The organism is Larkinella fluvii, from assembly GCF_051857545.1.
Taxonomy (GTDB): Bacteria; Bacteroidota; Bacteroidia; order Cytophagales; family Spirosomataceae; genus Larkinella.
Window position 1 is genome coordinate 805,236 of record NZ_JBPZHB010000002.1, and the last position, 57,671, is coordinate 862,906.

Consider the following 57,671-nt stretch of genomic DNA (forward strand, 5'->3'; position numbering starts at 1 on the left):
GCAACAAGTGGGGCTTTTTTCCGTCGGCGGCTTTTGCCTGGCGCGTCTCCAACGAGGATTTTCTGAAAGAAAATACATTCATTTCGGACCTGAAATTCCGGGCGAGCTGGGGGTTGACGGGCAGCCAGGCCATTGGCGCGTATGCCACCTTAAACCAGCTTTCGTCGGGCAAAACCGTGTATGACAATGCCTTATACAACACGTTTGCGCCCGGCACGCGCCTGCCCGGCAATCTGAAATGGGAAACCACCGAACAGCAGGACGTCGGAATCGATCTGGGGATTCTAAAAAACCGGGTGACGTTTACGCTCGATTACTACATCAAAAATACCCGCGATTTGCTCAATACCGTCGTTCTGCCGTCGTCGCTGGGCTTTACGAGCACCATTCAGAACGTGGGACAGGTTCAGAATAAAGGCTTCGAACTGGGCGTCGATGCCCGGGTCTTTACCGGCGCTTTCAGGTGGGATCTGAATGCCAACCTCTCCCTGAACCGCAACAAAGTGGTGAAGTTGCAGGGGGGCGAGGACATTCTGGGCGGAACCGTTAGTGTCGTTGCCATCAACGATGTGACGAACATCCTGCGCGAAGGGCAGCCCATCGGGCGGTATTGGGGCTATGTCGAAGAGGGGTATGACGACAAAGGCAAAATCAAGTTCAAGGATCTCGACGGCGACGGGGCCATCAGCATCAAGGATAAAACCTACATCGGCGATCCGAATCCCACGTTTACGTTTGGCGTGAATTCGACCATGAGCTACAAAAATTTCGACCTGACCATCTTCCTGCAAGGCGTTCAGGGCAACGACCTGTTCAACGCCAGTTCGATTGTCAACACGATGGACTACGGTTTTGGTCTCAACATGCCGAAGGAGGTTTTTTACAACCACTGGTCGCCCACCAATCCGAACGCGAAATACCCGATCATCAGCAATTCCAGCCGGACGAGTGTGTCGAACCGGTACATCGAAGACGGTTCCTATTTGCGGCTGAAGACCATCCAACTGGCCTATAACCTGCCGCTGCAAACCTGGGGCGTCAACTGGATTCGGAACGCGCAATTGTATGCCAGCGGACAGAACTTGCTGACACTGACCAACTACTCGTGGTGGGATCCCGAAGTAAACTCCAACGGCGGAGCCAACTCGACCAACCAGGGCTTTGATTTCAACAGTTATCCATCCTCCAAATCCGTCACCATCGGCGTGCGGGTAGGGTTTTAAAATTATTGAGTGATTGAGCGAATGAGTAATTGAGTGAAAAGATCAGCACTATTGTTAGCCTCCAGGCTCGCCCAATTGTTTCACTCAATCACTCAATTACTCAATCGCAATTGAAACTATGAAAAAGATACTCCTTCTCCTCTCGATACCCCTGCTTCTGACGGCCTGCGAAGACGCGCTGGTGGAAGCCCCCAAATCCATTGTGGTCGAAACGTTTTTTAACACGGCCAGCGATGTTGAAACGGCGGTGAATGCCATTTTTTCGCCCCTGCGGAGCACCATGTATTCCAATTACGAAGCGACGCTCGAATGCCAGGCCGACTATGCCTCCGGGCGCGGAAGCTGGGCTCCGTTGCACGAATTTCAGGGCTTCAACGATGCCAACATTTCGCGGGTGTCCGGTTTCTGGAATTCGTTTTACCTCAGCATTCGGAACGCCAATCTGGTGATTAAAAATGCCCCCACCGGCACGGCGATCAGCAAAGCCGATGTGGATAAATTCGTCGCCGAAGCGAAGTTTCTGCGGGCGTTCAATTACTTCCAACTGGTGCGCAACTGGGGCGGTGTTCCGATTCGGACGGAAAGCAACATGACCGATATCAACCTGAAACGCAGTACCGCCGATGAGGTATATGCCTTGATTCTGAGTGATCTAAAAGAGGCTGAAACCAACCTCCCGGAAAAACCGGCTCAGGTGGGCCGACCGACGAAGTGGGCGGCTAAAACGATGCTGGCGGATGTCAATCTGCAACTGGGAAAATTTGCCGAAGCCCGCGACAAGGCCGAGGAAGTCATGAAGTCCAACCTGTTTTCGCTGGTGCCGGTGGCCACCAAAAATGACTTTCAAACCAAGGTGTTTGGGCCGGATCTGGTGTCGACATCGGAGGAGATTTTTTATCTGAAATACATGCGCCAGGTTGGCCAGGGGAATTACATGCTCTGGATCAGCAACCACCCGGATACAAAATTATTCAACTTCGGGGGCGCGTATGTGATTTACGTCGATGTAACCAGTGCCTATTACAAATCCTGGGATGCCGGTGATCTCCGCAAAAGTATGTGGGACCTGATCAACTTCGGGCTGGGGGCCAACACGCTCGTGAGTTCGAAATTTATCGACCAGTCTGCGGTGGGACAAAATGGCGCGGGGAACGATGATCCGGTGTATGGTTTTTCGGACGTGTTGCTGATCTACGCCGAGGCTTCGGCCAAAGCGGGGAACGGCCCAACGGCCGCTGGCATGGAAGCCCTGAATCAGGTGCATCGCCGGGCGTTCGGCAAAGCCCCCGCCGTGGCGTCGACAGTGGATTTCAAACTGGCCGATTACAACGCTGCGACGTTCGTCGATCTGGTTTTAAAAGAGCGGAGTTATGAGTTCCAACTGGAAGGAAAACGCTGGCTGGATCTCAAACGAACCGGAACCGCCAAAGCCGTGATTCTGGCGGCCAAAGGCAAAGTCGTCGCCGACAAACACATGCTGTGGCCCATCCCGGTTTCGGAAATGAATTACAACAAAGCCCTGAACCCGGCGACAGATCAGAATTTGGGGTATTGACAACCGGTTTTCGGTTTTCGGTTTACGGTGGCTGACGCATGCTTGCTGACGCACCAAACAAGACGCGTCAGCAAGCATGCGTCAGCCACCGTAAACCGAAAACTGAAAACCGTAAACTGTATAATTATGGAAAAAATAAAAAGAAGATCGGCTTTAACCTCGCTCGGCGCACTGTCATTCGGGATGGCCGTACCGACCTTATCGAAAGGCGAACGGCTGAGCGAGCCTTACAAACTGGTTCAGCAAACGCTGAAAACCGACATTCTGGTGATCGGGGGCGGAACGGCGGGCGTGGTGGCGGCCATTCAGGCGGCCCGGGCCGGACGCAAAACCATCTTGGTCGAAAACGGCAGTCAGTTGGGTGGCACAACGACCACCGGCGGGGTGAATTATCCGGGAATCTTTTTTGCCTGGGGCAAACAGGTCATCGGCGGCATCGGCTGGGAAATGGTGCAGGAAGCCGTCGCCCTGAATGACGATACCTTGCCGGATTTTTCGATTCCCCACGGCAAAAACCACCCCCGCCATCAGGTGCGGCTAAACGGGCAGTTATATGCGATGTTGATCGAGGAAAAAGCGGTTGCCGCGGGTGTGCAAATCCGGTTTTACGAAACGCCCACCAGCGCAACGTTTCAGAAAGGAAACTGGACCGTTCAAACCGTGGGGAAGGGAACCAGCACACAGATCATCTGCAACCAGTTGATCGATTGCACCGGAAACGCCTACGCGGCTTCGCTGGCCGGTTTTCCGTTGCTGCGGGAATCCGTCACGCAACCCGGAACGCTGATGTTCCGGCTGGAAGGCTATGATTTTAAATCGCTGGATTTAAAGCTGATCAAGGGCCGGTATGAGGAAGCGATCCAGAAAGGCGAGCTTGTCAAAACCGACTTCCGGAACAACATTGTGGGCCTGTTGAAAAGCGCCGGGGACAACATCCAGCACGTGATGGGCGCCGATTCCACAACCTCCGAAACCCATACTGTGGCGAATTTGAAAGGGCGGTCGTCGCTGTTAACGACGCTGCGGTTTCTGCGAACGCTGCCCGGTTGTGAAAAAATCCGGCTGGCGGATGTGCAGAACGAAACCGCCGTGCGGGAAACCTACCGCATCGACGGCCATTACAAAATTACGCACGAAGATTACGTCACCGGGAAAGTATTCGATGATGCGGTTTCGTATTCGTATTATCCCATCGACGTCCACGACGAAAACGGCGTCATTCCCGATCATTTGAAAGAAGGCGTGGTGCCGACGGTGCCGCTGCGGGCGCTGGTGCCGAAAAACAGCCGGAATTTTCTGGTGGCCGGGCGGATGGTGAGCAGCGACCGGCTGGCAAATTCGGCGCTTCGGGTGCAGGCATCCTGCATGGGCATGGGCCAGGCCGCCGGAGCCGCTGCGGTTTTGGCTAATATACAGAACAAAACGCCCCTGGAGGTGTCGATGAAAGACCTTCGGAAACTGATTGAAGAACACGGCGGAATCGTGCCGGTTTCGGCTCAAAAAGGTTGATTTTTTTGGTATGCGAAGTTGGCTCAGCATTGGTTTACTCAACGCGGTTATCCTAACAATTGTCTTGCTTTCAGCCTATCGGAAGCAGGACAAAATTCGCTATTTCCAGTCGCAAACGATTCAGCTAAAACCGGATACAATTCAGGCGTTTGTGAGTCAGTTTAAAGACGATGCGGGCAACGATACCTTGTTTCAGATTCGCTCGAAAGAAGGCTATCCGGTTTCGTATTTCCGGAAAATTAAAACGAGTGTCTGCTTCGATAACAAATGCCGGTTGCTGGACATTGTGCTCTACTGGAACGTCACGGGGCGGTATCTGGGATATGAATTGCCGGAAGGGGAATTTCTGAGCAAGACGGAACACGAACCGTTCAAACCCGCCGAATACGCCCGGTTGAACGACCTGCTGGCCGATCCGTTTTCGCCACTGGCCAACTTTTCGTACGAAGAACTGGTGCCTAAAGCCGATCTGGCGGCTTCGGGACTGGATGCGGTTTCGTCGGCAACCTCGAAAAATGTGCTGGATTACGTGGTCGAAGGAGCCGTGTATACGACCTACAAAATGTGGCATTTTGTGTATGGTGCCGCGCAAAAGGAAGTGATCAAATTGACGGAAAAACGGTTGTCGCCCGGTTTTCTGTTGAAGGTGCTGGAAAGCTCGGATTCCGGCGATAAAATCTGGGCACTGAACCACCTTCGCGGGCAGGTCGAGTTGACGCCCGCGCTGCGAACGACCGTCCTGAGTTTCATTGATAACAACCGGTTTAATCTCGCCGAACGCGCCATCAATGCCTTGAGTCCCGCCGAACTGAAATCGGATTCGTTGCAGTATTTGCTGTTTGAAAAATACCCCAAAGTGAATTACAGCCTGAAAAACCTGATCGTTACCAAACTGAAAGAAGCCCCCCATCTCCATAGTTCGGTCAAAACCGCATTGGCCAATGCCCTGAAGTTGGCCAATGGTGAATTGCTGACCAATATTCTGGATTTGTTCAAACAACACCGGGTGTCGGATCGGGAAACCGGTCGAATCATTGCGGGCCTGCTGCAAAGTGACAATAATTTCCTGGCTCAAAAAGCGTTTATCTACCTGAAAAGTGCGAATATTGACGATCAACGCGTGACGGAGCAACTGAATGCCTACAAAACGAAGCACCATTTATAGTCGAAACAACGCATGAAAGGACTGGTATGGCTGATCGTGCTGGTTCCGTTTTGGGGCAAATCGCCTGATTTTCAGCGGTCGGCGGAGGTTCCATTGGTTAGTCTGGAAGGCGAAGCGCAGGGCACAACCTACCACATCAAATACCGCGATGAACGCCAACGGAATTTTAAAAAACCGGTCGATTCCCTGCTCACCGAAATCGATCTTTGTCTCTCCACCTACCGCCCCGATTCGGAGATTTCGCAGTTCAACCAATCCGAGTCGCACCGGTTTCAGCGGCCTTATTTTTATCCGGTTCTTAAAAAATCCGACGACGTGTATCGGATTACCCACGGTGCCTTCGATCCGACCGTAAAACCGCTGGTGGAAGCCTACGAGCAAGGAAAAAAGTCCCGCGAACCCTGGCTGCCCAATACGGATTCACTGCTGGGATACGTTGGTTTTCAGTATATTTCGTATGATACGGTTTCCGTAAAAAAGCTCAAAAAGAACATTCGACTGGATTTCAACGCGCTGGCCCAAGGCTACACCGTCGATGTGCTGGCGGTTTTTCTGGAGTCAAACGGCATCGATCAGTATATGGTGGAAGTGGGCGGGGAGGTTCGCTGCCGGGGGGAACGTAGCACCGGGCAATGGTGGAACGTCGGGATCGAAAGCCCGGTGAGGCCGGGTGGGCTTCAGTCGTCGGTTCGGATGGCGAACCGGGCGATGGCGACGTCTGGCAATTACCGCAACTTTTACCGCCAAACTGGCGAAACGTATGGCCACATCATCAACCCCAAAACCGGCTTTTCCAAACCCGACGCGCTGCTGAGTGCCACGGTTTTTGCCAACGATGCCATGACTGCCGACGCCTTTGCCACGGCTTTTCTGGTGATGGGCCTGGCCGAAACCCGGCAGTTTCTGGCCCAACACCGCGAACTGGATGCCTATCTCATTTACAAAGACGATGCGGGAAATCTGAAAACCGTTGCGACGGACGGGATCAGGGAGTTTATCAAGTAATAGTTGGGTTTTATTGCTACATTTACACGTTTTATTCCAACCCTCACAAACCTTACGGGGCGTTTATGAACTCAACTCGTTATTCTTCTTTTTTCCGGTTGTCACGGCGGGCTTTGGCCTGGTCTACCGCCGGGCTGATCGTCGGGGGCGTCCTGGTCGGTGCCTGGCAAAACGACAACCTCAATCAGGCTTCTACGGAATACCTTAATCGTTTATTTGCCGGACTTTCCGACGACGACAAGCGCGATCCGAAATACGCGGTAGGCAGTTTGAATGTGGCACCGGGTCTGGAAGCCAAGCTCTTTGCCGCCGAACCGATGCTGACGAATCCGACCAACATCGACGTCGATGCCCGGGGCCGTGTCTGGGTGTGCGAAGCGTATAATTACCGTGCCAACATCAGCGGAAACCCCACCCGCCCCGAAGGCGACCGGATTCTGATTCTGGAAGATACCAACGGCGACGGACAGGCCGATGTCACCAAAACGTTTTATCAAGGGCCGGAACTGGTTTCCCCACTGGGCGTCTGGGTGCAGGGCAACAAGGTCATTGTGTCGGATAGCCCGAATGTGTTTGTATTTACGGACGAAAACGGCGACGATAAAGCCGATAAAAAAGAATTGCTGTTTACCGGACTGAGTGGTGCCGATCACGACCACGGAATGCACTCCTTCGTTTTCGGACCCGATGGCAAGTGGTATTTCAATTTCGGGAACGAAGGCAAGCAAATCCGCGACAAAGACGGCAAAGCCATTTTTGACCGTACGACCGGCAAGGAAATCGATACCAAAAACTACCGCCAGGGCATGGTTTTCCGGTGCAACCCGGATGGCAGTGAGATGGAAGTGCTGGGGCAGAACTTCCGGAACAACTTTGAAGTCGCGCTGGATTCCTACGGAACCATGTGGCAGTCGGACAACGATGATGACGGCAACAAGGGCGTTCGGATCAATTACGTGATGGAGTATGGCAATTACGGCTATACTGACGAAATGACCGGCGCGGGCTGGCGCGTGAACCGCACCAACCTGGAAGCCACCATTCCGCTGCAACACTGGCACCTGAACGACCCCGGCGTGGTGCCAAATTTGCTGCAAACCGGCGCGGGTTCGCCCACCGGTATTATTCTGTATGAAGGAAAATTGCTGCCGGAAGTGTTTCAGGGTCAGATGATTCACTGCGATGCCGGACCGAATATCGTTCGGTCGTATCCGGTCACGAAAGACGGCGCGGGCTATAAAGCCACCATCGTGCCGCTGCTGGAAGGCGTGCGTGACCAGTGGTTCCGGCCTTCGGATGTGTGCGTCGCGCCCGACGGTTCGCTGCTCATTTCCGATTGGTATGATCCCGGCGTGGGTGGTCATCAGGCGGGGGATCAAAACCGGGGGCGGGTCTACCGCGTCGCCCCACCGAATACGCCGTACAAAATACCGAAAGTCGATCTGGCTACGACGGCCGGAGCCGTTGAAGCGCTGCAAAGCCCGAACATGGCGATTCGCTATGCTGCCTGGAACAAACTCCATGATCTGGGTGTGAAAGCCGAAAAAGACCTGGCGAAACTCTACAAAACGTCACCCGATCCGCGCATGAAAGCCCGCGCGCTCTGGTTGTTGAGCAAGCTGGACGGCAAAGGCAAAAAATACATCGAAACTGCACTGAAAGAAAGCGATCCGAATCTGCGCATCACCGGTTTGCGGGCGGCTCGTGAATTGAAAACCGACATTATTCCCTATGTGAAGCAGTTGGTGAATGACATGGATCCGCAGGTTCGCCGGGAATGTGCCATTGCCCTGCGCCGGAACACATCGCCCGAAGCACCGGATTTGTGGGCGCAACTGGCGGCCAAGCACGATGGCAAAGACCGCTGGTATCTGGAAGCCCTCGGTATTGGGGCTGATGGCCAGTGGGATACGTATTATGCCGCCTGGCTGAAACGGTCGGGCGCGAATCCGGTGGCAACCGATGCCGGGAAAGACATCGTCTGGCGGGCTCGCACCAAAGAATCCGTTCCGTTGCTGGCCAGTCTGGCGGGTGATTCGAAAATTGACCTGACGAGCCGCTTGCGGTATTTCCGGGCTTTCGATTTCAATCCGGGAGCTACCGAAAAATCAACGGCTTTGCTGAGCATTCTGAAAAGCAACCCGAACGATGTGCAGATTACCAAACTGGCCTTGCGCCACCTCGACCAGAACTTCGTCAAAAATTCGCCGGAAGCCATGGCGTCGTTGACCAAACTGCTGGACGAAACCTACGGCAAGCCCGAATACATGGAAATGGTGAGCCGGTATGAACCCGCAGCCGAAAATCCGCGCTTGCTGGCCCTGAGTCAGAAGCAGTTCAACGACATTGTGGGCCGCGATGCCACCCGCCAATTGCTGAAGCAGGGTGGTGGGAAGCAGGTTTGGGAAATCCTGAATGGCAGCAACCCGGAAGCCGCCATCAACATGGTGTCGGCTCTGCGCTGGGTGGGAACCAAAGAGTCGCTTGAGATGCTGAAAACCATTGCGTTGGACGAGAAACGCCCGACGCTGCTGCGGAAAGAAGCCACCCGCGCCATTGGCGGCAGCAACGACGGGGAAGAAATGATTCTGTCACTCCTGCGCTCCGGCCAGATTAAATCCGAATACAAAACCGCTGCCGTCCAGGGTGTTGCTAACACCTGGCGGAAGAAAGTCCGGACGGAAGCTGCCAGTTACCTCGACGGTGCCAAAGGCGCAGAAGGTAAAAAACTGCCCGCCATTCCGGATCTGCTGGCCATGACCGGCGACGCGGGTCGGGGGATGACGGTTTTCAAAACGAATTGCTCCATTTGCCACCAGATCAACAGCGAAGGCATGGATTTTGGCCCCAAACTGTCCGAAATCGGGAGCAAGCTGCCGAAAGAAGGACAATACCTTTCTATTTTGTATCCCGATGCGGGGGTTAGCTTTGGCTACGAGGGGTTTGAGGTCAAATTCAAAGACGGCAGCACGGTTTCCGGGATCATTTCCAGCAAAACCGAAACCGATCTGCAAATGAAATTTCCGGGTGGCGTCGTGAGCGACTACAAAATGAGCGACGTCGTTTCCATGAAGCAAATGGATGCTTCGATGATGCCATCCGGTTTGCAGGAAAATATGTCTACGCAGGAACTGGTCGATTTAGTGGATTACTTATCGAGTTTAAAGAAAAAATAGAACCTTCCTTTATCATGATTCAACGACGCGATTTTGTCAAATCAACGTTAGGCCTTGTCGGTGCGACGCTTGTCGGCAATGCCCTGGCGGGTACGAACGCTGTACAGCCGCAGACGGTGGTGAAAAACAAGTTCAAATTACAATATGCCCCCCACTTCGGGATGTTTACGAACAGTGCCGGGAAAGATGTGATCGACCAGCTAAAATTCATGGCCGACAACGGTTTTACGGCCCTGGAAGACAACGGCATGATGGGTCGTCCGGTGGAGGAGCAGGAGAAAATCGCGAAGGAAATGACCCGGCTGGGCATGAAAATGGGCGTTTTTGTGGTCGACAAAGGCGGGAACGGACAAAATACGCTGGCGGCTGGCAAACAGGAGTTTATCGACATCTTTCTGAATGGCTGCAAAAAAGCCGTCGAGGTGGCCAAACGCGTGAATGCGAAATTCATGACGGTGGTTCCCGGTGATTTTCAGCGCAATCTGCCCATCGGCATTCAAACCGGTCACGTGATCGACGCCCTGCGCCGGGGGTCCGACATTCTGGCTCCACATAACCTGACGATGGTGCTGGAACCTCTGAGCGACACGCCAAACCTGTTTTTACGCACTTCCGATCAGACCTACGAGATTTGCCGTGCCGTCAACAGCCCGGCCTGCAAAATCCTGTTCGACGTCTACCACATGCAGAAAAACGAAGGGCACATCATTCCGCACATCGACTGGTGCTGGAGCGAAATCGGCTATTTCCAGATCGGCGACAATCCGGGCCGGAAGGAACCAACGACGGGCGAAATCAATTACAAGAATGTTTTCAAACATGTGTACGAGAAAGGTAAAGCCGAAAACAAGGACTTTATCTGGGGCATGGAACACGGCAATGCCTTTCCGGGTAAAGAAGGCGAAACCGCTTTGATCAAAGCCTACGTCGAGTCGGACAGTTTTACGGTTTAGTATTCATGGCGTGCCAGTCTTCCACCGACTGGCACGCCATTCGATTGTTGAATCACGGTTGCTTCCCCCAATCAGGCTGGCTGAGGTCCAGAAAATCGTGATACGTCTTCATTTCGCTGATCAGGCGGGTTTCCAGCATCTTCTTTTTTGGCGCAAAAACCGGGTTGTCCGCCAGGTTGTTCACTTCGTAGGGGTCTTTGTTGAGGTCGAATAACTGCGTGGTTTCCTGCCGGTTGACGTTATATTTGATCAGTTTCCAGTTGTCGCGGGTTCGCACGGCCCGCTGAAAATCCCGGTAGGCGTAATAAACTGATTCCCGTCCCGTCTTTTTGGTTTCTTTGACAAAGGGGAGCAAACTCTGGCTTTCAACCGTTGCCGGAACCGGGAGCCCGAGAAAATCCGTCACCGTTGGGAAAATATCAGCCAGATAGGCCAGCGCATCGACGCGTCTGTTTTGCGGTAGGGCCGGATGGCTCATAATCAGCGGTACGCGCATGCTGTGTTCATACAGATTCTGTTTGCCCAGCAACCCGTGACTGCCCACTGCCAGCCCGTTGTCGCCCGCAAAAACGATCAGTGTCGTTTCGAGTAAACCGTTCTTTTTCAGCACATCCAGAATCCGGCCGACTTGGGCATCCAGCTCCGAAATCATGCCGTAATAGAGCGCAAGTTCCTCCTTCGCCTGCTCTTCGGTCAATGGGCGGGGCAGCAGTTTCTCATCGCGCACGTTCAGTTCTCCATTGTCGAAAGGGTGCTGCGGGAGAAAATTAGCGGGCAATTTCATCCGTTCTTTCGGGTATAACTTCCGAAACGCTCCCGGCGGGGTGCGCGGGTCGTGGGGTGACGTGAAGGCAACGTAGCAGTAAAAAGGGCGGTTTTCCGGTGTTCGGTTGGTCAGAAAGGCAATGGCTTCGTTGGCATACAGTTCCGACGAATACAGATCGGCCTTTTTGTTAGGCTCCTTATATTGCCCGGAGGGATCAAAATTGACATACTGTGGATGCTCCTGACCGCCTTTTTCCGGGAGGTGCATGCCGCCGAAAAACAGGGCGGCACCCCCTTCATAGCTCCTCGAAAACGAAGCTTTGTCGTTGTGCCATTTGCCAATCGCGTAAGTTTGGTATCCTTTCGTTCGGAGGTATTCGGGCAGCGTGGTGTGTTCTTTGGGAATCACATCGCCGGTTTTGTATAAACTGTGTAAGTAGCGGCCCGTGTGCAGCATCGCCCGGCTTGGGGCACAGAGGGCGCCGTGTAGTCCACCCATCGTCTGCGCCCGCGTAAAGGCGACGCCGTTTTTGACGAGTCGATCCAGATTGGGCGTCTGAATGGCGTCATTTCCCAAGGCGTGAATCGTGTTGTACCGCTGATCGTCGGAATAAAGAACCAGCACATTCATCGGTTTTTTCTGCCCGAAAACCGGGTATAAAAAACCACTTAAAAGAAAGAGGAGGACTCTGTTGACGTATTTTTTCATGCTCGGGCCGGGGTTCGTTGTGGCTGACTACTGCTACCAAAACCCAAAACTACGGTCAGATCCCTGATAAACAAGATAGCCCGACCGGGAGATCAGGCTATCACACGCATCCGACTATGGACACGAAATGGAAATCAATTACAAAGCAACCACCGAGTTCTCGTCAGCAGAAACTCCGCTGCTAATGTACTTATCGGCTTCCGAATCGTTCAACCAGGTTTCACCATCGATCAGATAGCGGAACTGCGTTTCCTGACCCACCGGAAGTTCAACCGTTGTTTTGTATGAACCGTCTTTTTGTTTCTTCAGAGCCGTAGCCGACGCATCCCAGCCGTTAAAATCACCAACCAAAGCAACCGCTTTCGCACCATTAACGGCGTCAGCAGGCAGCGTAAACGTTACTTTGCAAATTGTAGGCTTGCTTTTTACATACTGTTTTGCAAGTGCCATATAGAGTAGAGTGTTTGGTTTACGGTTGTAAATTTATATGGAAAAATGAGTAATGCAATGGTTATCAAATCATTAAAACTGAGCTTTCTTGTTATTGTTCTATTATTCGATACAATAATTTAAAAAAGCCAGCGATTGAAATAGAATTTTTCCAATAAAACGATCCGGCCCGTTAAATTGTTTGAACCGCCTGGGTTCAGTGGCAAGGACAGGATCAAACCGTCAATCGTTGCACAGCGCAACCGTCCCTAGCGCACCGTGTAGCGGATACCCAGAAAACCGCGGATGCCCTGGTTGGGGGCAAAAACGTAGTTCGGGTCGAAGGTCAACCGGTACGGATTGTCGGGCGTTGCCACCACCTGCCCGTTCCGATCGAACACGACGCGCTTGTCGAACGGGTCGTTGGCGCGGGCGATGCTGTTGGCCGGGGGCGTAAAATTCAGCAGGTTTTTAACCCCGCCGTAAATCTCGAAACCGCTGTTGAATTTTTTGGTCAACTGAATGTTCTGAATGCTCCAGGTGGGCGAATATTCGGCCCGTGGATCGTCGGAACTCAGCAGCGGCAACCGCATCGGCCCGTACAGATTGCCCGTGTAGTCCGTCGAAAAACCGCGTCCGAAATCATACGAAACCGTCCAGGTACCGGTAATGCGTTCGGTCAGCAACTGGCGGGTTTTAACGGCTTGTCCGTCGGCATCGTCTTCCACCTTATACACATCCATGAGCGTAAAACCGGCGTTGATCTTCAGCGGAAATGTGAAACTGGCATCCAGATTCACACTAACGCCCTTGGACGTCGAATGGCCATTGAGGTTATCGAAGAAAATCTTGTTGGGGTCGGTGTCGTAGTCGGCAATGATCCGGTTGGTAAAATAGGTGTAAAACAGCGAGGCATCGATGCCCAGAAAACCGCTTCCGAATACAATCTGTTTGGTGTAATTCAGGTTCACATTCCAGCTTCGTTCGGGTTTCAGTTCATCCTGCACCACCACCTGCCGGGCGCCGGTCAGGGCCGCGTGGTCTTCGGTAAACAGGTTGACAACCCGGTACCCCGTTCCGGCATTCAACCGGATGATGTTGTCGCGGTTGGGTGCCCATTTGTACGAAAACCGGGGCGTCAGGATGTTGCCGTGCCGCGAATTGTAGTCGTAGCGCAACCCCAGCAACAGTTTATGTTTTTCGTTGAACGTAAACTCGGGCTGCACGAAAACGCCGGGCAAAACCGTGCGGTCGGGCTGGTTGGTGGGGCGCAGCGAATCGGCCGACTGGGTGGCCGGGGTGTTGTCGTCGTAGAACGTGTAGCGGAAAGGCGTTCCGACCAGCAGGCTAACCCGGCTGTTAAATTCCTTTGTCCACAGCAACTGCGCAAAAAAGATCCGTTGGGTCGCGTTGAAGGAGGTCGTGCCGTAATACGAATTCTGGTTGTGGCTGTTGAACGACGATTGGAGCGTGATGTTTTCCGTCGTCGGGAGTTGGTAAGAACCAATCAGTTCCAGTCGTTTCGTGTAAATGCTTTCGGCATAGAGGCTGTCGGTACCCCGGAGTTCGGGCGTCCAGTTGGTTTGTCCACCCCAGCGGTTTTCGTAGAAATACCGTCCGGCAATGCTGGCCTGGCGGTTTTCTTTCCGTTCGAACTGCCATTTGTTGAACACCGAAATCCGGTGTTGCAGCGTCACATCCGTAAAACCATCGTTGTTTTTATCGTACGGATTCTGGTAGTTGTAATAGTTCAGACCGATCAGCGAATTGGCTTTTCCAACCCGGTATTTCACGCCCAGATCGGCATTGTATTCCTGCCAGCTCGTCCCGAACACATCCGCCGTCACGGTCGGTGCTTTCAACGGATTTTTCGTGATGATGTTGATCAAACCGGCCACGGCTTCCGAACCGTAAAGCGTCGACGCCGGGCCTTTCACCACCTCGACCCGCTCCACCAGTGAATTCGGAATCCCGGATAAACCGTACACCGTCGACAGCGAACTCACAATCGGCATCCCGTCGAGCAGCACCATCGTATACGGCCCTTCCAGCCCGTTGATGTGGATGTCGCCGGTGTTGCAGACGTTACAATTCAACTGGGGGCGAACGCCGTTAATGGTTTGCAGGGCGTCGTAAATATTGGGCGTGGGGTTTTTCTGGAAAAATTTCGGCGTGTAAATCTCCACCGGAACGGGGCTTTCCAGTTTGGAAACTTCTTTCATCGTTCCCGTAATCACGACTTCGCCCAGCGTGTTGGCGGCTTCGCGCAGGTCGACCGTCTGGCGAATGGTCTGGCCCGCCGTTACGTTGACAGTTCGCTGGTAGCTGTCAAATCCCACCAGCGAAACCACCAGTTGGTAGCGACCCGCCGGAATGCCGGTCAGGCGGAAAACCCCCGATGTGTCGGTCAGAACGCCGAACCGGGTGCCTTTCAGCGCCACCGTAGCCAGTTCGACCGGTTTTTGCTTGGAAATTACTTTGCCTTCGACGGTGGCTGTCGACTGGGCATGGGCAAGGAAGGTAATGCCTAAAATAAACAGAACCGATAGGTATATCGTTTTGAACATGGTTGTATGGGATCGATCAGAAGGAGTGAAGGCCCGGATGCCGGCAACAAGCGATGATTCGACCGGTTATAAACCGGCACACACCGACGCTACTGGCAGCAGGGCATTGAAAAAGAATCGCCGGGAGCGATTCAGCAGGAAACGATCATCCGACAACCGGTGGACCCCGGCGGGAGAAGTAGGGGAAGACGTACGCACTCTGAAACGAATAAACCGACCCAAACCGCTGGATGGCCGGTGCGCTCAGAACGACGCAGGCAAATACGAATGGCGTCAGGCCGTCATACAGAACGTTGGTAAAGTTTTCGAGCCAGACTAACTCGTTGGTCGTGTGCGTATTGGGCTGGTAGGGACTGTCGCCAACGGGTTTGAAAGGGTGGGCATGAACGATAATCCGCCCACTGGCCAGTTTGTGCGCGTGCCGGAAAACCACCGAATTGACCATCATCAGGCTGAAGAGAATCAGCAGGACGCGGGCAATTTTTCGTCGATAAACCGGCAACCAGTACATGGCTCTTTATAATAAGTTGTAGATTGCGTCTGTAACCATTTTAACAAATATAGAGAATAGATTTAGACTTGTCTAAATTTTTTACAGGATTGAATTTATTCGCTTAAATTTCCTTCGACACATGCGAAAAATTGCCATGCTGGGTTCCGGCTTTATTGGCCGGTTTTATGCCGAATCGATCCACGGTCAACGCGGACGTGACCGGGTGGTTGCCATCTACGCCCGCCGGGAAGAAAGTGCTAAAAAGTTTGCCAACGACTACGGTTGTTCCATCTGGGGGACGGATATGGAGGAAGTGATTGCCAATCCGGAAGTCGATATGGTGTGCATTGCGCTGCCTAACAACATCCACGAAGCGGCCGTCATGCTGTGTGCCAAGCACAAGAAAGCGGTGGTCAGCACCAAACCGCTGGGACGCAACGCCGACGAGGCTTTACGGATGATGAGGGCCGTGGAAGAAGCCGGTATTTTTGCCGGGTATCTGGAAGACCTCTGCTACACGCCGAAATTCCTGAAAGCGCTGGAGAGTGTGAAGAATGGGGCACTGGGCCGGATTCTCTGGGCTAAATCCCGCGAAACGCATCCGGGACCGCACAGCGACTGGTTTTGGGACAAGGAGCAGGCCGGTGGGGGTTGTATGCTCGACCTCGGTTGCCATTGCGTCGAGATTGCCCGGAATTTTATCGGCAAGGACGTTCGACCCGTTGAGGTAATGTGCTGGGCGGCCACGCAGGTGAAACCGATCGACGCCGAAGACCACGCGATTGCGCTGGTGAAATACGAGAACGGTGCCATTGGGCAGTTTGAAGTAAGCTGGACGTTCCGGGGGGGCATGGACCTGCGCGACGAAGTGATGGGCACCGAAGGCACCATCTGGATCAACAACTTCCTGCGCACCGGTTTTGAAATGTTCACGACCGGAAAAGGGGCCGATTACGTGGCCGAAAAAGCCGAAAGCACCACAGGCTGGCTGTTCCCGGTCGGCGACGAAGTGAACGATCTGGGGTATAACCACATGTTTACGGACATGTTCAATGCGGCCGACCAGGGGCGCGAACCGGCCGAAACGTTCTACGACGGTTACGTGGTGAACGCCATTCTGGATGCCGCGTACCGATCCGCCGAAACCAAACAGTGGGAGCCGGTGAACCTGCCGGTTTGGCGCGGTCGCGAAGGGCTGACGCAGGAATCGACCCTGGTGGATTACGACGAAGAATTTTACCTCATCAAAGAAGAGGTTACGCACGATGGTCGTCACAAAGTGATCCTGAAGGACAAGCAAACCGGACGGATTTCGGAGCGCGACCTGACCTAGAGAATCGGTACTTCTAACACCACTACCTTGCCGGTGCCTTTCAATAGCCTGAAATCCGGTTCCGATGAACTGGATTTCGAATACCTGCCCGGTTTTGCCCAATTCCTCCTGGAACATCACCTCGAAGAATTGGCGGCCGAGTTTATTCGCCTTTTCCGGGAAGTCGATCTTCCGATGCTGGCTTTTTATAAGTCCCTGTCGGAAGATCAGCTTCTTGCGCTGTCGGTGAAAACGACCACGCAATTGTTGACTGCGTTCATCGAGAACCGGACGGTTGCCAACATTAACGCGACCGTAGTGCGCTGGGCGCAGGATCAGCTACCGATGATTGGCCGGAACCAGGTGGCCAGCAGCGATATGGGCCTCATCAGTTACGTTCGGAAACAGGCTCTGACGTTTTTTTTGCCGCGCTATACCACCGATTTGTCGGTATTTATTCAGATTATCCGGGAACTGGACCGGTATGCGTTCGAACTGCAAAGCCGGATGATGGCGCAGTATATCAGTTTGTTAAATACCAGTATTAACGAACAGCTTCATTTTAATACGAAAATAACCGACACCGCTCCCGCGATTATTGCGACGTACAACATCCATACCGGGAAGTATCTGTTTATCAGTCAGGGATTTGAACTATTGCTGGGCTATTCGTCCCGGCAGGTGCTGGAGGAAGGTGCCGGTTTCTTAATGACCATTCTTCATCCCGACGACCTGACCAAATTGGTGGAAGACAATAACCGGGCGTTGGAAAAAGCCAATCGGCCGTCCGGAAAACGGGGCGAAAGTGAACAGATAGCGGAGTTTATCTACCGGATGCGTCACCGGAATGGGCACTACCGGTGGTTTCAGACGTACGGTACCATTTTCGACCGCAACGGCGAAGGGAACGTCGAGCACGTGCTGAACATCTCGCTGGATATAACGGACAAAGTGGAAGCCGAGCGGCAGGCGCAGGAGAAAAACCGCCGACTCGAACAGTCGAACGCCAGTTTGCAGGAATTTGCCTACATCGCCAGCCACGATCTGAAAGAGCCGTTGCGGAAAATAACGACTTTTGGCGAGCGGCTGCTGATGAGTCAGTCAACGCAGCTCAGCGAAGAGGGACAACTGTATTTGTCGAAAATCATTGACGCGGCCCAACGTATGCACGAACTGATTGGTGATGTGTTGTCGGTATCCCTGATCGCGTCCGATCAGACTTTCGAAAACCAGAGTTTACAGCGGCTACTGGAGGAGGTTTTGCAATCGCTGGAATACCAGATCGAGCAGGTAAACGCCAGCATTGAGTCCGACGGGCTGCCGGTTGTTACTGTCGTGGCGGCCCAGTTCCGGCAGGTATTTCAGAACTTGTTGACAAACGCCCTGAAGTTTGCCCGGAAAGACACGCCCCCGGTGATTCGGATTTCACACCGGTTTTTATCCTCAAACCAAGTTTCGATACCGGGTCTGACAAAAGCCCGGCGGTATCTGGAGCTAAAAATTTCGGACAATGGCATTGGCTTCGATAACCGGTATGCCACAAAAATCTTCGCCATTTTTCAGCGTTTACACGCCAAAAAAGACTTTGAAGGAACCGGAATCGGGTTGGCGATCTGCAAAAAAATAGTGGAAAACCACGGCGGCATCATTACGGCGGACAGTGCGCCCGATAACGGGGCTACGTTCACAATCGTCATGCCAGCCTGACGTTCAGAACCTTCCGTGCAGAATATACCGATCCGTTCGGGCGTATAACGAAGAATAAAAACTGAAATCGGGCCGGTTGGTGTCGAGCCGTTTGTCGAGCCGCAGAACCGGGTTGCCGATCGGAACGCTTAACAATCGCGCCAGATCGCCATCAGCCGCCACGGCCAGCACCTTCTGCTCTCCGCCTTTCACCAGCAAACCGTATTTGGCGCGAAGAAGATCGAACAGGGAGCGGTTTTCCAGCCGCTGGCGCGAAAAACCGGGTAAATAGCGGTTCGGCAGAATGATCTTCTCAAAAAAGACCGGTTCTTCCTCCACGGCCCGCAGTCGTTCCAGAAAATAAAATCCGGCTTTCGTATCGTCTTCGGTGGGGGTAAACAGAAAATCGTCCGGGAAAGGATGAAGCTTTGGTTTGGTTAGAATGGCGGTGGTCATCCGCTCGGTGCGGCTCGCGTTGGCGGTATTGGCCAGCCGCCCAACAATCGACATCACGCCCAAACCGATGGGCAGGGGCTGCACAATGCTGCCTTTACCCTGGTGCTTGCGGATGTAGCCATCTTGCACCAACAGCCCCAGCGCCTGCCGGATGGTGGGCTGGGTCAGACGAAACTGGTTCTGGAGGTCTTTTTCAGAAGGCAACAGATCACCCGATTTGAAATCACCCCGGATAATCTGCTGGCGTAAGGATTCATAGAGGTACTGATACTGGGGAATGCGGGTGGGCCGATCGTTCATAGAGAAAGGTTGTTGGTGAACAAGTATACGAAAATCTGCTTAATCTGAAACTTATTATAATAAGTTATTGCAATACTAAAATTGCCTTTATACCTTCGTCGTTCGTAATTTGATTTTTCGTATCAACGCCCTAACGCCCCGTTCCCCTAAAGGCCGGGCGGCCGGAGCCGGACTTTTTGCATCTGGATGCTGCTGTGTCCAAGTCCCCTTTAGGGGAACGGGGCGTTACAGGATTTTAACCGTTTATTTTTTCAGGATGGATCAACTCTGGCTGGCCAACAAGCGGATTGTGGTCATTGGTGGAACAACGGGTTTGGGGCTGTCGGCGGCCCACGCCTTTGTCGGACAGGGCGCACGGGTTGTCGTGGTGGGCCGGAATGAGGAAAGCTGCAAAGCGGCCGAAGCCCAGTTGGGCGGTTACGGTTTTGCGCTGAACGGCGACGCCACCGATCCGGCCACGGCCCTTTCGGCCATCGCGCTTTGTCAGGGTGAGTTTGGCGGTTTCGACGGGCTTTACCACGTTGCGGGCGGCAGTGGCCGACGGTTTGGCGACGGTCCGCTGCATCAACTAACGCTCGAAGGCTGGAACAAAACTTTCGAACTCAATCTGACCTCGCTGATGCTGTCGAATCAGGCCGCTATCCGCGCTTTTCAGGAGCAAAATACCGGCGGAACGATCCTGAACATGGGGTCGGTGCTGGGCTATTCGCCGTCGCCGAAATACTTTTCGACCCACGCCTATGCCGCCACCAAAGCCGCCATCATCGGTTTTACCAAATCGATTGCCGCCTATTACGCGCCCCACGACATCCGCGTGAACGTGCTGGCTCCCGGTCTGGTCGAAACGCCCATGGCGCAGCGAGCGGCCACCGACGAAACCATTTTGAAGTTTGTCACCACCAAACAACCCCTGGACGGCGGTCGTATCGGCCAACCCGCGGATTTAGACGGGGCGGCTATTTATTTCATGTCGGATTATTCCCGCTACACGACGGGCCAGGTGCTGTCCGTCGACGGCGGCTGGAGCGTCAGCGAGGGTCAATACTGAGGACGGTTTACGGTTTACGGTATTCGGTATTCGGTTTACGGTGGCTGACGCGAGAATAAGGATGCGCCAGCCACCGAATACCGTAAACCGAATACCGTAAACCGAATACCGTAAACCGAATACCGTAAACCGAATCACCGAATACCGTAAAAAATGAACGCAATCGGCATCGACATTGGCGGTACCCGCATCAAAGGCGTTTTGATCGACGTCGAAACCGGAGCGGTGTTGCATCGCGTGGTTTGCCCGACCAACGATGGGCAGGACGGACAATGGAAACAGGCCGTTGCCGATACCTACCAGCAACTGAAAACCGCTACTCCCGAACCGGTAACAGGCGTGGGCTTGTCGGCACCCGGTTTGCCAACCCCGGCCAACGACGCCATTGCCTGCATGCCGGGCCGACTGCCGGGGCTGGAAGGCTTCGTCTGGTCGACGTTTCTGGGCGTTCCGGTGCGGGTGTTGAACGACGCCCACGCGGCCCTGATGGCGGAAGCCCGGTATGGAGCTGCGAAAGGCATTCGGAATGCCCTGATGCTCACGCTGGGAACGGGCGTTGGTGGCGGGTTGCTGATGGATGGAAATCTGTACCAGGGCTATTACCAGATGGCCGGTCATTTGGGTCATGTGTCGGTCAATGCCGACAGCAACCAGCTGGATATTACGCAGATACCGGCTAGTCTGGAAGATGCGATTGGCAACGCGACGGTTTTCCGCCGGTCGTACGGAAAATACCAGACCACGCAGGAACTGGTTGATGCCTACCGGCAACAGGAACCGCTGGCCACGCTGGTCTGGCTCACGTCCGTTCGGCAACTGGCCGTTACCATTGCCGGTTTTGCGAATGCTTTTTCGCCGGAAGTGGTCGTGTTGGGCGGTGGAATCACGCAGGCCGGGGAAGCTTTGTTCAGTCCGTTGGAAGCCTTTCTGGCGGTGTTTGAATGGCGACCGGCTGGTAAGAAAACCGCCATCCGTAAAGCGCATTTTGAAGATTGGGCCGGGGCCATCGGGGCTGCCGGTTTTGTAATATAATGAGTTTGGAGATCCATCAAAAGCTTGTATGATAACAACCTATTTAGAAAAATGCCGCCAACTGATCGATACGGTTGAGCAGCAAAAATCACAACTGCAACAGGCGGCCCAATGGTTTGCCGAAACGATTCTGGCGGGTCGGATGGTGCATGTCTTTGGCTCGGGACACAGCCGGATCATGGTCGAGGAAATGTGGCCGCGCTACGGTTCTTTTCCGGGTTTCAATCCCATTGTCGAATTGTCGCTCACGTTTCACAACCTGGTGGTGGGTGCCAACGGCCAGCGGCAGGCCATGTTTCTTGAGAACGTCTCCGGGCTGGCCGAGCGCATTCTGCGCAATTACGATCTTTCAGAACAAGATACGGCTTTGATCATTTCTTCGAGCGGCTGCAACGTCGTCCCGATTGAAATGGCGGAGGAGTTTCAGAAGCGGGGCGTAAAAGTGGTGGCACTCATCACCAAAGAACATTCGGACCAGAGCACCAGCAAACGCAAAGACGGCCTGAAACTGAGCGATTTCGCCGATCTGATTCTGGATACCGGCGCACCCGTTGGCGATGCGATGGTAACGGTTCCGGGACTGGAAACGCCGGTTGCACCCGGCAGCACCGTTGGTGGTGCGTTGATTGTGAATTGCATCAAAGCCGAACTGGCGCGCTTGCTGACCGAAGCCGGTCAACCACCCAAAGTGCTGACGGCCACCGCGCTGGTTGGTGCTGAACGAGCCACCGAACTGTTCGAATCCGCCTATGACGAACACGCACACCGGCTGGCGAAGTTGTATGCGGAGGTTGGTAAAAAGACCTTTGTTCGCTAAAAAGTAAGTCAAAAACCTTGAATGGAGTCCTATGAACCGTCGTGACTTTCTTGCTTCCAGCACGCTGGCGCTGGCTATACCGGATGTTTTTTCCGCCGTCGATCGCAAACCTGTCGTTGGACTGCACGTTTGGATTTATTCATCGGACAAGCCTGCTTACGATTGCTTTCCGATTTTGGATCAGGTGTTTTCGGACGCAAAATATGCCGGAATTGAAGCCGTCGAGTTGATGGAAGTCAACTTGCGGCACGATGACGCCGTCGACCGGATTGGCGACAGTTCCCGGAAGAGTGGGGTTGGTGTTATCGGGGCCTCGTATAGCCAGCCGATGTGGGATAAAAGCAAACAGACGGAGATTCTGGACGATGCCGAGAAGGTGGTCGAGCGTCTGGGTAAACTGGGGGGCCGAACGCTGGGCATCTCGGTCGGTAACACCCCGAAAAAGAAAACGCCCGAGCAGTTCGATGTTCAGGCCGAAACCCTGAAAAAAATTCAGGAAATCTGCCGAAAGAACAAGGTCGTTCCCAATCTGCACAACCACATTTACGAAGTAGCGGATGATTTATATGACCTGCAAAACACCTTGCAGCGTGTACCCGACATCGCTCTGGGTCCCGATCTGGACTGGCTGTTTCAGGCCAAAGTGGACGTTCTAACGTTCCTGCAAAAATTTTCGGATAAAATCGTTTACCTCCACCTGCGGGACCACCTTTGGACGGGAACCCGGTCGGAAGCTCTGGGCGAAGGCATCGCCGACTGGGGAGCGGTGGCCCGACAATTGAAGAAAAACCGGTTTGCGGGCGATATCACCGTTGAACTGGCTTTTCCCCCCGGTTTTAAACCAACCCGGCCCATTCGGGACAGCCTGAAAATGAGCCGTGACGTCATCCGTCAGAAATTTGGAGTCTAATCATCCGAGAAGCCTTCACATGCATCCATTTTTAAACCATACCCAAATACCGCTTCGTGCCGAAACCGACATCCTGGTCATTGGGGCCGGGTCGGCGGGCTGCGTAGCGGCTTTGGCGGCTGCCGAAGAAAGGCGGTTTTCGGTGATGCTGGTGGAACGCTACGGTTTTCCGGGCGGAACCTCCACGCAGATGCTGGACACCTTTTACGGTTTTTTTACCCCCGGTTCTACACCCCGTAAAGTGGTTGGTGGCTGGCCCGACCGCGTCGTGAATGAACTCGACAAAGCCGGTGCGGTCTTTCTGCGCCCCAATACCTACGGAGCCGGAACGGGCGTTAATTACAACCCCGAACGGTTGAAACTCGTCTGGGATCAGTTGATTTTGCAAAGCGGCATCCGGTATTGGCTGCACACGACGCTGGTGGATGTGAGTCCGGAAGGAGAACGCTATGCCTGTATTTTCTGGAACAAAGCCGGTTTTGGCAAGGTGCTGGCGAAACGGGTCATCGATGCCTCGGGCGATGCGGATTTTTGCCATCTGGCGGGTTTTGCCTACGAAACGGCGGGCGAAAACGAACCGGCGCAGAGCATGACCACCACCTTTCGGATGAGCAACGTCGATCTGGACCGCTACGAGCGGGAAGGCGGCAAGAAAAGGCTGGCGGAGCAAATGCGGATGGCCGTCGAAACCGGTCAGCATCGTTTACCCCGCAAGGAAGGTTCGGCGCACGAAATGAATGCGAAAGGCTGCATTTCGACGGTGGCCGTGAAAGTGAGCGGTTTATCCGCCCTGAAAACGGATGAACTGACGCAGGCCGAGATCGAAGGGCGACAGCAGGCGTTTGTTTACGAAGCTTTTTTTCGGGATGCCGTACCCGGTTTTGAACAGTCGAACATCATCGGATTGTCGCACCAGATTGGCGTTCGCGAAACCCGGCGCGTCTACGGTGAACACCGCCTGACCAAAGAAGAATGTTTGTCGGGCAAGCTCCCATCTGACCGGATTTTTCTCTGCGGAGCGCCCATCGAGGACCACCGGCAGGGCCTCAACGGAGAAGACGAAACGCACTGGGAGTACATTCCCGGCGACGGTGTTTACGGGGTTCCCTACGGTACGATTGTGCCGAAAGGCAGCCAGTCGGTCTGGGCGGTGGGACGGTGTTTTTCGGCTACCCACAATGCCCACGCGTCGTGCCGGTCGATGGCCCAGACCATGTCGATGGGTCAGGCAGCGGGGCTGGCGGCTGTGCAGTCACTGGCTTATGACGAAGCCGCTAATCAGGTTGCTGTCAGTTTATTGCAGGAAAAATTATACAGTATTGGGGCGGTTTTGGAACTGCCGGATGCGGTGGCCGATACATCAAGAAATGGTTGGAAACGATGAGCTTTGTCAGAACGGTATGGGGGGACATTGACCCGGAACAACTGGGAATCACGTATTCGCACGAGCATGTGGTGATCGACGAAAGCTTTCCGACGCGCGGCAATCCGGATTTTTTGCTGAATGACATCGGTAAAATTTCGGAGGAAGTGCAGCGGGTGTATGACGCCGGAGGACGGACGATGGTCGACGCGATGCCCGCCAACTGTGGCCGCAATGTGCTGAAACTGGCGGAAGTTTCGCGCCGAACCGGTATGCAGATCCTGGCACCGACGGGGCTTCATCTGGAGATGTATTACCCGCCCAACCACTGGCGCTACCGGTATTCGGAAGATCAGTTGACGCGTCTATTTATGGCCGATATTGCCGAAGGAATCGACGCATTTGACTACAGCGGGCCGGTCATCGAACGAACCCCGCACAAAGCCGGTTTGATCAAACTGGCCACGGGTGACGAACCGTTCACGAAGCACCAGGAGACAGTTTTTCGGGCGGTTGTCAATGCGCATCGGGAAACCGGTATTCCCATTTTGACCCATACAAACGAAGGCAAACATGCCCTCGCTCAGGCGGAATTATTCGCCAAACTGGGGGCGGATTTGCAGCATGTGGTACTCTCGCACGTCGATCGGTACAAAGACATTGCCTACAATCGGGCGGTTTTGCAAACCGGCGTTCGGGTCGAATACGACAGCGGTTTTCGCTGGAAACCGGAACAGCAAAACTGGACGTATACGTTGTTGCAAGCACTGCTGCCCGAATTTCCAGATCAGATTACCGTGGGCATGGATGCTGCCCGAAACACCTACTGGCAGTCGTACGGCGGAAAACCGGGCCTGACGTGGCTCCTGACCACCTTTCGCGATGACCTTCGCCGACTGGATTTAGCCGACTATTTTCAACATTTATTCATCGATACGCCTAAACAGCTTTATTCATGCAACCCAACCCCATCCGCACCACCGTCATCGGCAGCTACCCGTTTCCGGGCTGGTTAGAATTTGCGTCCCAGAACCTTGACCAGTTTGGTCAGGCCGACATTGAAGAAATGATCGAAGATGCCGTGGTAGCGGCTGTTCACGACCAGACCACGGCGGGTTTGGATGTGATTACCGACGGCGAGCAAACCCGGCTGGACTTCAATCTGTCGTTTTACGGCTACATCAAAGGCCTGCAACCCAATCATTCGGAGACGCGCAAATTTGGCCCACCCGCCCACGACCAGCGCGGCAAACATTCCATCGTGGAAGAACTGACCGCGCCGAAAGGACTGGGAGCCGTCCGGGAATTCGAACGACTGAAGAAACTGGCTCCGGCTGGCCCTACGCTAAAGGCTTCGATTCCAGGACCGTATACGCTCAGTGGCCGGATGTTGCCGAATGACCGCTACAAAGACCGCTACGACATCACGGAAGCGCTGTTGCCGTTTGTTCGGAAGGAACTGGAAGATCTGGTGGCGGCTGGCTGTACGGAAATCACCGTCGATGAGCCGTCGATGTCGTGTTATGCCTACAAGGAAGATACAAAGCGGTTTGTCGACATTTTCAACCGGACGGTGGCACCGGTCGTCGGGAAATGCCGCCTTTCGACGCACCTCTGTTTCGGGAATTTCAAAGGGCGACCGGTGGGGTACCGGAAAATTCACCCGATGCTGCCGGATTTTCTGGACCTGGCCGTCGATGAAGTGCACGTTGAAATGGCGAACCGCGAGTTTGACGAAATTGAACTGATTGCGGAATTTGCCCAAAAAATGGACGTGGCCGTCGGCATCATCGACGTGAAGAATTACTACATCGAAACCGTCAAAGACGTAATCGAGCGCATCGAGCGGTGTTTGAAATACATTCCCGCCGAAAAACTGGCCGTTGCCCCCGATTGTGGTCTGAGCCAAACCGCCCGCTGGGCCGCGCGCCAGAAACTAACGAATATGGTGGCTGGCGCGAAAAAAGTGCGGTTGGGGTAAATATTCAATAATTCGGTATTGAACGCCGAGTTCGCCAGTTTGATCCGAAAACCGTTGCCGTGAAGGGCGGTTTTATGCGCGTAATTTTGATTGAAAACCCATTGTATGAACGATTTGATTGCTGCTTTTCAAAAAGACCAGACCTTTCTTTCGGATCTGGAAAACGCCCGTTCCCAACCCGATCTGCTCCATATCTGGTGGTTAGGGCAGAGCGGTTTTTTGCTGCAATGGCAGGGTCGACGGCTGTTGTTTGATCCATATTTATCCGATTCGCTGTCGATTAAATATGCCCAAACCGACAAGCCGCACGTCCGGATGTCGGAACAGGTCGTTGATCCGGGGCAACTCACCGGGATCGATGTTGTTACGTCGAGTCATAACCATACAGATCATCTGGACGCGGAAACCCTGCTTCCCTTGTTCAACGCCAACCCGGAAATTCAGTTCGTCATTCCGGAAGCCAACCGGTTTTTTGTGGCCGACCGAATCAAACGCGATCCCGGTTTTCCCATCGGTCTGAACGACGGCGAAACCACCGAGGTCGCCGGTTTTATGTTTCACGGTGTTCCGGCGGCTCATAACAGCCTGGAGCGCGACGATCAGGGGCGTTGCAAATTCATGGGATTCGTGGTGCAGGCCGGACCGTGGACGGTGTATCACAGCGGGGATACCCTTTGGTATGACGGAATGGTCGAAATGCTGAAACCGTTTCAAATCGATTTGGCCTTTTTGCCGATCAATGGAAACAAACCCGAACGGCGCGTGGCCGGAAACCTGAATCCCGAAGAAGCCGCCCGCCTGGGAAAGGAAATCGGTGCTGGTCTGGTAATTCCGCATCATTACCACCTGTTTGAATTCAATACCGAAGACCCCGCCCAGTTTGTTCGCGAAGCGGAGCGGCAGGGGACACCCTATAAAGTGCTGCGATTGGGCGAGCGCTGGAGCGGAAAAAAGGAATAGGCCGGAACTGTTGATTATTGCCGGGTGAATGCCGAATATTGGAGAAAGGTCTATCTACGAACCCTGCCTTTCTTCCCATGAAAAAAATAGCTGCATTTTTTCTGCTTGCCGGGCCGCTCTACGCCCAAAATCCTACTTTCAAGATTCAGGTAGTTGATAATCAGATTGATATTGGCTACGGATTAGCCATCGGAGACGTCGACGGTGACAAAAAACCGGATATTCTGATGGCCGACCAGAAAGAAATTGTCTGGTACCGAAACCCGGGAAAACCGTCTGAAACGTGGCAACGGCATGTCATGGCACAGAATCTGACCCCGCAGGATAACGTCTGCATTGCCGCCCGCGACATCGACGGCGATGGCAAAGTGGAAGTGGCGGTCGGAGCGGGCTGGAACCCGTCTGAAACCAACGATTCCACCAAATCCGGGGCGGTTTTTTACTTGATTCGCCCGAACAATCCGACCCAGATTTGGGAAGCTGTTCGGCTGCACCACGAAGTGACGACCCACCGGATGCGCTGGGCTAAAGTGGCACCAAATCGGTATCAATTGATTGTGGTGCCGCTGCACGGGCTGGGGAACAAAAACGGCGAGGGGCGGGGTGTGCGGATTTTGGGTTACGAAAAACCGAAAAATCCCCGCGATCCGTGGCGGATGCAACTGGTCGATTCAACGATGCACCTGACCCACAATTTTGAGATTTGGGAGGATGGCGCCGAAACCCGGATGCTGGTTGGCAGCAAAGAAGGCGGAAAAACGGTGGCCTATCGCGGTGGCAAATGGACGCCGGTGGATCGCTGGATTGGCGCTGGCAACGGCATGGGGGAGGTGCGCCGGGGGTTCCAGAATGCTAAAATGCCGTTCGTGGCCGCCGTCGAGCCCATGCACGGGAACAAGCTCGTGGTGTATAAAAACGGCCCGATTGCCGATGCGCCGGATAAGCTGATGTACGGTGTTCAGCAAACACTGACGGAGCAGTTGAGTCAGGGCCACGCGCTCGCTTGTGGTGACTTCCTGAAACTCGGCGTCGACCAGATTGCCGTCGGCTGGCGCAATCCCAATGCCGAAAAGAAAGTGGGCGTACGGCTTTTTGTACCCGATAAAACGTTGCATACCTGGCAGGAACACGTTCTCGACGATAGCGTAATGATGGCGGCTGAAGATCTGCAAGCCGCTGATTTAGACGGCGATGGTGATCTAGACTTGATCGCATCCGGTCGGGCCACGCTGAATCTGCTGATTTACTGGAATTTAAGATAGGAACACTGATTGGACGGATATAACAGATTTAAACTGATATTATCCGCGAAAATCTGTTACATCCGTCCAATCAGTGTTCCTATCATCTATACCCAAAAACCAACGATCAATGAATTAAATACCAAACTAATTAACAACCAGCGTCATAACCTCATTTTCACAATGGAAGAAACAATGAAACAGCTCGACGAAGTGGAAATCATTGATTTCGATCCGGCCTATCGCGAACAGTTCAAATGGTTGAACCTAGCCTGGATTGAGAAGTATTTCAAAGTGGAAGAACCCGATATTCGTGCCTTGAGTAGCCCCGAAGGATACGTGATTGCCAAAGGCGGACGGGTGTTTTTTGCCCGGTATCGGGGAGAAATTGTGGGAACCTGTGCGCTGCTAAAAAACAGCAGTGAAGTCTATGAACTCGGGAAAATGGCCGTAACGCCGGAAGCCCAGGGCAAACAGATTGGGAAAAAACTTTGTCTTCACGCCCTGGAAGTAGCCCGGCAAATGGGGGCCAGACAGGTATACCTGGAATCGAACACCAGCCTGACTCCCGCGCTGGAACTGTATAAAAAAGTGGGTTTTTTCAGGGTCGAATCTAGTCCGTCGCATTACCAGCGGTCGAACATCAAGATGCAGATAGACCTGTAAAACCGCTTTATGAAAGCTGAATGGCCAGATTGCGCAAAGCCGCAGCAAGCGCTTCCAATTGGGGAGGAAGTTCACCTTCAGGCCCCACTTGGGTTGCGAATTCGGTTGTATCGTCGGCAATTTCATTCAGGAGACGCTGGGTCGTAGCCTGATCAGGCGATTGAGTGGTCAGTGCGTCGCTTAGTTCCGATAGTTTTTCACCCAGTGGCTGCGTGTTTTCGTTCTGTTTCAGGATGTCGACCCATTTCTGAAGCAGGTTGGTATCGGCCTTGCCGGTTTCCAGATCAATGCCGTCGGTCAGGGTATCGATCGTATTTTCAAGCAGTTCGCTTGTTTTGGGAAGGCTGTCTAAAAAATCGTTTTGGGGCTCCATTTGGCTCGAATGCTATGTCGTATTCCTGTAAACTGAACCGTTGGTATCGGGGATTGTTTGTAGCTTTGTCAAGTTTTTGCAGAACATGGACCCAACCCGACTATACCCCGAATTACAATTCCAGTTTGCCCGCAGTGGGGGCAAAGGCGGTCAGAACGTGAACAAGGTAGCAACAAAAGCGGAATTATACTTTGATATTCCCCACTCGGTGGTGTTGACGGAAGAAGAAAAAGCGGTTTTGCTCGAAAAACTCGTCAACAAAATCACTACCGAAGGCGTGTTGGTGCTCTACCACCAGACCGAGCGGACCCAATTAGGCAACCGCGACAAGGTCACCGAGAAGTTCTACCAGTTGATCCGCAAGGCTTTTGAGAAAGAAAAGCCCCGAAAAGCTACCCGGCCGACGAAGGCGTCGCGGGACGAGAAACTGGTTTCGAAGAAAAAACGGGGTGAAATCAAGGAACGTAGAAAAAAAGTCGATTTCGACTAAAACCGCATGGACGATCTGCTCAGACAACGCGTTTCCACGGCGCTACAGGCTCTTTTAGGCGACCGGGTGACGGACCAACCAGAAATCCGGAAGCAACACGGAGCCGGGTTTAGTTACCACACCTGCCAGCCGCCGGATTGGGTCGTTTTCCCCAAAACCACGGAAGAAATTGCCACGATCGTCCGACTTTGCCAGGAACATCAGCTTCCCATCATTCCGTTCGGCGCCGGAACGTCGGTGGAAGGCCACGTTCTGGCGCTGAAGGGGGGCGTTTGCGTCGATCTCCGGTCGATGAACCAGATTCTGGAAGTCGATGCGGCCAATCGGTGCGCCACGGTTCAGGCGGGAGTGACCCGGAATCAACTGGATGCCTGGCTGGAAGGCAGCGGTTTCTTTTTTCCGATCGGTCCCGGCGTCAATGCCACACTGGGCGGCATGGCCAGCACCCGGGCGTCGGGGACGAATGCGGTTCGCTACGGAACCATGAAAGACAATGTGCTGTCGCTGAAAGTTGTATTGCCGGACGGCCAAGTCATTAAAACAGGCAGCAAAGCCCGGAAATCCTCGACCGGTTATGACCTCACCCGCTTGTACATCGGTTCGGAAGGAACCCTGGGGATTCTGGCCGAACTGACGCTGAAATTGCACAGCTATCCCGAGGCTATTTATGCGGCTGTTTGCTCCTTCCCGGATGTGGAAGCTGCGGTCAATACGGCCATCCAAACGATTCAGGCCGGGGTGGCGATTGCCAAAATTGAGTTGCTGGATGCGCTGATGATGCAGGCCGTCAACCGGTATTCAGGTCTCGGTTATCCCGAAAAACCGACGTTATTTCTGGAATTTCACGGTTCACCCGCCGAAATCGAAGGGCAGATCCAGCGCGTACAGGCTTTTGCGAGTCGGTTTGGGGGAACTGATTTGATCTGGGAACAGGAAGAAACCGCCCGCCTGAAATTATGGCAGGCACGGACGGATGCCGCCCCGGCCGCCCTGGCGATGGTGCCCGGTTCCAGTATGATGTCGACCGATGTGTGCGTACCGATTTCGCGGCTGGCTCAGTGCATCGTCGATACGCAGGCTGATCTGGCCGAAACCGGGCTTTTTGCCCCCATTCTCGGACACGTGGGCGACGGCAATTTTCACCTCACCATCCCCATCGATCCCGCTAGCCCCGGCCAGTTTGAAAAAGCCAAAGCCCTGAATGAACGGCTGGTGCATCGGGCGCTGGCGCTGGAAGGAACCTGTTCGGGAGAACACGGGATTGGCATCGGGAAACTAGCGTATCTGGCTCAGGAACACGGCGTAGCGCTCGACGTGATGCGGGCGATCAAAAACGCCCTCGACCCCAACAACCTCATGAACCCCGGAAAATTGCTGCCGCCGGTTGGGCCCGATTTGAGGTAAAAACCTGGCGGGAGAAAGTGAATGATCGATGAGAAAAAGTCGTTTTTTTACAAAAACAGATGGTTTTATGAAAGAATTGATTTTTGTTGTTGAAGAAGATCCGGAAGGGGGTTATACGGCGCGGGCGCTGGGAGAAACTATTTTTACCCAGGGAGAAACCGTCGAAGAATTAAAGCAAATGATTCGAGATGCCATTGACTGCCACTTTGATGACGCCAGCCAATGGCCCCAGATTGTTCGGCTTCACTTTGTGAAAGATGAAGTTTTTGCCCTACAATAAACTGTATTTTCATGGTTGCAATTTGTTACCAGCCTTTCCATCAAGGCAAATTCCTTCTACGTTTGGGTCATGAAAATACCACGCGATTTAACCGGTACTGAACTCATTCAAATTCTCAAACCGCTGGGGTATCGAATAACTCGTCAAACCGGTAGCCATGTCCGTATTGAAACTGAACAGAATGGCCTGCATCATGAAACTATCCCTCGCCACAATCCGCTTAAGATTGGTACGTTGAAGCCATCCTAAATAACATTGCCAATCATTTTGGGATGACAAAAGAAGAATTGGTTAAACGGCTATTTGGTTAGCTTTAAGTTATTTGTGCTGTGATTTGTAATGTTCCGCCAGCACATCTTCACCAAAGTCACTGGTTAAATCCCGCACTACAGTGTGCGTATGGTTGGCCTGATTCTGCGCATTGTCGTATTCAATGAGCAGCGTGGGGCCGTGAATGCGGTAATACTGGCCTTTGCCGGGACCAAAACCGGGTTGCCGGTCGCCCGCCCAGGCAAACACCAGTTTGTCCAGGCCGATTTTTTTCAGCTTGTCCATCTGCTGATTTTTCAGCGTCACGTGGTAATTGTTCAGGTAGGTATCGAGCAAGGTCAGAAAGGTTTTCTGCTGGCTTTCCGTCAGTTTCAGAAACGGAATACCCTCCATTTTTTCGATGGATACTTTCCGAACGTTGGTGGAAAAAATTTCCTGCGGGGAGGTTTCGCTCATGAGGGCCATCTTCAACTGATCGCTGTTCAGTGAATTCACCAGCGCCAGCCCCAATTCGGCTTCCTGTTTCAGAATCTGTTTGCCTTTCTGGGGCACATCGACCCGGACGATGTCGGGATTACTGCCAAGGAACGTGGGCGTCATGCCCGATATTTTGCCCGTCAGCGACGAAAATTGCCACAATAAATGGTGTCCATTGAGCCGCCAGCCCCAGGGTTCTTTGCTGTTCGGCTCGCCAAAAAACGTGAAAAAGTAGTTGATCGGATCGCGGTGGGTGTCGTTCGGCGGACGGTTTTCCTGCACGCGCAGCACATTTTCCATGTCCATGATGGCCGTTGTCTTCTCAAATCCCTGCTCACTCATGGCCAGTTTCAGCAGGGCCATGGCGGCTTTCTGCTGCTCGGGCGTCATTTTTTTCATCGACAGCCCTTTGCGCGGAACCGGCGTGTAATACCACACAAACCGCTCGTCGTCATTGAACGGAAACATCGCCACTTTGCGCTGCTCTTCATCGAGGGTTTTCAGGAAAGAGGTCACGGCGGCTGCCATTTCCTTGCCGATGGGTTCGCGGGAAGGGGCCGTGAAGGCCAGCAAAAAACCGGTCAGGAGAATAAAGTACTTTTTCATGAAGGCTTAGGAATTTTGGGGGGAAGATACGGAATTTTACGGTTTATGGTGCTGTCTTTTGTTTTTCAGAACAGACCCAGTGAACCGGGGTCGCATCCGTCCTTTTTTTCATCCGCTGCAAACCCCCGTTTGAATAATAGAAAGTCCAGTTCAGCCATTTCTGCTTAATCCAGGGCTTCTAGATTCTGTATTTTGTCTGATAAATAACCGGATCAATCCTTTTTTGACCCTTTGTCCGGACGTTCAGTATAACAACAAAACAAGTCCACTATTCACTTATCATCTACCACCGTGCCACAACCCGTAAACAACAACCGGTTTCGGAGCTTCCGGCTTCCGAAACTGCGGCTTTTCTGGAAATCTTCCCTGTTAGGCCTTATGCTCATTCTGTTGAGTCGCTACGCCTACAGCCAGATCCACGTCAATTTTAGCATCAATCCACAAAATTCCCGCAAGCCGATCAGCCCGCTGATTTACGGCACCAACGATCAGTATCCCTACGCGACCGCCAAACGGCTGGGCGGCAACCGCATTACGAACTACAACTGGGAAAACAATGCGTCGAACGCCGGTTTCGACTGGTTTCACGAAAGCGATAACTACGTCCCCGGACAGCAGAATGTGCCTGAAAATCAGTACGATGTTCCGGGAGCCGCCCTGTCGACATTTCATCAGCGGTCGTTGAACCAGAACGCCTACTCGCTGGTGACGCTCCCCATGGCGAAATACGTGACGAAGGATAAAAACGGGGCTGTTACGCCGGAGCAGGCGGCCCCGTCGAGCCGTTGGGCGGCTGTCAAATACCGCAAACCCAGCCCGTTCACCTTGCTGCCGGATGTCAACGATGGCGACGTGTACGTGGACGAGGAGCTGAATTACCTGCAACACCACTTTGGCCGGAGCAACACCGCGCGGGGTGTTCGGGGCTATGCGCTGGACAACGAACCGGGTTTGTGGGCCAGCTCCCACAGCCGGATGTGGGGCACGACGCCGGTCAGCGTTCGCTACCTGATGGACAACTCCTTTGAACTGGCCCAGCGCATCAAGGAAATGGACCCCACGGCCGAAGTTTTTGGCCCCGCGTCGTTTGGGATCTCGGAGTTTGAAAACCTGCAATTTGCACCCGACTGGGACCAGGAAAAGGGCAATTATCCCATTTTTCTGGATTTGTATCTGGGTAAGATGCGGGAAAAAGAGCAGCAGGGCGGAAAGCGGTTGCTCGACGTTCTGGACGTACACTGGTATCCGGAACGGAGAAATGACGGACTTCGTCCGACCGACAACCGGACCGACTACGCCAACAATGCTGCCCGCATGGCCATGACCCGTTCGTTGTGGGACCCGACGTATAGTGAGGGGACGTTCGTGAGCGATGATCCGGTCAAACGGCAATTGTTTTTGCCCTTTTTGCCCAAAATGCACCAGCACATCGGGCAGTATTATCCGGGAACGAAACTGGCCATTACCGAATACAGCTACATGGGTCTGACGCACGCTTCCGGCGGGATTGCCCAGGCCGACGCGCTGGGAATCTTTGGCAAGCAGGGCGTTTACCTGGCTACCTACTGGGGTGGCGTCGTGGATTTTATCAAATCGGGGTTTGACCTGTACCGGAACTACGACGGGCAGGGTGGTCATTTTGGCGATACCTCGGTGGAATCAAGTACGGTTGATCTGGTCAATACCTCGGTTTTTGCGTCCATCAACGGCAGTGACGATTCGAAACTGCACGTTGTGGCCCTCAGCAAAAACCAGGATGGCCCCATCACCGCCACTTTTACCATCGGCGGCAGCCGGCAATACAAAAGTGCCACGGTTTGGGCGTTCGACAATTCCAGCTCGGTGCTGAAACAATTGAAAAGCGTTCGAACCATCAACAGCAATACCTTCGAATACGTCCTGCCGGCGCTGACGGCCTGCCATTTCGTTTTGTCGGAAGAAAACATTGCTATATATCCCGACATCACCGAAACGACGATCAATCCGTCGGCGGGCTATTCCGACGGGACGGCGACGTTTGAACTGACGGCCAAAGTAGCCGACGGCGACAACGACCTCGCGGGTGTAACGGCCGATCTGAGTCCCCTGGGGGGTGGTACTGCCGTGGCGTTTACGCCAAGTGGGACGGAAACGGGGCTGTATCGCTTGCAGGTTCAGGTGCCCACCGGAACCGTTGCCGGATCGAAATCCATTAAAATTACCGCGAAGGATGCGGCCAACCACACGGCCGAAGCCGCCGTTTCGTACCGGGTTATCAAGCGGACGGCGGAAACCGTAATCTGGGATGGCGACGAAATCAAGCGGGGCACTGGGGGTTCTTACTACGATCCGAGTGATACGCAAGCCCGAAATGCAAAAATAGAACGGCGCGAAACCGGTGGCCAGCACCAGCCGGGTAGTCTGTTCATGCACTTCGAACACGCCAATAACCGCTACAACACCATGACCTGGCGGCTTTCCGACAACGACAACCCCGCCGATGCCCGGGACATTCGGGATTTCGGAGCCCTGGAGTTCTACCTCAAATCCAATGCGCCCGAAAATTCCGATATTGAAGTGAGTCTGCGGGATGCTACGGCGCAAATGCACACCTCGAACACTGTGTGGCTGAAGCAGGGCGGCTACCTCGGTTCGCTGAATTCCAGTGGCTACACGCGGGTTAAAATTCCACTGTCGGCCTTCACGACCGACTCGCAAATTGATCTCGGACAGATCTGGCAGTTGAATTTTAACTGCAACACGGCCCAGAAATCGTTCGATGTGTGGATCGACGACGTGCGGGTACTGCCGTATTCCAACCCGGTTTTGCAACCCGTTATCCGCGAAAAGGGCGTTACGCCAACCGCCGGATACGCCGATGGAAAAACGACCGTTACGATTTTTGCCCAGGTAGACGATCCGGACAACAACCTGCGGACGGTAACCGTCGATCTGGCTCCGCTGGGGCTTGCCAATAAACAGGCCATGACGCTCGAAAATGGCCGGTATGCGGCAACGGCAACGGTTCCGTCGGGCGTTGTCAAAGGCACAAAGCAACTCAACATTGCGGCTGTGGATGCCGAAGGCAACTCCGCCGATGCGTCCGTTCAGTTCACGGTGAATGAGCCAGCCAGTTCGGTGGTTCTGTGGGATGGCGATGTGGTGAATACCGGAAAACCGACCACGCTCAACGCGGTGACGACCTGCGTGGTCGATGAAGCCAACGGCAACAAGGCTCCCAAAAGCATGAAAATGCACTTCGATATGGCCGACAACGGTTTTGCCGCGATGGTCTGGGACTGGAACGAAAACACCAACGACGAAGCCATCAAAGACTTGAGCACCAAGGGTTACATAACGTTTTACGTGAAAGTCAGCAATCCCGGAGAAAATTTCGATTTTCAGGTGTTTCTGAAAGATCGTTCTGCCGCAAGCACCTCACCCGTACCAGTGCGCGGAGGGGGGTATGTGACTGCTTTCTCCGGTGATTACCAGCGGGTTCGGGTTCCAATGAGCGCGCTGCTGGCGGGTGATAAAATTGATACGAAACAGGTGACGCGGATCGGTTTTCTGTCGACCGGACTGGACAAGGCCTACGATTTCTGGGTCGATGACATCGAAGCGGGGGGCAGCAACGTCGCCGATGTCAAACTGACGACGCAAAATGCCGCCTGCGGTTCTACCGGATCCATTCGGGTGGTTTCCATCAACGGCAGCGAAGCGGTTTCGGGGTATACGTTTTACCTGAACAATGTGGTCAATCCGGCCGGGGAGCATGTGGCGGTTTTTAGTAATCTGGCTCCCGGAAAATACGATTTACGGATCGAGGGGAACGACGGTTTTCTGTATTACGAAAATGTACCCGTCGGTGGGGGCACCAATCCGCTGTCGGCTGCCATTGTGCAGAATCAGACGACGCTGGATTTAACCGTTTCGGGCGGCAGCGGTTCGTACAGCTACCGTTGGTCGAATGGCGGCACGACCGAAGATCTGACCAATGTAACGCCCGGGACGTATCGCGTCACGGTGACTGATCAGGTGAGCGGTTGTACAATCGAAGCATCCATAATCGCAACAGGCGGAACCGCTAGCGCGGACTTCTTGGTGACCGACGCGACGTGTAAACCCAATGGCCGGATCGAGGTACAAAATGTTACCGGCTCGGGAGGTAACACGAAGTATGCCATCAATGGAAAACCGAATCCGGCGGGGGCCGACCAGCCGGTTTTCAGCGACCTGGCTGCGGGCGATTACGAGATTGTCATTACGGGCGACGGCGATTTTCGGTTTGCCAAAACCGTTTCCGTGCAGGACAAGGGCGAAAAACCGGTCGTTCAGGCGGAGGTCAGTATCGAAAATGAAAAAGCGTACATCAATCTGAACGTTACCGGTGGCAGCGGAATTTACATCTACAAATGGTCGGAAGGGTCGGAATCCCAAAATCTGTGGGAAGTTCTCGACGGAACGTACCAGGTGGAGGTGACCGATGCGGCAACGGGCTGTAGCACCACGGCGTCCTACACCATCGTCATTCCCGGAATTGAGCTGACCCCTGAGAACCCCAGTTGTGCGCCCAACGGAAAGATCCGGGTAACCGCCGTGAAAGGTTCGGGTGGTAACAATAGGTACTACATTAACGGCGAACCGAATCCGGCCGGGATCAACAACCCCGAATTTGGGGGGCTGGTGCCGGGGACCTTCCGCATCAAAGTGGAAGGCGATGGCGGTTTTCAGACTGAAAAAGAGGTGACGCTGGAAGGGTCCGGTTCGGCACCGGAAGTCACGGCCAACGTCAGCTACCTGAACGGCAAGGGCTACATCAACCTGAACGTTACGGGCGGAAGTGGCATCTATACGTACGACTGGTCCAACGGGGCCACAACCCTGAATATCTGGGAGGTTCCGGCGGGTACATATTCCGTGGTGGTCACCGACCTCGTCAGCCAATGCAAAACCACCTATTCGGCGACGCTGAGTGACGCCAGTGAAAGCATCATGATTTACCCCAACCCGGCGGTGGGTCAGGAACAGGTGCTGGTTCGCTACAATTTCGTGGATACCCAGGTTCGGAAAGTGATGCTGAAAGATCATGTCGGCGTGGTGGTGTATACCGCCGATGTGGCCGAACATGCCACTGAAATAACCGTGCCGGTTCGGAATCTGCGGAGTGGTACGTATCTGGTGATTCTGGAAGGGAAATCGCTGATAACGAAGCACTTGATTGTTCAATAGGGTGGTCATTCTACCCGGTTTTACACGGCAGTCCGCGCGGACTGCCGTGTATTTATTTAGAAGAAAGGGAGGAGTGGAAGAAAAATTGCTTTGTCATTGGAGAGAGTCGCCGGAACCCGATTATCGTCGTTCTGTTCACACATGAAATCCGCCATCGATCGCTTGTTGCAGACTTCGGGTCTGCCGCTGACCGTCCGCCAGTTCTGGTGGTACAGTTTTTTCTACTGGAGTTTTTTTTCGCTGATCTGGTATGGTCAGGCCATTATGGTCTGGCTGCTCACGCCCAACGCCCGGCTGTATTTCACCGATACGCTCTACTGGCTCATCGAGTTATTGTACTGGTGGGGTGCAACCCCCCTGGTCATTTTCTGCGCCCAGCGGTTTTCGCTCCTGAAAACCCAGCGCGCCAGCCGGTTTGTCACCCAGGTGCTGACGCACCTGCTGATTGCTGCGGTGTTGTATGGGGTAGAACTGGTGGTGGAACACCTGCTGCTGGGAGCCGCCATTGCCCACGAGCAGGGGAAGGCGATCACTGTCCGGCGGGTGATGACGGTTTTTTTTCTGAGTTTTGGCAATGCGTTTGCCCAGTACATGCTGCTCGTGGTTTGCTATAACGTGTTGACGCACGTCTACCAACTGCAATCGCTGAAACAGCAACATTTGCAGGCCGAACTGGTCAACGAACAGCTCAAGAGCCAGTTGGCCAATGCGCAGTTGCAGGCTTTGAAAATGCAGTTAAATCCTCATTTTCTGTTCAATACGCTCCATACGGTGGTCAGTTTGATGCTGCGGAATCAGACCCGTCGGGCCGCCCTAATGGTGACCACGCTGAGCGACCTGCTCCGGAGTGTGCTGGTGCGTCAGCAGGCCAACTTCATTTCGGTGCGCGACGAGATGACGCTGACCCGGCAGTACCTGTCGATCCAGCAAATTCGCTTCGAAGACCGCTTGATGGTCGAATACGAAATTGCGCCCGAAGCGGAAGAATGCCTGCTGCCGCAGTTGATTCTGCAACCCATCGTCGAAAACGCCATCACCCACGGCATTGCCGACCTCACCGAAGGGGCGCTGATTCGCATCACAGCGCAACGGCTTGGCGAAACCGTCGTGATTCAGGTGTTCGACAATGGGTTGGGTCAGGAACAACTGCATGATACGTCCGGGATGGGTTTGGGCCTGTCCAACACCCTTTCGCGGCTGGAGAAAGCTTACGGCGAACAGGCGACGATGCAGTTCGATCAGCCGCCGGGGGGCACCACCACCGTCAGCCTGCGGATTCCCTGCCAATGCTCCTTGTTAACTTCAACGGTAACCCATGAACCCGTATCACACGCTCATCATTGACGACGAACTGGCTGCCCGCGAGGTGATCCGGACGTTGCTGGCCGACACGCCCATGCTCCGGGTGGTCGACGAAGCGGCCAATGGTCTGGAAGCGGTGCAGAAAATTCTGCTTCACCGCCCGCACCTGATTTTTCTCGACATTCAGATGCCCCGGCTCGACGGCTTCAGCGTGCTGCGGAAAGTCTGGCCCGATCACCAGCCAACGGTGGTGTTCACGACCGCCTACGATCAGTATGCCCTTCAGGCTTTCGAAGTCAACGCCATTGATTATTTGCTCAAGCCTTTCGATGAAATTCGTTTCGGGCAGGCGCTGGGCCGGGCCATCGAGCGGCTCAACAACCAGAACCAGCCCAAAATTGAGGCCCTGCTGGCCCAATTGCTCAGTGCGCATACGCCCGTACCCCCGCGCGAGTACCTGTCGCGGGTGCTGGTGAAGGAGCAGGGCCGGATGTATTTCGTGAATCTGAACGACGTGCAGTATCTGGATGCGGATGGTAATTACATCACCCTGCACACCGCCACCGGCAAACACATCGTGTACGACAGCCTGACGAAGCTCGAAACCCGGCTTGATCCGAACCAGTTTGTGCGGATGCACCGCTCACACATTGTCAATCTGGCCTACGTTCAGGAAGTGGAAACCCATTTCAACGGCGATTACATCGTCCATCTCAAGCTGGGCCAGACGCTGAAATGGACCCGCAATTACCGGGATAAAATTCAGGCGTTTCTGGGGTGAATGTCCTTTTGGTGTGATAAAAAACGGGGCGTTGCCGGGCGGTTTCAAAAACCGTCCCGGCAACGCCCCGTTAACCAAAACTTCTGCAATCCTACAACTCCCGAATCCGGATGTTTTTATACCAGACCACTTCTTTCGGGCTGTGGTTTTGCAGCGCGATTTTGCCTTTGGCGTGGGCTTTGGCGTAATTCCAGTCTTTGAATTTGCTGCCAGCCACCATCTTCTGCCATTCGTCCCCGCCGTAGTGGTATTCCACCACTTTCTTGCCATTCAGGTAATGCTCGACGTGGTTGTTGTTCACCACAATCCGGCCTTTGTTCCACTGCCCGGCGGGTTTGTTGATGGTCAGGTCGCTGGGCGCAATCATGTCGTAGTTGGCACCGGTCAACTGGCTTCCTTTCAGTTTGGCACCGTCGCCCAACTGGTAGCCGGTATCGTCGATCACCTGGTATTCGGGACCGGACCAGTACGTGGCCTTGTTCGCCGGATCTTCGATCACTTTGTAAACCACCCCGCTGTTGCTTTTGGGCGGCAGTTTGAACTCAAACTCCAGCTCGAAGTTCTCGTATTCCTTGTCCGTCACGAGGTCACCGCCGGTACCGTCGGGCGTCAGCGTTCCGTCTTCGATGTTCCAGCCAATGGCCTTGTCTTTCAGGTAACTGTGCCAGCCTTTGGTGGATTTTCCGTCGAACAGCGACACCCATTTGCCGGGTTTCGAGCCAGCATTCGAAAGGCTCATGAGGGTAAAGACGCCCGCCAGCAGGGCCAGGGCAAAGGTTGCTTTTTTCATGGTTTTGTAGGGTTTGTGGTTTGCGGTTTTCAGTATACGGTTTTCGGTGGCTGACGCATGATTTGGAACGCGTCAGCCACCGAAAACCGTATACTGAAAACCGTAAAACCTATACAGCATTCATAATTTTCATGGCATTCGGATCCCAGTTGACGATCTGCTTTTTGAACAGACTGATGTTACCACACTGGGTCGGTCCACAGGCCCGAAGCCCGAAGGTTGCATCCTCAGCCACCGGTTTCTGGTTGCGAACCGAATCGAAGAAGTTGACAAAGTGTTCGTAACGATCGCCTTTGTAATCTTTCGGTGTCTTATAGACCATTTCGCGCGGACCTTCCATTTCCGGGCGCTCGGGATACATTTTTTTGTATTCTTTCAGATACGCTTCCTGCTGGTCTTTCGGGAAATTGCTGATCGACAGACCGGGCGCTTTGGGCAGTTTGTGGTGCCGAACCGTCAGGCTATCCCAGCCAACCGACAGATCGCCTTCCGTACCGACCAGCCGAACCAGGTAACCGCCACCGCCACCATCGACGAAATTGCTCCGCGTCGTCAGGTTAAATTCCGGATGCTCGGCGGTTTTCGGGTAATCAAAAATAGCGAGGTGAATATCGGGAACATCACGACCATCTTTCCAGAACCGCAGCCCACCGCTGGCATACACCCGGTTGGGGCCTTTGGAACCCGTAATGGTGTGGAGCGTCGTCAGCAGGTGAACGTAGAGGTCACCGGCCACCCCCGTTCCGTAGTCCTGGTAGTTTCTCCATCTGAAAAACCGCTTCGGGTCCCACTCACGCTTTTTAGCGGTTCCCAAATAGGTGTCCCAATCAACGGTTTGGGGCGATGCATCCGGCGGAATGGAGTATTGCCAGGCACCCATGGCACTGTGGCGGTCATATTGGGCTTCAGCAAAAACCAGCTCGCCAATGTCGCCGGCTTTCAGCAATTCTTTGGCTTTGGCGATGATGATGGAACTGGCAAACTGGCTGCCCACCTGAAACACTTTACCGGTTTCTTTCTGAACTTTGATCAGCGTATGGCCATCTTCGACCTTCTGTACCATTGGCTTTTCACAATAGACGTGCTTGCCTTTGCGCATGGCGTCGGTCGAGATTTTTTCGTGCCAGTGGTCGGTCGTTCCGTTGATAATTACATCGACATCCGACCGTTCGAGCACCTGACGGTAGTCGCGGGTGGTGAACAAACCATCGCCCCACAACTCTTTAGCCCGGCGCAAACGGCCGTCGTAGAGGTCACAGGCGGCAATAATTTCGGTTCCTTCGACCATCAGCGCGGTCTCCGTATCCCCAATGCCCATACCGCCCGTTCCGATGAGTCCGATGCGGACTTTATCGTTAGCGGCTGTGCTGCTATGACTTTTCACTAAATGAAGGTACATCGGAGCCGTTCCGGCCTGGGCGAGCGAAGACGGAACGGCCGCGGCTGCGGTTCCGGCCAATCCCAATGTTTTTAGAAAGGACCGACGAGAAGGAACCTGTTCAGGGTTTTCCATAGAATTAAATTAGGCGTTTACAGGAAGCCGTAATTTACGACTTTTTAGTTTACGTCGGGAAAAACACCCTGCGAAATGAGGTGATTGGGCGCGTGATGGTCTTATTAAGGGGAAAAGTAGTAGTATTGTAAATCCACCCGAAAATGCAGAATTAGGCCGTATTTTTCATCCCTTCGTTATTCGGGATTCAGTGTTCAATATTCGATATTCGTTTTTTAGTATTCGTTATTTGGTTCTAAAAAATACAAATATTGAATAATGAATATTGAACACTGAATAACGAATAGCGAAGGGGACTGACTATAACAAACTGACGAGATGGCAGTAAAAAAGACCCCTTCAAGACGTACCTTTCTCAAAAACTCGCTGGGAACTCTGGCGGCTTTTACCATTGTTCCGCGCCATGTGCTGGGCAAAGGCTATCTGGCGCCCAGCGACCAGCTTTCCAAAGGCATCATCGGCGTTGGCGGCATGGGTCGTGGACACATACCCTACGCCGGAACGAGGGTCGCGGCCATTTGCGACGTCGATACCCGGCACCTGGAACTGGCCAAAGGGATTATCAAGGACCCCGCGCTCAAAACCTTCAGGGATTTCCGGGAACTGATTCAACTGCCCGAAGTCGATATTGTCCACATTGCCACCCCGCCCCACTGGCACGGCATCATGGCGGCTGAAGCGGCCCGCGCCGGAAAAGACATCTGGTGCGAAAAACCGATGACCACCACCATTGGCGAAGGCAAACGGGTGATGGAAGCCGTGCAGCAACACGGCCGGATTTTTCGGCTCAACACCTGGTTTCGGTTTGAATCCAATTTCTACGGCATGGGAACGCCCGTCAAACCCATCAAGAAGCTGGTCGACAGCGGTTTGCTGGGCTGGCCCCTGAAAGTAACCGTGAGCAAACACACCGGTTTCGACTGGAAGTTTTACTGGGTCGGGAAAACCGATCTGGACCCCATGCCGGTGCCGCCCGAACTGGATTACGAAACCTGGTTGGGACCGGCCCCCTACAAACCGTATAACGAGCACCGGGTTCACAACACCTTCCGGGGCTACTGGGACTACGACGGTGGCGGTTTGGGCGATATGGGACAACATTATCTAGATCCCATTCAGTATTTTCTGGGCAAAGACGACACCAGCCCCATTTCGGTCGAAATCGACGCCCCCCAGCAACATCCCGACGCCGTTGGCACCTGGCGACGGATTGAATATACCTACGCCGACGGTTGTAAAATCATTCTGGATGGTGAGGGCAAGGATGTCAACATGCCCTATATCGAAGGGCCGAAAGGGAAATTGTATCAAGGGTTTAAGTCCGATATTCCGGATTTGCAGAAAAAACTGGCGGCTTTTCCCGAACCGTTGCCGCAGCAAACCGACTTTGTGGACGCCGTTCGGGGGCGCAAGCGGTTTGCGCTCAACGAAGCCAATGGCTACCGTTCCTGCACCCTCATCAACATGGGTAAAATCGCCCTGCAACTGGGTCGCTCGCTGAAATTTGATCCGGTCAATCAGGTATTTGTCAACGACGAGGGCGCCAATCGGCTGATTGACCAGCCCATGCGCGCGCCCTGGATTCTGTAATAACTGCCGTTGGCCCTTTTAACCTCGTTATCCTGTCATGAAATTTCCTCAGATGGCCTTTGCGGGCCTGTTTTTACTCACTACAACCAGTTGGGCGCAACCCAAACCCGATCCGCGCGCCCTCGAAAACCGGGTCGCTGACGAGCTGGCGCAACTACCCGCTTTAGACAGTAAGCAGTTGATCACCAGCATGGATGCGATGGCTGCTTTGGGGTCGCCCGGCCTTCAGGAAATGGTAGCCCGGCTGGTAGCACCCGGCAAAGGCGACAACACGGCTTTGGAATACGCGCTGGGCGGTTATTCCTATTTCGTTACCAAACCGGGCAAGGAAGCACAACGGGCGGTGGCGGTGCGGGCCTACGGGCAGTCGCTGGAAAAGCTAACCGACCCGGAAAATAAGGCGTTTATTCTCAGTCAATTGCAGATTGTCGGGAAAGACGATGCCGTTGTTTTTCTGAAACCCTATCTGACCGACGAACGGCTTTGCGCCCCGGCGGTTCGGGCGTTGGTCAAGATCAACACACCCTCGGCTCAGAAAGCGGTGTTACAAGCCCTGGCCGAATCGCAGGGAACCAGCCGCCTGTCTCTGGTGAAAGCCCTGGGCGACACGCGTTACCAGCCCGCAGCCTCCGCCCTGATGCCGTTGGTGGAGCAGGGTGATCCCAAACTTAGCAAAGTGGCGATGTATGCCCTGGCCCGACTGGCGGCTCCGACTGCCGGAGTGGTTTTGACCAAAGCCGCCGAACAAAGCGGTTTTACGTACGATGCAACGGAAGCCACGGCCAGTTACCTCGATTATATCAAACAACTCTCGGTGTCGGGCAAAAAACCGCAGGCCGACGCTCTGGCCCGGAAGCTGCTGGAACAGTGTACGGATGCGAAACAGGTTCATACCCGGTCGGCCGCGCTGAAAATTCTGGTCGATAACAACAAAGAAAAAAGCTTGCCTTTGCTCACCACGGCGGTGCAGGACCCATCCGGCGAATACCGGGTAGCGGCCCTGAAACTGGCGACGGGTTTGAAGAACAAACTGCTCAATCTGCAACTAGCCAAACTGATTGCCAGAACTACCGGCGACGTGCAGGCGGATTTGATTACCCAACTGGGACTAACCGGCGATACGGCTCTGACACCGGCTTTGTTACCAGGCCTGAAAAGTGACGATCAGGCGGTTCGGCTGGCGACTATTTCGGCCCTGGCCCACACCGGCCAGCAAACCGCTTTGCCGGATTTGCTGGCGTTGCTGAAGCGGGGTACGTCGCCGGAAATAACGGCGATCCGGGATGCGGTGTTGACCCTGAAAGGACCGGACGTTGTAGCTCAAATCACGCACGCGTTGCCGAGCATGCCCGCCGAAGCCCGGGCGGCTTTGCTAACAGTGCTGGGAACCCGCGCTGCCGGATCGAGCGTGCAACAGGTGCTGGCTCAGGCGCAGGACAGCGATACCACGATTAGTCAGGCGGCCGCGGCTGCGTTACCGTTTATGGTCGGACCAGAGCAACTTCCGCAACTGGTGACTTTATTAACCAACGCAACACAACCCAAAGCCATTCGCTCGTTGCAGCAGGCGCTGGCAGCCGCGACGGTTTCGGTGGGCGACTCGCTCCAGCGGACAGACTTGTTATTCAGCACAATGCAACAGGCACCCACGGCCGCGCAACCGCGTTTTCTGGGGGCTTTTGCCGGCATCGGCGGGCCGAAAGCGTTACAAATCGTGCAGGAATCGTTCGGGAAAGGTGAAGGCATTGCTCAGCCTGCTGCCGTAGCGGCTCTGTCGGAGTGGTCGACGCCCGAAGCAGCCCCCGCTTTGCTGGCGATTGCACGGCAAAACAGCGTGGTTTCCGAATCGGCGTTGAGCGGTTATCTCAAACTGATCGACCGGTCGACCTTCCCGGCCGACCAGCGGCTGCTGCTGCTGCGGGATGCGATGGAAGTAGCCCGGACTCCGCAGCAAAAAAACGAAATCCTGAAATCGGTCAGCCGGTGCCGGACGTTTTTGGCGCTGGTTTTTGCCGGAAACTATCTGGACGATCCGGCGATGCAGCAACAGGCGGCCTCGACGGTTTGGTCGGTTGCCGCATCCAGCCGGGATTTTACGGGGGATGTGGTGCGGAAGTTGCTGGAAAAAGCCAGCCAGGTCATCACCGGTCCCGACGGCGACGCCCAGCGACAGGCCATCCAGCGACGCTTGCAAACCCTGCCCGCTGGCGACGGTTTTGTGGCGATTTTTAACGGAAAAGATCTTTCAGGCTGGAAAGGACTGGTGGAAAATCCGGTTAAACGAAGCAAAATGAGCGCGGATTCGCTGGCACTGAAACAGCAGAAGGCCGATGAACTCATGCGGGCAGGCTGGTCGGTGAAAGACGGGTTGCTGGTTTTCAACGGACACGGAAACAACATCTGCACGACAAAACCGTACCAGGATTTCGAGATGCTGGTCGATTGGAAAATTACCAAAGAAGGCGACGCCGGTATTTACCTGCGAGGCACCCCGCAGGTGCAGATCTGGGACCCGGCGCGGACGAATGTGGGCGCACAGGTTGGCTCGGGCGGATTGTATAACAACCAGAAGTTTGCCAGCAAACCGCTGAAACGGGCCGATAACCCGGTGGGCGAGTGGAATACGTTCCGGATCATCATGAAAGGCGAACGCGTGACGGTTTATCTGAATGGCGAACTGGTAACGGACAATACGGTGCTGGAGAACTACTGGGATCGTAGCCAGCCTATTTTTCCGTCGGAACAGATCGAACTTCAGGCGCATGGTACTTACGTGGCCTACCGGAATATCTACATCAAAGAATTGCCCCAACCCAAACCGTATCAAGTGACCGAAGCCGAAAAAAAGGACGGTTTTCAGGCGTTGTTCAACGGCAGCGACTTCAGCCAGTGGACCGGCAATACGAAGGATTATGTGGCCGAAGATGGGGATATCGTCTGGTACAACAACGGGGGGAAAGGCAATCTGTACACAAAGAAAGAATACGCGGATTTTGTGTTCCGGTTTGAATTTCAGCTAACCCCCGGTGCCAACAATGGACTGGGCATCCGCGCTCCGCTGGAAGGTGATGCCGCTTATGTGGGTATGGAACTCCAGATTCTGGATAATGACGCAGATATTTACAAAAAGCTGGAGGTATATCAGTACCATGGCTCGGTCTACGGCGTGATTCCGGCGAAACGCGGGGCGCTCAAACCGCTGGGTGAGTGGAACGAACAGGAAGTAACCGTGAAAGGCAATCAGGTGAAAGTGGTATTGAACGGGGTTCAGATTTTGAACGGTGATATTGCCGAAGCCAGCAAAAACGGGACTCTCGACCATAAAGAACATCCCGGTTTGCAACGCACCAAAGGCCACATCGGTTTTCTGGGCCACGGTTCCGTGCTGCGGTTTCGGAACATTCGGGTGAAGGAACTGTGAAATGAAACTTCAAATTATAAATGTAAAATGCTAAATGTTGAATGTAAAAGTGTTCCCCACGCGGGTACTTTTACATTCAACATTTAGCATTTATTATTTTACATTCTTTTTATTATACCACATCTTCCCGGGCCGCAGCCGGATCGTTGTATTTTCGGTCCAGTTGATCGGTCGATTTCATGTCAGACGGCGCCAGAGCGGTGGATTCCTGCATTGGCTGTTTTTTGATCGCGCTTTCGTCCAGCGTTTCCTTCGGCTGATCCAGCATCTGGGCGGTTTCTTCCGGGCGTTCGGCGGATTGATACGGTTCCTTGTCTTTTTCGTTGACGTCGTAGGGATGTTCCGAGGAGCCCGTATCCGGGTTTTCGGTCATGCCTTCGTCGGTTTTGGGCTTGATGTAATTGGCCGGGCCGGGGCCCTGGTTGGCGTCGGAGTCGACCAGATCCGGGGCTTTTTCTTTTTCTCCGGGGTGCTGGCTTTGCGTCGGCACATCCGCGCCGGGCATGGTATCCGCCAGTCCGCTGGTGGGCGTATCTTTTGTGTTGCCTTCGTTGGAAATCTGGCCATCGGCGTTCCCGGAGTTGTTCACTTCGTGCGACCGCCCGGGTTCACTGGGTTCCGTAATTTCGGGTTTGTCCGGTTTCGGGGTCGACGGAAAATCCGGGATTTCGGGGCCGGGAGTGTGTGGCGTCGGCGGATTGGGTGAATCAGGCGACGACGGAATCGGATTGTTCGGGTTGGGAGTCGACGGGAGTTCCGGAATCATATCCGCCTGAGGATGATCCGATTTGATATCGACTACATCATACGTCCGTTGGTTGGGCGAGTTCAGACCGCGCTCCACATCGTCGGTATACCGATCGCTGAGGTCGTCGGTTACTTCTGTTTCGAGATGGGCCGTCGGCACTAATTTCCCATCGACTAATTTGACCATATGTGTATCGGCCTGATCCTGACCGTATTTTGTATCAGCATTTTCGTTGGATACGAGGTCCGCCTGTTGCGAATCATGAAACACATTCGATTCCATACCGTTTGTTACGAGTTAGTGAATAGAAATTCTTCCAAAACTGCGGTTACCAAAAACCGTAGTAATGTCCTTATAACTTCCGGTATAGCAAAAGGTTTTTGATTAAATCAGATAAAAAAATCCCGGAAGGATTCTACTGGCTTCACCGATAAAAGCGGCTGGAAGGGGTGGAGGCTACGCGCAACCAGAAGTTGCAGAGGTCTTCGACCACGGATTTGTAGTCATTGAACGAATCCGGTTTTTTGACGTACGAATTGGCTCCCAGTTCATACGCCCGGTCGATGTCGGGCTGGGCATTCGACGTACTGAAAATCAGCACCGGCATCAGGTTGTAGCGGGGATCGGCGCGCAGTTTTCCCAGCACCTCAAAACCGCTCATCAAGGGCATGTTGAGGTCCAGTAGCAAAAAAGAAGGTAAAATCTTTACGGTTTCCAGCCGTGACAACAGATCCATTCCACTGGTCGCAATCAGCACTCTCTCCTCGTTCAAACACACTTTGAAGGCTTCCTGTATCAAAAATAGATCATCATCGTCGTCGTCTACGACGGCTATAATCTGTTTCTTTTTCATATGGTATTGACCAACCAACCGCCAGCTATTGGCAGACCCGGTCGGGACCATCAGGCCCAACGCCTGCGGTTGTGCTGATTCGAATTTTGGGTTGATGATAAACTGTCTTCTGCCTTGATGGTGGGCAGGGCAACGCGTTTTTTCCAGTAGGAGCAAAAATGCGCCATCGATGCTTCCCAGTTTTCCGGTCTGGGCATGTAACAGGTTGCGCCCCACCGGTAGGCCAGCCTGACCTGCTCCGGATCGTTGCCGCTCCCGTAAACAATTACCGGAATCCGCCGAAGCACCGGATGCTGTTTCAACAGTTCCAGCATTTTCGCCGGTTTGCCGGTGTCCCGGTCCAGCATAATCAGGGTCGGAACAAACAGCGCATCCGCCAAACCCTTCTGAAAATAGGCATTCAGGGTAGCGTCTTCCTGGGCCGACAGATACCGGTGTGGAACGCCATAGCTCCGAAAAGCGTCAGCCAGCGCCTGGCGGTCAGGGGTGTCGGAGCCGATGAGTAAGATCGATAAGGGGCCGGTCATGGTTTCAAAAAATGAAATGTAATTCAGGTCATTAATCAAAAATAAAACGAGCCAATGGAAAAAAAGTTAGCCTAAACCGCCTAAAATCCAATACTTAAAGCATTAATGCCTAGCCTAATCTTCTAATAATTAAACTATTAACGAGGTCGAAGAAGGCGGCTGGCTTCAAGGTACGCCAGTTGTCGATCTCATCCAGTGTACCGCCAAAATTCATGTAGTAATCGAGCCGAAAGCGTTTCCATTCGCTCTCGACAAAGTCCCGGAAATTGACGGCGGCAATCCAGCCGTCCTCCACATCTTCAAACCACTCTTCGTAGTAGCTGTCGTCGGAACCATGGAAATTCAGGATGTTTTCGCCCACCAGAATGAATTTGTTGATCTGTTCATTCACCAGCGGATCGATCACCTGCCGTTTCAAATACATGATGTCGTTGTGCAGTGTGTCGTTCCACTCGCCGAAGAGTTCGATCACCACAAACCGGCGGTCATAATCGGCAAAGAGAATTTTGCAGTACAGCGTCTCCGACCCGATTTCGTCCCAGAGGGGATGAATGTAATAACCATAAATCGTATTGGTGTATTGGGTCATGTTGTAGACGCGGCCAAAAAACGGCGAATTCGGATCTTCCGACGCGTTATACCACTTCTCCCAATTGTAAAAAGGCTCAATCTCGTGCATAGAAAACCGGCGGATTACGGGAAGACCGGCTATAACAAAGATAACAAAAGTATTTCGCACGAAGGGTCAGAAAACGAACCGTCTGCCAACGAAAAAGTCCAGTAGCTGAGCCTCTGGACTTTCTGTCGGAAACGTGTATGGCTGATGAAGCGCGCTACCTCCATAGTACTCTTCATCGCGTGTCACATACCTACGAACGACCCCGCTGTTTAGATTGCGGAGATTTGAAAAAAGTTAAAAAAAATTATTCTGTGTGAAATTATTTTCTTTAAACGTCTGATATTTAGACAGATAAAAGAAGAAACTTTTTTTTACTTGTACTGAAAAAAAGCCGTAGCCTCGCAATCTTTGTTGCTTTTGAACCGAATCCAGCGGGCCTGAAAACCTTTCGGAAAGGTGTGGCTGAACGTCTGACCGGGTTTAACCGTCACTTCCCGGTACGTCATCCAGGGGCCATTGCCCACCGGATCGACTTCAATGGTGAACGTAACGGGGGACGTTGCTTTGTGGGAAAGTTGCAGACTCCGCTGGTCGTAAAAACCGATGAGGTACGGGTCGGAGGGTTCATTGGCTTTCACGGTGGCGTTTTTCCACGGACCGCCATGGCCGGTCGGTTTTCCCAGTTTCCAAAGATCGTCGATGGCACCGGCCCAGACGGCGGCTTTTTTGTCATCCGAAACCACAATGTGGTCGTTCTGTGTGGCCAACTTAGGATCTAAACCGGTCATAATCAGCAGTCCCCGGTACGATGCGTAATCGTTGATGCGGAGGTTGTGCGACGAAACCGGGCGGATTTTGGCGTAACCGTCGGCATTTTCGGCGGGCAATTCGTAAAAGGTGCCGTGCGCATTGAACAAATCACGCTCCGTGGCCACTTCCCGGCAAATCCGGAGAGCCGCCTGGTTGGTCAGGTTGGTATAGGCGTCGTTTCCGAGCGGGAGCCGCCAGCGTCGGCCCTTGCCATCGACCACCAATACCGATGATTCTTCGATGGTCACGGCCTGTTGCGGAATGGCAAACTTGCTTTTGATAAACGCCATGGCTTTCTCATCTTCCTTGCGAACCAGTTTCATGTCGCCGTCCAGTTCGTAGTAGCCCACTTCGGTGGCTTTTCCGCCCGTGTAATCCAGCGCGGCCATGCCCAGCGCGCGCCGGTTATCGCCCAAACCGTAGATCAAACCACCGGAGGTGTTGGCGGCTGTTACGTTGCTTAAACCGGCGAAAATGGAATTTTGACTGGTCGAACGGGTGTCGTTTGCCGAATAGAAAAAGTGCGCCGATGCGTTGGTTCCCTGACTCGGTTTGATCCGAATCCATTCGCCGGAATCGTTGGCCGTAAACTCCAGATTGACGGCTTTTTTTGCACCAACCGAAACGGTTTTTAACGTCGTCCAGGAACCGTTGCCGGTTTTGTCCACCTCAAAAACAAAGCTCACGTCCGCGTCGCCGTGGTTCTGAATCCAGGCCGAGCGATTGGGCCAGCCCGCAAACAGAAACGGCTCCGAGGTCTCTCCGGTTTTGACGGCTTCATTGAGCCAGACGGCCCCTTCGGCAGTGTTCGGGCCGAGTTGATCGGGCAGACTGGTAGACGTAAACCACAGGTTGGAATTCGACTGGCCGGGACCTTCGATGTCGCCTTTTGCCTTTCGTTTGTTCAGAAACTCTTTTTGCGCCGAATCGTCGCAGCCAAAAACCAGTTGGTCGTTCCAGCGGGTGTAGTCGCCAATCACTTTCAGATAGGCCGACCGGGGCCGGATGCCAGCGGTGCTTTTGGAGGTGAAATTGCCGGGAAACCGCCAGAACAGGCCGTGCATCGTCATGAGATAATCCGGTTGCTGGGCGGTTCCGACGTCCCGGATGCGGGGCCATTCGGTGTTCCAGCCGTGGGCACCGTCGTAGCTGTGGCTCGCTTTCGGCAGTCGGAAAAAGCTCCATTTACCGGCATCACGAACGCCCATCAAAACCGATTTATGATCCCAGCCCGTGGCCCAGATCGGATTGGTGGCCGGGTTTTTGTTGCCGTAAATACCGCCGGGTCCGGTTACTTCCACAAACTGATTCCGGCGCACCACCTTCCAGTCTTTGCCGTCCCACTCCGACAGTGAACCGGCTTCAATGTCGAATTGCTTGAGTGCCTGGGGGCCGGGTTCGCCGTTGTTGGAATACACCAGCACGCCCTGACCGGAATACAGCCCCTTGCCGTGCGCGCCGGGGAGCAGCGCTCCCGCGTGGTTGTTCGATTCGTCGGCTCCCTTTTTGGTTTTGACGTTGCCGTCTTCGTAGAGCAGGGTGGGGGTCAGGGTTTTGACATCGACTTCATAAAACCCTTCTTCCATCGTGCCGTAATAGATTTTGCCTTTCGGATCGGTCAGGTGCCGGGCGTTGCCGGTATGGCGTCCCGGCATGGCGGTGTATGGAATGACCCGCAACTTTCCCTGTGCGTCGATGGCGTAGGGCCCGATGAAAAGCTGGTTGCTTTCCGGGTGGATCATCCGGTTGGCCGGGGTGCCGCCTGTACTTTCGGCATGGACAATCTGCTTCAGCTCCGGTGTTATTTCGTAGAGTTTATCCGACGAGCCAAAGGGCAAATGCGGACCGTAAGTCACGGCCCATAGCTTGCCGGCCCAGGGCACCACTGCGCCCGTGCCACACTCGCCTTCGTTGTTGTACATGGCCAGATGCGGGTAAATACCGCTATACGATTTCCCGGTTTTGGATTGGGCGTTTGCCGGATTAAGATTGACCGTTCCGGCGATTAACGTGCCGATGAGGTAAGCGGAAAGAATGTTTTTTTTCATCCTTGAAGGAATAGATTGTTGTAATCGTTAAGCTGTTTATAGGAACACGGATCAGACGGATTGAACGGATTTACACCGATTACAATCCGTTTTGATCCGTTCAATCCGTCTGATCCGTGTTCCCATTAATAACCGGGATTTTGAACCAAGCCGCTGGTTAATACTTCTTTCGATGGAATGGGCCAGAGGTATTGCCGGGTGGCGTCGAACTTCCGGATGGTCAGTTGCTTGATCAGTCCGGCGCTGAACATAGGCGAGAAATCCGCCACGCCGTCGTCGTCGATCTGCGGTACCTGCGGGAAAAACCACAGACCCGGTTTGACCACTTTCGTCCGCAAATCAGCCGGGTCGAGCAGGCCGTAATTGAGCTTGTTCAGCACTTTTTCGGCGAGTTTCCAGCGAATCAAATCCATGTAACGGATGCCTTCCAGGGCAAATTCCATGCGCCGTTCCGTCCGCAGGATTTTGCGTAAGGCCGCCTGCGTACCGGTTTTTACCGCCGGATACGTCGTTGCCGTTGCACTGACGCCATAGGCCCGCGCCCGAACCGCATTGATGGCGTCCAGCACCGACTGGTCAATTTCGTTCAGTTCAATTTTGGCTTCGGCATACATCAGCAACACATCGGCGTAGCGGATGAGGATTTTGTCGGGCTCGGCGGTCCAGGAGTTCAGCAGCCAGTCGGCATCGATGCCTTTTTTCCAGATCAGCCCGTTGAACGACGCAAACTGGGCAATCGACCGGGTGTCGTTGTTGTTGACCAAGGTATTGTTGCTGGTTCTCAGAACCTTGACCGAATCCGGGTGCGGTTGAAAAATAAAACCGAGGTGGGGCGTCTGGAATTCAACAATGGTGGCCGTGCAGCGCGGATCGCGGTTCAGGAACGGTTTCCGCGGATCGAACAGCGGGGATTCGTCGATGGGCAAACCGTCTTTGCAGAGGAACGCACAGAACAGATCCCACGAAGGATCTTTGGCCGCATAACCGCCCGCGTTCCGGGGAACGTAATCCTGGAGTCCGCCCAGGGTCACTTTCAGCGCCACCGAGCGGGGCAGGGCGAAAATGGTTTCCGGCGAATTCTTGGTTTTCGATAAAAACAGATTGTCAAAACTGTCGTGAAGCCGGTACACCTTCAGATCCATGCAGGCTTTGGCGGCATCACGTGCGGTTTTCCAGTCGCTCATCTGCAACGCAATCCGGGCTTTCATGGCGTAGGCAGCTCCGGCGGTTGCTCGTTTCAGTTCCGAGGTGCTGTAGGTGGTTTTCAGGTTGGCGGCCGCAAAATCGAAGTCGGCGTAGATTTTTTGCAAAACCGTCTCTTTGGGCGTCTGCTTCAGGGCGAGGGCTTCGTCGATGGTGAGCGTACTTTCCGTATACACGATATTGCCATAATGCGAAAGCAGCCGCGAATACTGACAGGCCCGAATAAACCGGGCTTCGGCGGCATAGCGGTCGATTTGTTCCTTCGACAAAACGGCGGCCGCCCGGTCCACGCTCTGAATCACGAGGTTGGCTCTGGCAATGGCCTTGTAGGTATTGGTCCACCAGGTGCCGACAAAGTCGGTTTCGCCGTTGATGGTGGCGCCGGTAATGGCCGTGGTGGCATCCCGGTACGTCCAGTCGTCGGTCCACTCGTCGGAGTCCTGCATCCAGAACGCATCTTTGTACAAACCGTTTAACGACATTTCGATTTCCTCAGCGTTGGCGTTCCAGGTTTCGCCGGAACCGTCGGACAACGGATTCAGGTCCAGGCTATCACAGGCGGTTATGAAAAACAGGCCAAAAAGGAAGATAAATACATTTAGTTTCATGGCAGATCGGGTTAGAATTTGACAGAAGCACCAAAGACAAAAGACGTGGTGATGGGGTAGCCCAGCGACGTCATTTCGGGGTCCCAGCCTTTGGGAAACTTGCTGATGGACAGCAGGTCGGTCACTGAACTGTAGACGCGTATGCTCTGCATTTTCAGTTTCTGGGTGAATCCTTTCGGAATGTTGTAGCCCAGGCTGATGTTTTTGAGCCGGAAATAAGCGCCATTGATCAGCCAGTAGTCGGACAGGGTGTAGTTATTTCCCGCCGAGGTGTTCGAATACCGGGGGTATTGCGCCTGCAAATTCTGGTCAGCGGTGTTATAAGTGCTCCAGGCGTTGCCGTCCAGAATGGCGGGAAAGGTGCCGAAATTTTCGCGCAGGGGCTGAACGATGTCTGCGCCCAGGCGGGAATTTTGTTTGGCAACACCCTGAAGCACCAGCCCGAAATCCCAGTTTTTATACCCCACATTGAAGTTGGCCCCGTAGGTCAGCCGGGGCAGCGAACCGCCCAGCAGCACGCGGTCGTACTCGGGTGAAATCTTGCCGTCGGGTACGCCCGTGGGACCGCTGATGTCGCGGTAACGGACATCGCCCGGTTTGACGTTGGCGTTCAGTTTGGGCGAGTTGGCCACCTCGTCGGCGGTTTGGAAAAGGCCGTCGGAGACATAACCGTACCACTCTTTAAACTGGCTGCCTTCCCGGATAATCTGGTCACCGGTGAAGACGGTTCCGCCCAGATCACCCATCGAAGATTTAAAATCAGACAGGTTGACCGACGCACTGTAGGTCAGATCGCCGGCGCGGTCGTTCCAGCTTGCCTGCATATCCCAGCCCGTCGTATGCATTTTTCCGGTATTCTGATACGGGTTATCAAAGCCGACGTAATCGGGAATTTCCAGTTCCAGCAGCATATCCCGGGTGGTTTTTTTGAAATAATCCGCCGTAACCCGCAGCCGGTCGCGGAAGAAATTGACGTCCAGACCGAGGTTGTAAGACGAGGTCGTTTCCCAGGTAATATCCCGAATCGCATACTGAAACTGAGCCGCCGACTGAGCCGAAACCACGGTGTTGCCCTGATAGAACAGGGAGGAGTTTTCAAAATTCAGAATGGCCTGGTACGGATAGAAGTTACTGCCGATCCGTTCGTTCCCCAGCGTTCCCCAAGAGGCCCGGAATTTCAGAAACGACAGCCAGGAGGCACTGGTTTTTAGAAACGGTTCCTCCGAAATTACCCAACCCGCCGAAACCGAGGGGAAGGAACCCCAGCGATAGGCCGAAGCAAACCGCGACGAGGCATCGTAGCGGATGTTGGCCTGGAGCAGATACTTGTCTTTATAGCCGTACATCACCCGCCCGAACCACGAGCGATACGCATTTTCACTGGCACTGCCGCTGTTGTCGCGGAAGTCGAGCGGGCCGAGGTTTAAGTAGGGATAGGAATTCAGAATGTATTGCCCGCGCGACGCGCCCAGGGACTCGTTGAACGCGTAGAAATATTCGTAACCGCCCAGCAGATTCAGGTTGTGATCACCGAACTGGCGGGTGTAGTTGGCCAGTGCCTGGGTGGTGTAGCGGTAGCTGTCGTTGCGGTTCTCGTCCAGCCGGGTTTGTGATTGGCCTTCAATATACCCGGCGATGGTGTTCGGGCTGTTCCAGAGCGTATACGGAACCTTCTTCGTAAAGACCTTGATCTTGTCAAAATTAAAAAAAGGCGACAGCACACCGGTGATTTTCAGGCCTTTGATCGGGGTAAAATCCAGGCTGATCTTGCCGCCGACCTGGTTGTACCAAGCGTTGTTGAAACCGCCGTTTTTCAGCCGGGCGTAAATGTTGGCGCCGTCTTTCCCGGAACCGATGCGCCCATCCGAAAACGTCGCGGCATACACCGGAGGCATGATGCCCATTTTGTAAAACGGGTAAGAGCCGCTTCGGTCGTCGGTGATGGGCTGGGGTGAAAACGCCCGCCGGAAGTTAAAATCGACGCTGGCTGAGAGGTATTTCGTGATGGTGAGGTCGTTGTTGACCCGGGCCGTAATCCGCTCGTAACTCCGGCCGTCATACAACGCATCGGTTTTGTCGTAGCCCAGCGAAACCCGCGACCGCAGCGATTTGCCGGAACCGGAAATGCTGAGCAAATGGGTGCGCCGGGGCGCATACTCGTTCAGCATCAGACTGCGCCAGTCGGTATTGGGATATTGGTCGGGGTCCTGCGCGTGCAGGTTGTCGTAGTTATCAATCAGGTCTTTGGGGTAAGTCGGATATTGGTTGGCGTTGTTACCGTTGTCGTTCCACCGAAGCTCGTTGGTGAGCTGCATATACCGTTTGGCGTTCACGTAGTCCGGGAGTCGCGTTGCTTTTTCAAAACCGTATTCTGCCGTGTAATCGAGGCTGAGCTGACCGGTTTTAGCCCGTTTGGTGGTGATCAG

The 57,671-nt window shown here is 53.9% G+C and carries 44 protein-coding genes (2 of these 44 cut by a window edge); 28 read left to right on the forward strand and 16 right to left on the reverse strand.

Going from position 1 to position 57,671, the window contains the following annotated elements; genetic code table 11:
- The 7 genes from ACS5NO_RS07230 to ACS5NO_RS07260 all read left to right on the forward strand — a co-directional run.
- Nucleotides 1-1,223, forward strand: partial view of a TonB-dependent receptor gene (locus ACS5NO_RS07230; RefSeq protein WP_439414505.1) — the 3' end only. 2,083 nt of this gene lie to the left of the window's left edge; the window shows 1,223 of its 3,306 coding nt (coding positions 2,084-3,306); its start codon lies off the left edge, out of view; the stop codon is at nucleotides 1,221-1,223.
- Between the two features lie 118 nt (nucleotides 1,224-1,341).
- Nucleotides 1,342-2,778 (forward strand): RagB/SusD family nutrient uptake outer membrane protein, encoded by a 1,437-nt coding sequence (locus tag ACS5NO_RS07235; RefSeq protein WP_439414506.1) that lies wholly within the window; start codon nucleotides 1,342-1,344, stop codon nucleotides 2,776-2,778.
- 126 nt (nucleotides 2,779-2,904) lie between these two features.
- The gene (locus tag ACS5NO_RS07240; RefSeq protein ID WP_439414507.1) at nucleotides 2,905-4,287 is read left to right on the forward strand and encodes an FAD-dependent oxidoreductase; all 1,383 of its coding nucleotides are present in this window, start codon (nucleotides 2,905-2,907) and stop codon (nucleotides 4,285-4,287) included.
- A 10-nt stretch (nucleotides 4,288-4,297) separates the two neighbouring features.
- A complete protein-coding gene (locus tag ACS5NO_RS07245; RefSeq protein WP_439414508.1) occupies nucleotides 4,298-5,452 on the forward strand; it encodes a hypothetical protein in 1,155 nt (384 codons plus the stop codon).
- Between the two features lie 12 nt (nucleotides 5,453-5,464).
- Nucleotides 5,465-6,457 carry an FAD:protein FMN transferase gene (locus tag ACS5NO_RS07250; protein WP_439414509.1) on the forward strand — a complete coding sequence of 331 codons (993 nt, stop codon included), beginning with the start codon at nucleotides 5,465-5,467 and terminating at the stop codon, nucleotides 6,455-6,457.
- Nucleotides 6,458-6,522: 65 nt separating this feature from the next.
- Nucleotides 6,523-9,633, forward strand: coding sequence for a PVC-type heme-binding CxxCH protein (locus tag ACS5NO_RS07255; RefSeq protein ID WP_439414510.1), 3,111 nt, complete (start codon nucleotides 6,523-6,525; stop codon nucleotides 9,631-9,633).
- A gap of 17 nt (nucleotides 9,634-9,650) precedes the next feature.
- Nucleotides 9,651-10,586 carry a hydroxypyruvate isomerase family protein gene (locus ACS5NO_RS07260; RefSeq protein WP_439414576.1) on the forward strand — a complete coding sequence of 312 codons (936 nt, stop codon included), beginning with the start codon at nucleotides 9,651-9,653 and terminating at the stop codon, nucleotides 10,584-10,586.
- A 52-nt stretch (nucleotides 10,587-10,638) separates the two neighbouring features.
- On the opposite strand, the gene ACS5NO_RS07265 is transcribed toward ACS5NO_RS07260, so the two are convergent.
- The 4 genes from ACS5NO_RS07265 to ACS5NO_RS07280 form a co-directional block, all read right to left on the reverse strand.
- The gene (locus ACS5NO_RS07265) at nucleotides 10,639-12,060 is read right to left on the reverse strand and encodes a sulfatase family protein (RefSeq protein WP_439414511.1); all 1,422 of its coding nucleotides are present in this window, start codon (nucleotides 12,058-12,060) and stop codon (nucleotides 10,639-10,641) included.
- Nucleotides 12,061-12,198: 138 nt separating this feature from the next.
- Nucleotides 12,199-12,510, reverse strand: a complete 312-nt coding sequence (locus ACS5NO_RS07270) for an isoamylase early set domain-containing protein (RefSeq protein ID WP_150881155.1) — start codon at nucleotides 12,508-12,510, stop codon at nucleotides 12,199-12,201.
- Nucleotides 12,511-12,758: 248 nt separating this feature from the next.
- Nucleotides 12,759-15,056 (reverse strand): TonB-dependent receptor, encoded by a 2,298-nt coding sequence (locus tag ACS5NO_RS07275; RefSeq protein WP_439414512.1) that lies wholly within the window; start codon nucleotides 15,054-15,056, stop codon nucleotides 12,759-12,761.
- Between the two features lie 145 nt (nucleotides 15,057-15,201).
- Entirely contained in the window at nucleotides 15,202-15,567 is a 366-nt protein-coding gene (locus ACS5NO_RS07280; protein ID WP_439414513.1) for a DUF8478 family putative metalloprotein, read from the reverse strand.
- 121 nt (nucleotides 15,568-15,688) lie between these two features.
- Between ACS5NO_RS07280 and ACS5NO_RS07285 the strand changes: the two genes are divergently transcribed.
- Together ACS5NO_RS07285 and ACS5NO_RS07290 are read left to right on the forward strand one after the other, a co-directional pair.
- Nucleotides 15,689-16,882, forward strand: a complete 1,194-nt coding sequence (locus tag ACS5NO_RS07285) for a Gfo/Idh/MocA family protein (protein ID WP_439414514.1) — start codon at nucleotides 15,689-15,691, stop codon at nucleotides 16,880-16,882.
- A gap of 33 nt (nucleotides 16,883-16,915) precedes the next feature.
- On the forward strand, nucleotides 16,916-18,568 hold the full coding sequence (locus tag ACS5NO_RS07290) for a sensor histidine kinase (RefSeq protein WP_439414515.1): 1,653 nt from the start codon (nucleotides 16,916-16,918) through the stop codon (nucleotides 18,566-18,568).
- A gap of 3 nt (nucleotides 18,569-18,571) precedes the next feature.
- Here ACS5NO_RS07290 and ACS5NO_RS07295 read toward each other — a convergent pair whose 3' ends face one another.
- Nucleotides 18,572-19,303, reverse strand: a complete 732-nt coding sequence (locus ACS5NO_RS07295; protein WP_150881160.1) for a GntR family transcriptional regulator — start codon at nucleotides 19,301-19,303, stop codon at nucleotides 18,572-18,574.
- Between the two features lie 256 nt (nucleotides 19,304-19,559).
- Here ACS5NO_RS07295 and ACS5NO_RS07300 point away from each other — a divergent pair, with 256 nt between their 5' ends.
- From ACS5NO_RS07300 to ACS5NO_RS07345, 10 genes are all read left to right on the forward strand, one after another.
- Nucleotides 19,560-20,351: an SDR family NAD(P)-dependent oxidoreductase gene (locus ACS5NO_RS07300; protein ID WP_439414516.1), complete on the forward strand. Its 792-nt coding sequence runs from the start codon at nucleotides 19,560-19,562 to the stop codon at nucleotides 20,349-20,351.
- 153 nt (nucleotides 20,352-20,504) lie between these two features.
- Nucleotides 20,505-21,383 carry an ROK family protein gene (locus tag ACS5NO_RS07305; protein WP_439414517.1) on the forward strand — a complete coding sequence of 293 codons (879 nt, stop codon included), beginning with the start codon at nucleotides 20,505-20,507 and terminating at the stop codon, nucleotides 21,381-21,383.
- A 28-nt stretch (nucleotides 21,384-21,411) separates the two neighbouring features.
- Nucleotides 21,412-22,200, forward strand: coding sequence for a sugar isomerase domain-containing protein (locus ACS5NO_RS07310; protein ID WP_439414518.1), 789 nt, complete (start codon nucleotides 21,412-21,414; stop codon nucleotides 22,198-22,200).
- A 31-nt stretch (nucleotides 22,201-22,231) separates the two neighbouring features.
- Nucleotides 22,232-23,110, forward strand: coding sequence for a sugar phosphate isomerase/epimerase family protein (locus ACS5NO_RS07315; protein ID WP_439414519.1), 879 nt, complete (start codon nucleotides 22,232-22,234; stop codon nucleotides 23,108-23,110).
- A 19-nt stretch (nucleotides 23,111-23,129) separates the two neighbouring features.
- Nucleotides 23,130-24,494 carry an FAD-dependent oxidoreductase gene (locus tag ACS5NO_RS07320; RefSeq protein WP_439414520.1) on the forward strand — a complete coding sequence of 455 codons (1,365 nt, stop codon included), beginning with the start codon at nucleotides 23,130-23,132 and terminating at the stop codon, nucleotides 24,492-24,494.
- On the forward strand, nucleotides 24,491-25,489 hold the full coding sequence (locus ACS5NO_RS07325) for a phosphotriesterase family protein (RefSeq protein WP_439414521.1): 999 nt from the start codon (nucleotides 24,491-24,493) through the stop codon (nucleotides 25,487-25,489). The genes ACS5NO_RS07320 and ACS5NO_RS07325 overlap by 4 nt, the downstream gene beginning before the upstream one ends.
- Nucleotides 25,429-26,454 carry a methionine synthase gene (locus ACS5NO_RS07330; RefSeq protein WP_421829846.1) on the forward strand — a complete coding sequence of 342 codons (1,026 nt, stop codon included), beginning with the start codon at nucleotides 25,429-25,431 and terminating at the stop codon, nucleotides 26,452-26,454. Before ACS5NO_RS07325 ends, ACS5NO_RS07330 begins: the two co-directional genes overlap by 61 nt.
- Nucleotides 26,455-26,559: 105 nt before the next feature.
- Nucleotides 26,560-27,414, forward strand: a complete 855-nt coding sequence (locus ACS5NO_RS07335; protein ID WP_439414522.1) for an MBL fold metallo-hydrolase — start codon at nucleotides 26,560-26,562, stop codon at nucleotides 27,412-27,414.
- 77 nt (nucleotides 27,415-27,491) lie between these two features.
- Nucleotides 27,492-28,676, forward strand: a complete 1,185-nt coding sequence (locus ACS5NO_RS07340) for an FG-GAP repeat domain-containing protein (protein WP_439414523.1) — start codon at nucleotides 27,492-27,494, stop codon at nucleotides 28,674-28,676.
- A gap of 162 nt (nucleotides 28,677-28,838) precedes the next feature.
- Nucleotides 28,839-29,321, forward strand: a complete 483-nt coding sequence (locus tag ACS5NO_RS07345; protein WP_439414524.1) for a GNAT family N-acetyltransferase — start codon at nucleotides 28,839-28,841, stop codon at nucleotides 29,319-29,321.
- A 7-nt stretch (nucleotides 29,322-29,328) separates the two neighbouring features.
- On the opposite strand, the gene ACS5NO_RS07350 is transcribed toward ACS5NO_RS07345, so the two are convergent.
- Complete coding sequence (locus ACS5NO_RS07350; RefSeq protein ID WP_439414525.1) at nucleotides 29,329-29,694, reverse strand: hypothetical protein; 366 nt, start codon at nucleotides 29,692-29,694, stop codon at nucleotides 29,329-29,331.
- An 85-nt stretch (nucleotides 29,695-29,779) separates the two neighbouring features.
- Here ACS5NO_RS07350 and arfB point away from each other — a divergent pair, with 85 nt between their 5' ends.
- The 4 genes from arfB to ACS5NO_RS07370 all read left to right on the forward strand — a co-directional run bounded on the left by arfB (nucleotide 29,780) and on the right by ACS5NO_RS07370 (nucleotide 32,117).
- Nucleotides 29,780-30,184 (forward strand): alternative ribosome rescue aminoacyl-tRNA hydrolase ArfB, encoded by a 405-nt coding sequence (arfB, locus tag ACS5NO_RS07355; protein WP_439414526.1) that lies wholly within the window; start codon nucleotides 29,780-29,782, stop codon nucleotides 30,182-30,184.
- Between the two features lie 6 nt (nucleotides 30,185-30,190).
- Nucleotides 30,191-31,588: an FAD-binding oxidoreductase gene (locus ACS5NO_RS07360; RefSeq protein WP_439414527.1), complete on the forward strand. Its 1,398-nt coding sequence runs from the start codon at nucleotides 30,191-30,193 to the stop codon at nucleotides 31,586-31,588.
- A gap of 67 nt (nucleotides 31,589-31,655) precedes the next feature.
- Nucleotides 31,656-31,868, forward strand: coding sequence for a type II toxin-antitoxin system HicB family antitoxin (locus ACS5NO_RS07365; protein WP_439414528.1), 213 nt, complete (start codon nucleotides 31,656-31,658; stop codon nucleotides 31,866-31,868).
- 69 nt (nucleotides 31,869-31,937) lie between these two features.
- On the forward strand, nucleotides 31,938-32,117 hold the full coding sequence (locus ACS5NO_RS07370) for a type II toxin-antitoxin system HicA family toxin (protein WP_439414529.1): 180 nt from the start codon (nucleotides 31,938-31,940) through the stop codon (nucleotides 32,115-32,117).
- Between the two features lie 69 nt (nucleotides 32,118-32,186).
- Here ACS5NO_RS07370 and ACS5NO_RS07375 read toward each other — a convergent pair whose 3' ends face one another.
- Complete coding sequence (locus tag ACS5NO_RS07375) at nucleotides 32,187-33,221, reverse strand: DUF3500 domain-containing protein (protein ID WP_439414530.1); 1,035 nt, start codon at nucleotides 33,219-33,221, stop codon at nucleotides 32,187-32,189.
- A gap of 291 nt (nucleotides 33,222-33,512) precedes the next feature.
- Between ACS5NO_RS07375 and ACS5NO_RS07380 the strand changes: the two genes are divergently transcribed.
- From ACS5NO_RS07380 to ACS5NO_RS07390, 3 genes are all read left to right on the forward strand, one after another.
- Nucleotides 33,513-38,432 carry a glycoside hydrolase family 44 protein gene (locus ACS5NO_RS07380; RefSeq protein ID WP_439414531.1) on the forward strand — a complete coding sequence of 1,640 codons (4,920 nt, stop codon included), beginning with the start codon at nucleotides 33,513-33,515 and terminating at the stop codon, nucleotides 38,430-38,432.
- A gap of 141 nt (nucleotides 38,433-38,573) precedes the next feature.
- The gene (locus ACS5NO_RS07385; RefSeq protein ID WP_439414532.1) at nucleotides 38,574-39,776 is read left to right on the forward strand and encodes a sensor histidine kinase; all 1,203 of its coding nucleotides are present in this window, start codon (nucleotides 38,574-38,576) and stop codon (nucleotides 39,774-39,776) included.
- Nucleotides 39,748-40,515, forward strand: coding sequence for a LytR/AlgR family response regulator transcription factor (locus ACS5NO_RS07390; protein ID WP_439414533.1), 768 nt, complete (start codon nucleotides 39,748-39,750; stop codon nucleotides 40,513-40,515). Before ACS5NO_RS07385 ends, ACS5NO_RS07390 begins: the two co-directional genes overlap by 29 nt.
- A 91-nt stretch (nucleotides 40,516-40,606) precedes the next feature.
- On the opposite strand, the gene ACS5NO_RS07395 is transcribed toward ACS5NO_RS07390, so the two are convergent.
- Nucleotides 40,607-41,305 carry a 3-keto-disaccharide hydrolase gene (locus tag ACS5NO_RS07395; RefSeq protein ID WP_439414534.1) on the reverse strand — a complete coding sequence of 233 codons (699 nt, stop codon included), beginning with the start codon at nucleotides 41,303-41,305 and terminating at the stop codon, nucleotides 40,607-40,609.
- 109 nt (nucleotides 41,306-41,414) lie between these two features.
- Nucleotides 41,415-42,818 carry a Gfo/Idh/MocA family protein gene (locus ACS5NO_RS07400; RefSeq protein WP_439414535.1) on the reverse strand — a complete coding sequence of 468 codons (1,404 nt, stop codon included), beginning with the start codon at nucleotides 42,816-42,818 and terminating at the stop codon, nucleotides 41,415-41,417.
- Nucleotides 42,819-43,136: 318 nt separating this feature from the next.
- On the opposite strand from ACS5NO_RS07400, the gene ACS5NO_RS07405 reads away from it, so the two are divergent.
- Nucleotides 43,137-44,408, forward strand: coding sequence for a Gfo/Idh/MocA family oxidoreductase (locus tag ACS5NO_RS07405; RefSeq protein WP_439414536.1), 1,272 nt, complete (start codon nucleotides 43,137-43,139; stop codon nucleotides 44,406-44,408).
- Nucleotides 44,409-44,445: 37 nt separating this feature from the next.
- Entirely contained in the window at nucleotides 44,446-47,829 is a 3,384-nt protein-coding gene (locus ACS5NO_RS07410; RefSeq protein WP_439414537.1) for a DUF1080 domain-containing protein, read from the forward strand.
- 112 nt (nucleotides 47,830-47,941) lie between these two features.
- Here ACS5NO_RS07410 and ACS5NO_RS07415 read toward each other — a convergent pair whose 3' ends face one another.
- From ACS5NO_RS07415 to ACS5NO_RS07445, 7 genes are all read right to left on the reverse strand, one after another.
- Entirely contained in the window at nucleotides 47,942-48,859 is a 918-nt protein-coding gene (locus tag ACS5NO_RS07415) for a hypothetical protein (RefSeq protein WP_439414538.1), read from the reverse strand.
- 142 nt (nucleotides 48,860-49,001) lie between these two features.
- Entirely contained in the window at nucleotides 49,002-49,430 is a 429-nt protein-coding gene (locus ACS5NO_RS07420; RefSeq protein ID WP_439414539.1) for a response regulator, read from the reverse strand.
- A 50-nt stretch (nucleotides 49,431-49,480) separates the two neighbouring features.
- Nucleotides 49,481-49,957 (reverse strand): response regulator, encoded by a 477-nt coding sequence (locus ACS5NO_RS07425; RefSeq protein ID WP_439414540.1) that lies wholly within the window; start codon nucleotides 49,955-49,957, stop codon nucleotides 49,481-49,483.
- Nucleotides 49,958-50,066: 109 nt separating this feature from the next.
- A complete protein-coding gene (locus tag ACS5NO_RS07430; protein WP_114409129.1) occupies nucleotides 50,067-50,636 on the reverse strand; it encodes a hypothetical protein in 570 nt (189 codons plus the stop codon).
- 311 nt (nucleotides 50,637-50,947) lie between these two features.
- Nucleotides 50,948-53,434 (reverse strand): hypothetical protein, encoded by a 2,487-nt coding sequence (locus ACS5NO_RS07435; protein WP_439414541.1) that lies wholly within the window; start codon nucleotides 53,432-53,434, stop codon nucleotides 50,948-50,950.
- A 125-nt stretch (nucleotides 53,435-53,559) separates the two neighbouring features.
- Nucleotides 53,560-55,245: a RagB/SusD family nutrient uptake outer membrane protein gene (locus tag ACS5NO_RS07440; RefSeq protein ID WP_439414542.1), complete on the reverse strand. Its 1,686-nt coding sequence runs from the start codon at nucleotides 55,243-55,245 to the stop codon at nucleotides 53,560-53,562.
- Nucleotides 55,246-55,256: 11 nt separating this feature from the next.
- A protein-coding gene (locus ACS5NO_RS07445) for a TonB-dependent receptor (protein ID WP_439414543.1) crosses the window boundary here: on the reverse strand, nucleotides 55,257-57,671 show its 3' portion. 987 nt of this gene lie beyond the right edge of the window; 2,415 of the gene's 3,402 nt are visible here — the last part of the coding sequence; the start codon falls outside the window, past its right edge; it ends in the stop codon at nucleotides 55,257-55,259.

What these genes read in the sequence shown, in the direction of transcription:
- ACS5NO_RS07235 (WP_439414506.1), top strand. Translation starts at nt 1,342, where the DNA reads ATGAAAAAGATACTCCTTCTCCTCTCGATACCCCTGCTTCTGACGGCC.
- ACS5NO_RS07240 (WP_439414507.1), top strand. Translation starts at nt 2,905, where the DNA reads ATGGAAAAAATAAAAAGAAGATCGGCTTTAACCTCGCTCGGCGCACTG.
- ACS5NO_RS07245 (WP_439414508.1), top strand. Translation starts at nt 4,298, where the DNA reads ATGCGAAGTTGGCTCAGCATTGGTTTACTCAACGCGGTTATCCTAACA.
- ACS5NO_RS07250 (WP_439414509.1), top strand. Translation starts at nt 5,465, where the DNA reads ATGAAAGGACTGGTATGGCTGATCGTGCTGGTTCCGTTTTGGGGCAAA.
- ACS5NO_RS07255 (WP_439414510.1), top strand. Translation starts at nt 6,523, where the DNA reads ATGAACTCAACTCGTTATTCTTCTTTTTTCCGGTTGTCACGGCGGGCT.
- ACS5NO_RS07265 (WP_439414511.1), bottom strand. Translation starts at nt 12,060, where the DNA reads ATGAAAAAATACGTCAACAGAGTCCTCCTCTTTCTTTTAAGTGGTTTT.
- ACS5NO_RS07270 (WP_150881155.1), bottom strand. Translation starts at nt 12,510, where the DNA reads ATGGCACTTGCAAAACAGTATGTAAAAAGCAAGCCTACAATTTGCAAA.
- ACS5NO_RS07275 (WP_439414512.1), bottom strand. Translation starts at nt 15,056, where the DNA reads ATGTTCAAAACGATATACCTATCGGTTCTGTTTATTTTAGGCATTACC.
- ACS5NO_RS07280 (WP_439414513.1), bottom strand. Translation starts at nt 15,567, where the DNA reads ATGTACTGGTTGCCGGTTTATCGACGAAAAATTGCCCGCGTCCTGCTG.
- ACS5NO_RS07285 (WP_439414514.1), top strand. Translation starts at nt 15,689, where the DNA reads ATGCGAAAAATTGCCATGCTGGGTTCCGGCTTTATTGGCCGGTTTTAT.
- ACS5NO_RS07295 (WP_150881160.1), bottom strand. Translation starts at nt 19,303, where the DNA reads ATGAACGATCGGCCCACCCGCATTCCCCAGTATCAGTACCTCTATGAA.
- ACS5NO_RS07300 (WP_439414516.1), top strand. Translation starts at nt 19,560, where the DNA reads ATGGATCAACTCTGGCTGGCCAACAAGCGGATTGTGGTCATTGGTGGA.
- ACS5NO_RS07305 (WP_439414517.1), top strand. Translation starts at nt 20,505, where the DNA reads ATGAACGCAATCGGCATCGACATTGGCGGTACCCGCATCAAAGGCGTT.
- ACS5NO_RS07310 (WP_439414518.1), top strand. Translation starts at nt 21,412, where the DNA reads ATGATAACAACCTATTTAGAAAAATGCCGCCAACTGATCGATACGGTT.
- ACS5NO_RS07315 (WP_439414519.1), top strand. Translation starts at nt 22,232, where the DNA reads ATGAACCGTCGTGACTTTCTTGCTTCCAGCACGCTGGCGCTGGCTATA.
- ACS5NO_RS07320 (WP_439414520.1), top strand. Translation starts at nt 23,130, where the DNA reads ATGCATCCATTTTTAAACCATACCCAAATACCGCTTCGTGCCGAAACC.
- ACS5NO_RS07325 (WP_439414521.1), top strand. Translation starts at nt 24,491, where the DNA reads ATGAGCTTTGTCAGAACGGTATGGGGGGACATTGACCCGGAACAACTG.
- ACS5NO_RS07330 (WP_421829846.1), top strand. Translation starts at nt 25,429, where the DNA reads ATGCAACCCAACCCCATCCGCACCACCGTCATCGGCAGCTACCCGTTT.
- ACS5NO_RS07335 (WP_439414522.1), top strand. Translation starts at nt 26,560, where the DNA reads ATGAACGATTTGATTGCTGCTTTTCAAAAAGACCAGACCTTTCTTTCG.
- ACS5NO_RS07340 (WP_439414523.1), top strand. Translation starts at nt 27,492, where the DNA reads ATGAAAAAAATAGCTGCATTTTTTCTGCTTGCCGGGCCGCTCTACGCC.
- ACS5NO_RS07345 (WP_439414524.1), top strand. Translation starts at nt 28,839, where the DNA reads ATGGAAGAAACAATGAAACAGCTCGACGAAGTGGAAATCATTGATTTC.
- ACS5NO_RS07350 (WP_439414525.1), bottom strand. Translation starts at nt 29,694, where the DNA reads ATGGAGCCCCAAAACGATTTTTTAGACAGCCTTCCCAAAACAAGCGAA.
- arfB (WP_439414526.1), top strand. Translation starts at nt 29,780, where the DNA reads ATGGACCCAACCCGACTATACCCCGAATTACAATTCCAGTTTGCCCGC.
- ACS5NO_RS07360 (WP_439414527.1), top strand. Translation starts at nt 30,191, where the DNA reads ATGGACGATCTGCTCAGACAACGCGTTTCCACGGCGCTACAGGCTCTT.
- ACS5NO_RS07365 (WP_439414528.1), top strand. Translation starts at nt 31,656, where the DNA reads ATGAAAGAATTGATTTTTGTTGTTGAAGAAGATCCGGAAGGGGGTTAT.
- ACS5NO_RS07370 (WP_439414529.1), top strand. Translation starts at nt 31,938, where the DNA reads ATGAAAATACCACGCGATTTAACCGGTACTGAACTCATTCAAATTCTC.
- ACS5NO_RS07375 (WP_439414530.1), bottom strand. Translation starts at nt 33,221, where the DNA reads ATGAAAAAGTACTTTATTCTCCTGACCGGTTTTTTGCTGGCCTTCACG.
- ACS5NO_RS07385 (WP_439414532.1), top strand. Translation starts at nt 38,574, where the DNA reads ATGAAATCCGCCATCGATCGCTTGTTGCAGACTTCGGGTCTGCCGCTG.
- ACS5NO_RS07390 (WP_439414533.1), top strand. Translation starts at nt 39,748, where the DNA reads ATGAACCCGTATCACACGCTCATCATTGACGACGAACTGGCTGCCCGC.
- ACS5NO_RS07395 (WP_439414534.1), bottom strand. Translation starts at nt 41,305, where the DNA reads ATGAAAAAAGCAACCTTTGCCCTGGCCCTGCTGGCGGGCGTCTTTACC.
- ACS5NO_RS07400 (WP_439414535.1), bottom strand. Translation starts at nt 42,818, where the DNA reads ATGGAAAACCCTGAACAGGTTCCTTCTCGTCGGTCCTTTCTAAAAACA.
- ACS5NO_RS07405 (WP_439414536.1), top strand. Translation starts at nt 43,137, where the DNA reads ATGGCAGTAAAAAAGACCCCTTCAAGACGTACCTTTCTCAAAAACTCG.
- ACS5NO_RS07410 (WP_439414537.1), top strand. Translation starts at nt 44,446, where the DNA reads ATGAAATTTCCTCAGATGGCCTTTGCGGGCCTGTTTTTACTCACTACA.
- ACS5NO_RS07415 (WP_439414538.1), bottom strand. Translation starts at nt 48,859, where the DNA reads ATGGAATCGAATGTGTTTCATGATTCGCAACAGGCGGACCTCGTATCC.
- ACS5NO_RS07420 (WP_439414539.1), bottom strand. Translation starts at nt 49,430, where the DNA reads ATGAAAAAGAAACAGATTATAGCCGTCGTAGACGACGACGATGATGAT.
- ACS5NO_RS07425 (WP_439414540.1), bottom strand. Translation starts at nt 49,957, where the DNA reads ATGACCGGCCCCTTATCGATCTTACTCATCGGCTCCGACACCCCTGAC.
- ACS5NO_RS07430 (WP_114409129.1), bottom strand. Translation starts at nt 50,636, where the DNA reads ATGCACGAGATTGAGCCTTTTTACAATTGGGAGAAGTGGTATAACGCG.
- ACS5NO_RS07435 (WP_439414541.1), bottom strand. Translation starts at nt 53,434, where the DNA reads ATGAAAAAAAACATTCTTTCCGCTTACCTCATCGGCACGTTAATCGCC.
- ACS5NO_RS07440 (WP_439414542.1), bottom strand. Translation starts at nt 55,245, where the DNA reads ATGAAACTAAATGTATTTATCTTCCTTTTTGGCCTGTTTTTCATAACC.